Origin of the sequence: Delftia sp. Lp-1, assembly GCF_020523835.1 — a bacterium.
Taxonomy (GTDB): domain Bacteria; phylum Pseudomonadota; class Gammaproteobacteria; order Burkholderiales; family Burkholderiaceae_C; genus Comamonas; species Comamonas acidovorans.
Genome location: NZ_JAJALJ010000001.1, coordinates 507886 through 564693, shown reverse-complemented (window position 1 = coordinate 564693; position 56808 = coordinate 507886). Strand labels below are relative to the sequence as shown.

Genomic DNA, 56808 nt, shown 5'->3' with positions numbered 1-56808 from the left:
GGACAGGGCAATCGTGATGGTCATTGGGAAACTCTTTCGATGTCGGCACCCAGGCCGCGCAGCTTGTCTTCCATGCGATCGTAGCCGCGGTCCAGATGATAGATGCGATCGACCAGGGTCTCGCCCTTGGCCACGAGGCCGGCGATGACCAGGCTGGCCGAAGCGCGCAGGTCGGTGGCCATGACGGCCGCGCCCGACAGCGACTGGCTGCCGGTGATGGTGGCAACGCGCCCGTCGGTGGTGATCTGCGCGCCCAGGCGCAGCATTTCGTCCACGTGCATGAAGCGGTTCTCGAAGATGGTCTCGGTGACCATGCTGCAGCCTTCGGCCACCAGGTTCAGCGCCATGAACTGCGCCTGCATGTCGGTGGGAAAGCCCGGGTATTCGGTGGTGCGAAAACTCTGAGCCTTGAGCTTGCCGGCCGCGCGCACGCGGATGCCGCCGTCCTCAGCGGACACCTCGGCGCCCGCATCCTTGAGCTTGTCGATGACGGCGCCCAGATGGTCGGCGCGGCCATTGCGCAGCAACGCATTGCCGCCGGTTGCGGCTACGGCGCACAGAAAGGTGCCGGCCTCGATGCGGTCGGCCACCACCTGGTGCTCGCAGCCGCTCAGGCGCTCCACGCCCTGGATGACGATGCGGCCGGTGCCATGGCCTTCGATTCTTGCGCCCATCTTGATGAGCATTTCGGCCAGGTCGCCGATCTCGGGCTCCATGGCGGCGTTTTCCAGCACGGTCTCGCCTTCGGCCAGCACGGCGGCCATCAGGAAGTTCTCGGTGCCCGTGACGGTCACCATGTCGGTGGTGATGCGGGCGCCCTGCAGGCGCTTGAGATGCCCGGGCAGGCACGCGTGCATGTAGCCGTTCTCGACCACGATCTCGGCGCCCATGGCCTGCAGGCCCTTGATGTGCTGGTCCACGGGGCGCGAGCCGATGGCGCAGCCGCCGGGCAGCGACACGCGGGCCTGGCCGAATCGTGCCAGCAGCGGGCCCAGGGCCAGGACCGAGGCGCGCATGGTCTTGACCAGTTCGTAGGGTGCCTCGGGGTTGGACAGAGAGCCGGCGTTGATGCGCACGGTGCCGGTGTCATCGTGCTCGGCGCTGACACCCATGTTGCGGATGAGCTTGAGCATGGTGGCCACGTCCTGCAGGCGCGGCACGTTGCGCAGGGTGACGGGCTCGGACGACAGCAGCGCGGCGCACAGCTCGGGCAAGGCGGCATTCTTGGCGCCGGAGACCGTCACCTCGCCATGCAGCGCTCGGCCACCGCGAATCAGGAGTTTGTCCATGGCTGACAGCCTTGAATCTGGAAATCGGGGAAAAGAAGATGCCGCACGGGCCGTGGCGACCGGTGCAGCAGGAGTCTGAAGTGCCTGACCGCCGGATCAGGCCTGGCCGGCCTGGGCAGCCCACTCCGCGGGCGTATAGGTCTTCATGGACAGGGCATGGACCTCGTCGGTGTGCATGCGCTGGCCCAGCGTGGCATAGACCAGGCGCTGGCGCTGCAGCAGTCGCTGGCCCTCGAATTGGGCCGAGACGATGGTGGCAAACCAGTGCCGTCCATCACCTTCCAGCGCAATGTGTTCGCAAGGCAGGCCGGTGGCGATCAGTTCCTTGAGTTGGTCTGCAGTCATGGGGAAGCTTTCCTGCCATGCATCGTGGCATGGCCTTGGTTGGCGGCGGCGCCGGGCGCCGGCCGCCTGTTCATGGGTGGATTCAACAATGCGGGCACAGCGCACGCCGCAGCCTGTGGAAAAACCTCAGCCGCGGATCTTGTAGCCGATGCGCAGCAGGTGCACGGCCAGGGCGCTCACCGCCAGCCAGGCCGAGCCGACGATGGCCAGGCTGACCCAGGGCGACACGTCGCTCTGGCCGAAGAAGCCGTAGCGGAAGCCGTCAATCATGTAGAAAAACGGGTTCAGATGGCTGACTTTTTGCCAAAAAGGCGGCAGCGACTGGATGGAATAGAACACGCCCGACAGGAACGTCATGGGCATGATCAGGAAGTTCTGGAAGGCCGCCATCTGGTCGAACTTGTCCGCCCACAGGCCGGCAATCACGCCCAGCGTGCCCAGCAGCGCCGCGCCCAGCAGGCCGAAGACCAGAATCCACAGCGGCGCCGTGAATTCGGGAATGGCGAAGTACAGCGTGACGATGAACACGCCCACGCCCACCAGCAGCCCGCGCAGCACCGAAGCGCCCACGTAGGCGCCAAACCACGCCCAGTGCGACAGCGGCGTGAGCAGCACGAAGACCATGGAGCCCATGATCTTGCTCTGCACCAGGCTGGAGGAGCTGTTGGCGAAGGCGTTCTGCAGCACGCTCATCATCACCAGGCCGGGGATCAGGAAAGCCGTGTAGCTGATGCGGTCGTAGACCAGCACCCGGCCTTCGAGCACATGGCCGAAGATCAGCAGATAGAGCACAGCCGTGAGCACGGGTGCGGCCACGGTCTGGAAGCTGACCTTCCAGAAACGCAGCACTTCCTTCTTGAGCAGGGTCTGCCAGCCGTTCATGCCGAAGCTCCCTGCGAGGTCTGGCCTTGCTCGTTCATCACGTGGATGAAGACATCCTCCAGATCGGCACGGCGGATTTCCACGTCCTCGGGGACGACGGAGCCCTCGCGCAACGCGGCGAGCAGGCGTTCCACATCGCTGGCGTCGTTGGCGGGTATCTGCACGATGCGGCCGGTCACCCGTGCCCGCGCGGCGAGGGCCGGCGGCAAGGCGGTATCGGTCTTGAACTGCAGCACGTTGGAGGAGGCGGACTTGAGCAGATCCGACATGGTCGAGAGCTTGACGATGTTGCCCTGCTTGAGCATGGCCACGCGGCTGCACAGCGCCTCGGCCTCTTCCAGGTAATGGGTGGTGAGCAGCACGGTATGGCCTTCGCGGTTCAGGCGCGCGATGAAATGCCACAGCGTCTGGCGCAGCTCCACGTCCACGCCGGCCGTGGGCTCGTCCAGCACGATGATGGGCGGCTTGTGCACCAGGGCCTGGGCAACCAGCACGCGGCGCTTCATGCCGCCGGACAGCTGGCGCATGTTGGAGTTGGCCTTGTCGGTCAGCCCCAGACTGTGCAGCAGCTCGTCGATCCAGTCGTCATTGTTCCTGACGCCGAAATAGCCGGACTGAAAGCGCAGCGCCTCGCGCACGTTGAAGAAGGGATCGAAGACCAGCTCCTGCGGCACGATGCCCAGCTTGCGCCGGGCAGCCGAGTAGTCGGCATGCACGTCGCTGCCCTGGACCAGCACGCGGCCGCTGGTGGCGCGCGACAGGCCGGCCAGGATGCTGATCATCGTGGTCTTGCCAGCGCCATTGGGACCGAGCAGGCCGAAGAACTCGCCCTCCTCGATGTCCAGACTCACGTGGTTGAGCGCCTGGAAGGCCCCCTTGGGGGTCTGGTAGGTCTTGGAGATGGATTGGAATGAGACGGCAGACATGCGAGGCGCGATTCTAGGCCCTTGCAGCCAAACCTGCCTTGCAGGGCTCTTTGCAGCGGCGCGCTGCGCCGGCTCAGGAGGGGGAGGATGCGTCGGTCAGCAGCCCGTCGACGCCGTACAGCGCCGCCATGGACTGCAGGCCCTGCGGCAGGCCCACGACCACCAATTGCTTGTCGGCCGCCTTCGCGGTGCGGCGGCAGGCCAGCAGCACGGCCAGGGCGGCCGAGTCGAAGACCTCGACGCCGCTGGCATCGACGCGCACCTGGGCGCCATCGAAGGCCTGCACCTGGGGCTGCAGCTGCACAAGGCAGTTGCGCGCCTGGCGGTAGGTCAGTTCACGGGGGAGCTGCAGCATGGCGCGTGCGTCAGCGGCTGTCAGCCCTTGGAGGGCGGCGTGGCCGGCATCTTGCTGCGCGTGGCCAGGGTCTCGATCAGGCCGTCGATGCCGCGGGCATTGATTTCCTGGCTGAACTGGTTGCGGTAGGTTTCCACCAGCCACACGCCCAGCACGTTCAGGTTGTAGATCTTCCAGCCGTCACCGGACTTCTCGAGCCGGTAGTCCAGCTGCACGGGCTCGCCGCGGCCCAGCACCTCGGTGCGCACCAGCACATCGGTGTCGCCGGCTGCCGCGCGCAGGGGCTTGACGTTGATGGTCTGGTTGCTGACCTGGGTCAGCGCGCCCGAATAGGTGCGGATCAGCAGGGCCTTGAACTCGGTCTCCAGCTTCTCGCGCTGCGCAGGCGTCGCCTGGCGCCAGGCCGGACCCACCGAAGCGGAGGTCATGCGGCGGAAATTCACATACGGCATGACCTTGTCATTGACCAGCGCATTGACCTTGGAGACATCGCCCTCGCGCAGCGAGGGGTCCTTCTTGATGGTTTCCAGCACGTCGGTGGAGACACGCTTGATCAGCGCATCGGGGGTCTCGCCGGCTGCGCGGGCCGGCAGTGCCGCGCCAAGGGTTCCCAGGGCCAGCATGGCTGCAGCGGCAGCGCTCCAGGCACGTCGATTGATCATCACTCTTCCTTTCCCAGCAGGGCCTCATGCCCCGGACCGGGTTGATATTGCACATTTTTCCGGCCGCGCCATGTCAGGCAGCGGCCGTTTTTCATCTCGGGATGTTACGAACTGCTTACTTCGCGCCGTCTTCGGGCGGCAGCTTGCCGGCATCGTCGTCGTAGTCCTCGATGCGGCCGTCATCGCCGGACTTGCCACGCCGCAGGTTCAGGTAGACATCGCGCGTCAGGCTGTAGCGGTCGAGCGCGACGGAGTCCAGCGTGTCGGAGGCATTGAGCAGGCGGGCACGTGTATCCACCAGTCGCAGCACATACAGGCTGTTGCGCACCGGGATGTCGTTGATCGCCGACATGGGGTTGCCCCAGGCATCCACCGGAAGAGCCGCAGTGTCACGCACCGTGGACGGACCCAGGAGCGGTAGCACCAGGTACGGCCCGGTGGGCACGCCCCAGCGACCCAGGGTCTGGCCGAAGTCCTGCTTTTGGCGCTCGATGCCGGCCTCGCTGGCGATGTCGAGCAAGCCGCCCAGGCCGAAGACCGTATTGACCGAGAACCGCACGACGGAGTTGTAGGCGCCTTCGGCCTGGCCCTGCAGCGCGTTGTTCACGAAGGACCAGACATCGCTGAGGTTGGAGAAGAAGTTGCTCACCCCATCGCGGGCCAGACGCGGAGTGACGTCGCGGTAGGCCGTGGCCACCGGCTTCAGGACGGCACGGTCCAGGCCGTCGTTGAACGAGTAGACGCTGCGGTTGAACGGCTCGAACGGGTCCTGGGGATTGCGGGCCTCGCCCGGCGCGGTGGCGCAGCCGGCGAGCAGCGAAGCGGCGGCCAGCGTGCCGAGCATGGCGGCGCGCTGCCAGGAGGCTGCCTGGGCGGCAGGGCGACCCGCGGTCGCCTGTTCATGGTGGTTGGTTGTCATTCTTTGCCTCCTGCACCGGAGCTGCCACCCTGCTCGGCCTTGCCGTAGAGGAACTGTCCGATCAGATTTTCCAGCACAACGGCCGACTGGGTTGCGACGACGCGGTCGCCATCCTTGAGATTGTGGTCATCTGCACCGGCCTCGATGCCGATGTACTGGTCGCCGAGCAGGCCGCTGGTCAGGATCTTCAGAGAGCTGTCCTTGGGAAAGGCGTAGCGGTTTTCCAGGGCCATGGTCACGCTGGCCTGAAAGACCTTGTCGTCGAAGGTGATGGATTCCACGCGGCCCACGACAACGCCCGCGCTGCGCACGGCTGCCTTGGGCTTGAGTCCGCCGATGTTGTCGAAGCGCGCGGTCAGCGTATAGGTCTTCTGGAAGTTCAGGCTCAGCAGGTTGGCCGACTGCAGCGCCAGGAACACCAGCGCCGCAGCGCCGATCAGCACGAACAGTCCGACCCAGACATCACTCTTGGATTGCTGCATGGTTTGTTTTTCCTTGTTTTGCGAGAGGTGGCACCGGTGCCGGGTCAAAGGCTGAACATCGTTGCCGTGAGCAGGAAGTCCAGCCCCAGCACGGCCAGCGAGGCCATCACCACCGTGCGCGTGGTCGCGCGGGACACGCCTTCGGGCGTGGGCTTGGCTGCATAGCCCTGCAGCAGCGCGATGAAGGTCACCGCCACGCCGAACACCAGGCTCTTGAGAACGCCGTTGCCCAGGTCATACCACCAGTCCACGCCGTTTTGCATCTGGCCCCAGAAGGCGCCGCCATCGACGCCGATCATGACCACGCCCACCAGCCAGCCGCCGATCACGCCGACGGCACTGAAAACGGCCGCCAGCAGCGGCATGGCGATCAGGCCCGCCACGAAGCGCGGCGCCAGGATGCGGCGCACCGGGTCCACGGCCATCATCTCCATGGCCGACAACTGCTCGCCGGCCTTCATCAGGCCGATCTCGGCCGTCAGCGCCGTGCCGGCACGCCCGGCAAACAGCAGCGCCGTGACGACGGGGCCGAGTTCGCGCACCAGCGACAGCGCCACCAGCAGGCCCAGCGCCTCGGCCGAGCCATAGCGCTGCAGCGTGTAGTAGCCCTGCAGGCCCAGCACGAAACCGACGAACAGGCCGGACACGCCAATGATGGCCAGCGAATAGTTGCCCAGGAAATGGATCTGGTCGCCGATCAGCCGCGGGCGGCCCAGCGCAGGCCCCATGAGGGCGAGCAGGCGGCCGAACAGGCGCGTGCCCATGCCCAGCTGCGTCAGCTGTTGGCGAACCGCCGCGCCAATGCGTGCGGGATGCAGCCGGTTCATGCGTGCCTCCTGCCGTTGCTCTTGCCGGAGCTTGCGGGGTTGCCGAAATCTTCCTCGGCGCTCACGCCGGGGTAGTGGAAAGGCACGGGGCCGGTGGCCCGTGCGTGGATGAACTGCTGCACCAGCGGGTCGGGATTGGCCCGCACCTCATCTGGCGAGCCCTGGGCGGCGACGCCGCCGTTGCCCAGGATGACCACATGGTCGGCCACGTGGAAGGTTTCCTCCACGTCATGGGACACCAGGATGGAGGTCAGTCCCATGGCGTCGTTGAGTTCGCGGATCAGCTGGGCGGCCGTGCCCAGGGAGATGGGGTCCAGCCCGGCGAAGGGCTCGTCGTACATGATCAGTTCGGGGTCCAGCGCAATGGCCCGCGCCAGCGCCACGCGGCGGGCCATGCCGCCCGAGATCTCGCTGGGCATGAGGTCGCGCGCACCGCGCAGGCCCACGGCATGCAGCTTCATGAGCACGATGTCGCGGACCAGTTCGTCGGGAAGATCGGTGTGTTCGCGCAGCGGGAAGGCCACGTTGTCGAACACGCTCATGTCGGTGAACAGCGCGCCGAACTGGAACAGCATGCCCATACGCCGGCGCGCGGCGTACAGGCCTGCGGCGTCCATGGTGGTGACGTCCTTGCCATCGAACAATACCTGCCCCTGCTGGGCATGCTGCTGGCCGCCGATCAGGCGAAGCACCGTGGTCTTGCCGCCGCCCGACGCCCCCATCAGGGCCGTGACCTTGCCGCGCGGCACCTGCAGCGACAGGTCGCGCAGGATCACACGCTCGCCATAGCCGAAGGTGACGTTGCGCAACTCCACGAAAGAGGCGGTTGGGATCATGCTGTGGTGCGGTCGATAAATGTTCGCAGGCAAGCCCGCTATTGTGCAGACAGGTGCCGATGCCTGCTCATCACCCCCTGAGATAAACATACATCCGTGTATGTTTCTCAAAAAGTCATGGCAGAAAACGCCATAAAAAAAAGAGCATGCTTCGCTTGCTACACAAGCGTTGCACGCTCTCTAGACCTGGGGAAAGTCCGGACTGGACAGATGTTTTTTTACAACATGTTCTGCAGAAATGCCTGGGTCCGGGCGTGCTGCGGCGCTGCAAAAAAGGCTTCCGCCGGGCCTTGCTCGACGATCTCGCCCTTGTCCATGAAGATCACGCGATTGGCCACCTCGCGGGCAAAGCCCATCTCGTGGGTCACGACCAGCATGGTCATGTGCTCCTGGGCCAGCTCGCGCATGGTGCGCAGCACTTCGCCGGTCAGCTCCGGGTCCAACGCGGAGGTGGGCTCGTCGAACAGCAGGATGTCCGGCTCCATGGCCAGTGCCCGGGCGATGGCCACGCGCTGCTTTTGCCCACCCGACAGGCGGTTGGGATAGGCATCGCGCTTTTCCAGCAGGCCCACCTTGTGGAGCAGCGCCTCGGCCTTGGGCACGATCTGCTCGCGCTTGAGGCCCTTGACGACGATCGGCGCCTCGATGATGTTCTCCAGCACCGTGAGGTGCGGGAACAGGTTGAAGGACTGGAACACCATGCCCATCTTGCGGCCGATCTGGCGGATCTGCGCCTCCGGCACGTAGTGGGCGCGGCCGTCCGCGCCGCTGTCCACCAGCACCTCGCCCTCGACGGCGACACGGCCGCTGTCAATGGTTTCCAGGTGGTTGAGGCAGCGCAGGAACGTGCTCTTGCCCGATCCCGAAGGACCGATGACGGCCACCACCTCGCCGCGCGCCAGCTCCAGCGAAACGCCGCGCAGCACCGGCACACCGCCAAAGCCCTTGCAGATGTTCTGCGCACTGATCATTGTTTCGGGTTTCATTTCAATCATCCAGAGCGCGGCGTAGTACACGCTGTGTTTGAAAACGGGCGTGACCCCATACAGAAACACCGAGCAAGGGCCGCCCCGCCGCGAGGGTGTTGTCCCCCTCCCGCGTAGCGAGAGAGGGGGAAGGCGCGAAGCGCCTCAGGGGGTGCCGCGTGTCACGCGTCATACTTTGCATGGCGTTTTTCGAGGTATTGGAAGATCCAGGTCAGCACCAGCGTCATCACGAGGTAAAAGCCTGCGGCCACCACGAAGGGCGTGATGGTGAAGTCGCGCTGCACGATGCCGCGCGCGGCGCGCAGCAGGTCATTCAGGGCCAGCACGTAGATGAGCGAGGTGTCCTTGACGAGGGTGATGGTTTCGTTGCTCACAGGCGGGATGATGCGCGCCCACATCTGCGGCAGGATGATGCGGCGCATGGTCTGGCCGTAGCTCATGCCCAGCACCTTGGCACCCTCGTACTGGCCGCGGTCCACGGACTGGATGCCCGCGCGGAAGATTTCGGCGAAGTAGGCGGCATAGTTCAGCGCGAAGGCGACGACGGCGGCAGGGAAATCGGGCAGGCGCACGCCGATCACGGGCACGAAGGGCAGCGCGAAGTAGATGAACAGCATCTGCAGCATCAGCGGCGTGCCGCGCATCAGCCAGATGTAGCCGCCTACCAGCCGGCTCAGGGCGGGAAAGCGGGAGATGCGCATCAGCGCCAGCGACAGTCCCAGGGGAATGGACAGCGCCAGGGTGATGACGAAGAGCTTGAGGGTGACCAGGGCGCCCGCGGACAGCGGCCCCATGAGCGAGATTACATATTCCATCGAATGGCCTCAGTGCGGTGCGCGGCCCCGCCGGCATCGGCAGGATCCGGGCAGCCACGGGCGCGTGCGTCCCAGAACGCAAAAGACCGGCAATGCCAGGCTGGCCTTGCCGGTCGCATGGTGTGCCGGATTTACTTGATGATGTCCTTGCCGAACCACTTGGAGGCGATTTCGGCGGCCTTGCCGTCCTTCTTCATCTCGGCCAGCGCGGCTTCGAGCTTGCCCAGAACTTCGGTGTCTTCCTTGCGCAGGCCCACGCCGTAGTCCTCGGTGCCGAAGTTGTCCTCGAGCACCAGGTACTCGCCAGCCTTCTTCGCCACGTGGAAGCGCCCCACGACCTCGTCGACCACGACGGCGTCCAGGCGGCCGGCCGACAGGTCCATCAGCGCGGTGATGTTGTCGCCGAAGGTCTTCAGGTCCTTGAAGCTGGCGGCCACGGCGGCGTCCTTCTTGATGGCGTCCACGGCCGAGCTGCCATCCTGCGCGCCCACGACCTTGCCGGCCAGGCCAGCCTTGTCCTTAATGTCGGAGTTGGCGCGCACGATGATGATCTGGTGGTTCTCCATGTAGGGCGCGGTGAAGGCGATGTTCTTCTTGCGCTCTTCGGTGATGGTCAGGCCGTTCCACAGCGCGTCGACACGCTTGCCGACCAGCTCGGCTTCCTTGGCGCTCCAGTCGATGGGCTTGAAGTCCACTTCCACGTTCATGCGCTTGGCGGCTTCACGCGCCATGTCGATGTCGAAGCCGACGATCTCGTTCTTGTCGTCACGAAAGCCCATGGGGGGGAAGTTGTCGTCCAGGCCGATCACCAACTTGGTCATGGCTGCCGGCACGGGGGCGGCAACCGGCGCGGCGGCGGTCGATGCGGACTCGTTCTTGCCGCAGGCTGCCAGCAGTGCAGACAGGGCCACCATGGCCAAGAGGGTGCGTTTTTTCATGGCTTAAAGCTTTGGAGTGGAAAAAGCGAAAGGCGGCGGCCGCTGCACGCAAGGTGCGCAATCGTTGTAATGAATGGTTCCTTGGCGGAACCTTTGTCTCGGTTGGGTGCCGGCGCCGAATCCCGTATTGTCGCGCAGACCGGCGCCCCCCGCCAACACGCTGGATCAAGACCGTGCAAATCGGCAAATGGCGAGAGATGCCTGCCGGTCACTGCAGCATGAAGGTCTTGTATTCGAGCCGGTTGAGCTCGCGCGAGAGCAGGTACAGCCCCACGCACAGCGTCACCAGCATGGCCAGGCAAAAGCCGTAGCCATAGAACGCGGCGCCCAGCGCCAGCGAGATGCCCGTGAAGGCAATGTTCAGCGCCACCAGCAGCAGGCAGAGCATGAACACGATGCGCCGCTCGTCCAGGTAGAAGAACACGTTGAGCACGGCCATCACACCCACCTGCAAGCCGGCGCCCACCACCTGCACGTGCAGCAGCGGCAGGTACAGCTGGGAGATGCCCAGCAACTGCAGGATGGCCGGCCCGGCCACCAGGGTGACGAGGACGGCCAGCGTCTGCACCTTGGCGATCTCGCCCAGGCCCGCCTGGATGGCGTAGACCATCTCGTTGCGCATGGACTCGATGTATTCCAGCGATCCGCCGCCGCGCACGGCGTCGAAGAACTTGTCGTAGTACTCGACGAAGTCGGTCTCGATGCGCACCAGGAAGACCGCCATGCCCGGAATGATGGACAGGTACGACAGGAACACCGGCAGGTCGTAGATCAGCGAGGCCCTGAGCCCGCCGATGATCTGCTGCGAGGTCGGCGGGTAGTACCAGAACATGAACTTGTCGATCCAGATGCCCAGGTTGTAGAGCACGCCGATGCCGATCAGCGCCGGAAAGATCAGCGAGCGCTGCGTGAAGTCAAAGGCGATCCAGCGCTGCTGCAGCGGAAAGCTGCGCAGCACGATCATCCACATGCCGGCCAGCAGCAGCACGTGGCCGATCACGAAGCTGGCCAGCAGCCCTTCCAGCCCCCAGTAGCGCAGCGGCAGCGCCAGCAGCACGATGAGCAGGTAGGTGGCGCCGAACAGCCCGGCAATGGCCCGGTAGTGCTTGAGGCCCGACAGCAGCACCGTCATGACCCAGACCACGCACATCAGCGTGAAGCCGGCCAGCATCAGCACGCGGTACAGCAGGCCCTGGCCCGGCAGCACCACGAACAGCGCCAGCGTGCCCAGCGCGCTGGCAGTGGCCACGACCACCAGCAGCAGGCCATGCAGGTTGGGCAGGATGCTCTCGTCCTTCTTGAGGAACAGCTGGTCCGACACAAAGCGCGTGAAGGCCAGCTGCGCCGCCCCGGTCAGGATCAGGCTGCTGGCCACCAGATAGGTCACCGAGGTCTGGAACTGCGTGACCAGCAGCGGCGGCGCCACCACGCTGACGCTGAACACCCCCACCAGCAGGATGCCGATGATGGAGAACACCCACGGCCCCGAGCCGATGACGCCCGCATAGGCGTAGGCCTGGAGCACGCTGGTCAGCGTGTTCTTGCGCAGCAGGTGGCGCAGTTCGAATCCAATGCCGGCCATCAGTGTTTTTCCTCGGACTGTTGCAGCGCCCTGTCGTAGACCTGCCTGTAGCGCTCGAACAGCAGCCGGTCGGAGTAGTAGCGCTCCACGCGCGCAATCCCGGCCGCGCTGGCGGCCTGCCACTGCGCGGGCGAGCTCAGCAGCTCCAGGCAGGCGTCGGCCAGCGCCTCGGGGTTGGCAATGCCGACCACGCGCCCGCACGAGCCCAGGGCCTGGTCTTGCGGCTCCAGCCCGTCAATGAGCTGGCGGCAGGAGCCCACGTCGGTGCTGACCACGGGCACGCCTGCGGCCTGGGCTTCGAGAATCACCAGCGGCAGCGCCTCGCTGATGGAAGACAGCACGACCACGCCCACCTTGGGCAGCAGCTCCTCCACCTTCTGCATGCCCAGAAAGCGGATGTTGGCCTGCAGGCCCAGGCTGTCCACGAGGTTCTGGCATTCCTCGGCATAGGCCGGGTCCTCGGCCGTGGGGCCGGCCACCCAGGCCTGGGCCTGGGGCATCCGGTTGACCACGCGGCGCATGGCGCGGATGAAGGTCTTGATGTCCTTGATGGGCACCACGCGGCCGATCAGGCACAGCACGGGCGGCGTCTCGGTCGGCCGCTGGGTGCGCAGCGGCGCAAAGCGCTCTATGCGGATGCCGTTGGGGATGCTGACCGTGCGCTCGGCGGCCGCGCCATCGGCCACCTGGCGCAGGCGGTTGTTCTCGTACAGCGCAATGATGGGATCGGCCGCGCCATAGCAAAAGCGCCCCATCCAGTCGAAAAACCGTATCCACATCTGCCGGAAGAACGACACCTCCATGGGGTCGCGCTGGAAGATGTTGCGGTTGTCGCGGATCCAGGAGCTTTGCAGCAGGTCGATCTGGCGCTCTTTCGTGTAGATGCCATGCTCGGACAGCACCAGCGGCAGGCCGCGTGCATGGTGCAGCAGGCCGCCCAGAAATCCCGCATAGCCGGTCGAGACGGTATGCAGCACGCGCACCGGGATCAGCCCGTGGGCGATGCGCGCCATCAGCCACAGCGGCTGCAGCATGATGCGAACGGTCCAGAAGAAGTCCACGAACGACGGGTCGGTGCAGTGGCGCCGGTAGCTGTCGCGGATCAGGTCCCAGGCGAATTCGCTGTGCAGGAAATCCTCCAGCGGCAGGCTGCCGCCGGGCTGCAACTCCAGCGCAATGGAGCGCATGGCCACCAGCACCTTGGCCCGGCTTTCGGCACTGCCGTCATGCGCCTCCAGCGCGCCCAGGAATTCCCGGGCCTTGGCCAAGGCTTCGGGATGGCCGCGCGAAGGGGCGGGCTGGATATTGGAGTGCAGCGCATCAAACAGGTAGTGCTGCTCGAAGTGCACCACGTTGGGCGGCAGTGCGTAGCGGAAATCGCCATAGTCCTCGCGCCGGCTGCCCAGGAAGACGATGGCAAAGCGGTGCTCGGGATAGGCCTGCAGGATCTGGTTGACCCAGCTGGACACACCACCGCTGACATAGGGAAAAGTGCCTTCCAGCAGCAGCGCGATGTCCGCATTGGCCGCCGTGGGGAACTGGCTCGCACGGCTCATGAGGCACTCCAGTAACGGATGCTGGGCTTCAGGCGCGGCAGGGCTTGCTCGATGTCCAGCGAACGCATCAGGGCCTGCGCCTTGACGAATTCGCGCCGATCGAACAGCAGCTCGGCCTGGTAGGGCACGACGCGTGCCGGCTCCATGCCCAGCGCCAGCGAGCGCTCATAGCAGGCCAGCGACTCCACCGCCCTGCCCTGCATGTGCAGCAGCCGGCCACGGCGCAGCAGCAGCAAGGCGTTGTCGGGCCGCTGAGCGAGCACCAGGTCGCAGTAGTGCAGGGATTGCTTGATGGCGTGGTCGCGCACATCGCCCTGCGCCACGCCCTGGTAGACCAGCTCCGCGTACAGGTCGGTGAGCGCCCGAGCCGCCTGCAGGCCGCGCGGCCCGTAGGGCGCATCGCCCTCGGACTGGCGGGCATGCTCGAACAGCTGCAGCTCCTGGTGGATGGTCTTGCTGATCTCGCGCTCCTTGGCGTCCAGCATGCTGTAGGCCAGCAGGCGCAGGTCTTCGCTGGAATCGCCCAGCGCGGTGCGCAGCATGGGCGAGGCAATGCGCCCCGGCACGCTGCCCAGCGCCACCATGGCCCGCATGCGCGAGGCGACCGGCACATTGGGATTGGCCAGGAAGGACTGCAGGCCCGCTTGGCGGCGGCTGGTGCTGGCCTGCTGGTGCGGGTCGAAATCAGGCAGGGGCATCACCGGGAAACGCGGGCCGCCACGGGGGCCGCGCTGGGTGTGCAGCGCAATGGTGGCGACCACGGCGCCCAAAATGCCGGCCACCGGCACGGCATAGGCAAACAACCCCATCAGCACAACCAACGCCAGCCGCTGGCGCACCGACTTGGCCGAGGTGGCCAGGAACGGCGTCAGGCACAGCGCCAGCAGGCCGCTGGCCAGCCCGTGGGCCGTGAGATAGCCCAGCAGGGCCGCATCCGACTGGCTGCGCAGCAGCCACAGGCTGCTCCAGGAGGCGATTTCCGCGGCCAGCGCGCCCAATGCCAGCTTGAGGTTAAGCATGGCCCTGCCCCATCTGATGGAGCCGCTCCAGCACGCTGCTGGCCGAGCAGCGGTCCAGCAAGATGGTGCGCGGGAAGATGCCCGCATCGGCCAGCGAGGCCACGCCGCGCTGGGCCAGCCAGCCCTCGATGCGGTTCAGGTAGCCCTCGGCCGTGGCGTTGGTGCCCAGCGGCATGAAGATGGCCAGCAGCTGCCGGCCATCGCTTTCCTGCAGCCAGGAGCGGTCCAGCATGCGCTCCAGCCGCATGATCTGCTGGGCCATCTGGGCCTGCACAGCCGAGGGCGACAGCTCCAGCGCCACCACCACGCTGCTCAGGCGCGCGCTGCGGTTGACATGCTCCATGCGCTGCAGCTCGAACGCGAAATGCGGCGGGCAATCGGGATAGGCCTGCAGCAGCGGCGCAGCCAGGCTGTTGGCGGCCACGCTGTCCGTGTAGTAGCCCAGCAGCAGGTTGATGGTCTGCAGCGCCTCTTCCTGCAATGCGAAGAAAGGCATTTCCTCGACCAGCAGCAGGCCGTAGATCTCGCCTTCCAGGTCCAGCATGGGCGCCACGACGATGTACTGCGTCTGCTGGCCCTCCGCCATGCTTTGCGAGACATGGCACAGCACATGGCTGTCCAGCGCCTGGCGCACCAGCGGATCGTGCACATGGATGGGCCGCTCGCCCCCCAGCTGGGCAATGGGCGTGGGGTCAAGCACCTCATTGCGCACGGGCACCAGGCTGGCCACGCTGATCTGGCTGAAGCGCGACAGCAGGTTGAGCAGGCTTTGCGCATCGCCCTCGGCGCCACTGAGGCCGCTGAGCACGTTGATGGCATCGCGCATGGACACGGGACGGCCTATGAGCTCCTGCTCCAGCCGGTCATGCGACAGGCGCAGCAGGTAATGCTGGCGGATCAGCTGCTCGGTGCGCTGGTCCATGTAGTTCTGCGCCGTGCGCGCGCGGCGTATGCGTGCGCGCCAGAGGCTGGAGATCTCGCCCACGACCATGACCAGGATCAGGCCGCCCAGAAAGTACTGTTCCGGGAACAGCGACAGATCGCGCTGGTTGACGCCCAGCCAGGCCAGCAGCAGCACGCCGGCCGCCGACAGGCCTGCCACCGGCCCGTAGCGCAGGGCCACCACCACGGGCGCCAGCCAGGCCCAGGGGAACTCGGACTCCACCCACAGGGGGTTGTCCGGGTTGGCCCACATGCCGATCAAAAGGGCCAGCACCGGCAGCAGCAGCGTCTCGCTCACCACCACCCAGGGCTTGGCGCTCGTCTGCACGAGCAGGCCCAGCGGCGAGCCTCTGAATTCCGCGGCAATGCCGGCGCGGCGCGGTGCAGCGGAATGCGGTGCCGCCTTGGGCGTGCTGGCTTGGTCTGGCATGAAGAGTCGTTCCCTGGATGCGCTTATCGGGCGTTGGCCAGGCCTGTGCCCAGCAGGTTGCGGATCAGCTTCTGGCCCACGGCGGCCAGTGCCTCGCGGCTCCAGCCGCTTTGCGCGCCCGCACCGCTCCACACGGTGGCGCCGGTGCCCACGTCCACGATCTCCAAGGTCACGCCCACGGCCGGCTCGCCATCCACGCCCACCTTGTAGCGCCATTCGTCCACCGCGCCCGTCAGCGCATAGCGCACGCCTTCGCCGCGCGCCCAGGCCAGGGCGTCGTCGCGGCGCTTGGCTTCGCGGCCGTCGAACAGGGTTTCCTGCAGTGCATCGCCCGTGTAGCGCTTGACCTGGCCCACGCCACGCGCATTGATCAGCGCCGTGGCAATGGCGGCGGCGCGGTTGCCGGCCATGGGCGTTTCGGTGTGGTTCTCGAAGGGCAGCACCGCCCAGCTGGCATTCGTCTCCAGCGCGGGCGCCGTGCCCCGGTCGATGGTCGAGCAGGCAGACAGCAGGCCGACAAGGGCAATACCCGTGAGCACGCGAAGGCGGGAGGCGAGTGTGGTGCGGTGTGTCATGGAGAGGCTCCTTGAAGTCTTCGGATCAGTAGTGGAGGCGGTAGGTCAGCAACAGCTCGCGGGTATTGCCCACGGTGTTGATGCCCGACTTGGACAGATTCAGGCCCAGCGCGAGGTGGTCCGCGCCGAACAGGCTGGTGGCCAGGCCCATGCCCAGCTCGTAGCCCGCGCCGTTGACGCTGTGGTGCGTCAGGGCCAGGCTGGCGTAGGGCCGCAGCGCGCGCGTGTACTGCTGTTCGTAGCCCGTGTTGAACATCATCTGCAGGCCCGAGAAGCGGAAACTGCGCGGCAGCAGATAGTCGATGGTGGGATCGTTGAACGGCGGCAGGTAACCCAGGATGGCAGCATCCCGGCCCTGCAGCAGCGCCGGGTCGTTGCGGCTGTAGCGGTGCCAGGAGGTGAAGGCACCGAACTGCAGGGTGGGCGCCTCGCTGCGGTAGGTGTGCAGGTATTGCAGCGTCGCATGGTTGCCGGAGCCCACGCGTGCGCCGCTTTGCACGCGGTAGCGCTCCGATGCCAGCTCCAGCGTGATCTGGTCCAGGCGCGAGAGCTGGTAGCTGCTGCCCAGCGACACGCGGTCCTTCATGCCGCCCATGCGCATGGCCAGCGTTTCCTGCGTGGCCAGGTGCCGGCCCAGTGATGCCTGCAGGCTCCAGCGGCTGTCCACGTTGTAGGTCTGCGTGAACTGCATGGGCGTGTAGCCCTCCAGGCTTTCGCGCCGGCCCAGCATGAATTCGCTGGAGGCCGACTGCGTCTTGCGCGTCAGGCGAAGGCCGATGCCCCGCTCCTGCGAGGGGCCGCGCACCAGGGTGTTTTTGTTGACCGTGCGGCGCACGTCCTCGGCATCCAGGTCCAGCGCCCAGCGGGGGTTCAGGCCCACATGCCAGCGCAGCCGGGAGACCTGCTCGTCGATGGCGTCCATGCGGCGGTTGCGCAGTTGCAGGCCGCCGTAGTCGCTGAAGGCCAGCAGCTGCTCGGTCAGCGCCAGGTGCAGGGGATCGTCGTCGGGCTGGTCGGCCATGTTCTCGAAAGCCGCCGTCTGCGCCAGCCGCACATCGCCGACCATGGCTGCCGCGTTGATGCGGTCATAGCGCGGCAGCGCCTCGTCATGGCGCTGCAGCAGCTGCCCGGCCTGGGCCACATCCTTTTCCGCCAAAGCCACCGTGATCTCGGCCCACAGCGGCGAGCTGGTGCTCTTGCTGCGGCTGCGCGCGTACTGCTGCCACAGGTAACCACGCTCGGCCTGGTACTCGCCGCGCTCCTGCAGCCAGGCAATGGCCAGCTCGGCCGCCGCGGCGGAATGCTCGCGGCGCCCGCCTTCCAGGTCCATGCGCAGCAGCTCGCGCATCAGGGCGAATTCGGCATCGCCCTGCGTATGAAAGAGCATGAGCCGGCTGCGGGCCTGGCGCTGAACCTCGTCCAGCCCCTCGGCCGTCAGCCATCTGCGGGCGGCCAGGGCCGCTGCGCCGTCCTGGGCGCGTGCCCGCACCTTCTCGCGCGTCCACAGCTGCTGCCTCAGGCTCCAGGCCCGATCGGCCTGCTGGTTCTGCTCCAGCGCATCGGCGTACTGCATCATCCACAGGAAGTCGTCGGCATGCTCGGCGCGGTGCGGCTTCAGATAGCGTTCCAGCGCAACGGCCGGGCGCGACAGCGTCATGTAGGCCGCCGCCAGGGCGCCGTGCATGTCGGCATCGCGCGCCCAGACAGGCTCGGCCGCCGCCAGCAGCAGCTTGAGGGCCGCCGCATTCTGCGTGTCGATCAGCAGCCACATCAGGCCCTGGCGCAGCGGCGTGGAGCCGGGGTCCAGCGCCAGGCCCTTCTCGAAGGCCTCCATGGCCTTTTTCGATTGCGCCGTGCGCTGGTAGTAGGCGCCCAGTATCTGGAAGAAGGTGGGCTGGCCCTGCAGGCGCTTGACCAGGGCCGGGTCGGCCAAGATGCGTTCGACCTGGCTGCCGATCTGGGTCCAGTCCTCCAGGTCCTCCAGCAGGTAGAAGGCCTGCGTCAGATGGCGCACGTCATGGAACTGCTCCCAGGCGTGCAGGGACATCCGGGCCGCCTCGCGCCGGTCGGCGCGCTGCAGCAGGCGTATCACCTCGTCGTAGTCGCTGATGCCGGCGTGCGGCGTCTGCAGCAGGCGGCGGTAGGCCTTCAGCGTCAGTGCTTCCTGGCGCTGGTCCTGGGCCAGGTCGCCCAGCAGGCGCCAGTACTCGCCCTCGTCCTGCATTCCGGCGGGAATGCGCGTCTGCGCATCCTCCAGCCAGCGCAGGCCCAGGGCCGGCTCGCCCTGCAGCAGCGCGAGCACGGCGGCGGGCATGGCATGGGCCGGCGTGCGCTGCTCGGGATCGGCAAGCACACGCTTCCAGGCCTGCAGCGCCAGTTGCGACCGGCCTGCGCGTTCGGCCAGCTGGGCCAGCAGGATCTGGGACTGCGGCGTGCTGCCGTGCTTTTGCAGATAGTCGATGGCCTCGCCGGGCTCGGCCTGGCGCTCGTAGGCCTGGACCAGCGCCTGCTGCAGCGCGGCATCCTGGGGACGGCGGCTCAACTGGTGGCGCAGGCCGGCAATCAGGGCCCGGTCGTCGAACAGGCCCGGCGCCAGGCGCATCACCGTCTTCCAGGCATCCTCGCGCCCCGTGTTCTGCGCAATGACCAGCCAACTGTCCAGGGCCTGCTGCTGCTGCCCCATCCATTCGGACACCTGGGCCAGGCGTTCGCGCCAGGCCATGTCCTGCGGCGCCTGGCGCACGGCGGCCGTGGCCACGCGCCAGGCATCTTCCAGGTTGCGGTTTTCGAGGAACACCTCGTAGCCCAGCAGGTAGGTCTTGTCGTCAAAGGGCAGGCCCGGCGGCGGCTTGCGCACGGGATCGGCCGTGCGCAGCATGCGCCAGCCCGGCGCGGTCCAGGCCACGGGCTGCAGCGCCCAGGCGCCGTCGTCGGCAACCGGGTCCGGACCGACACCCGAAGCCCCGGCCACCTGCGTCTGCCATTGCTGCAGCAGCGACAGCTGCAGCAGCCGCTTGGCATAGCGCTCGGCCTCGGCCCGGTTGCCGGCCGCGCGCGCCAGGCCGATGAGCTTTCGCAGCGTCTCGGGGTCGCTGCCCAGCAGTTCTTCCTGCTGGCGCGCCAGTGCCAGCGCTTCGTTGGCACGGTTGCCGGACTGCAGCACCTGCAGGGCCTGCCAGAGATAGGCGCGCGACTGCTGGACGTCTTCGGTCGTGGCGCTGGCCTGGCGCAGCAGCCGGGCCGATTCCTCGTACAGGGACATGCCCAGCGCCTGCCGCGCTGCGGATTCATAGACCTGCGCCTTGCGCGCGGGATCGGCCTGGCGGCCTGCCACGTCGTCGTAGATGCCCAGGGCCAGCGGTGCGTCCTTGAGCACCAGCGCCGACGAGGCCAGGTACAGCGCCTGCTCCTGGGTCAGCCCCTGCAGCGGCACGTCCTTCAACGCCTGCATCACCTGCGGCGCCAGCACCTCGGCCTGGCCGCCCGCGCGGTGGTCCTGCTTTTGCGCCTCCAGATAGCCCTGGTAGGCGGCCTGCCAGTGATCCCAGGCCTGGACGGCTGCGCTGGGCAGTGCCTGCTTGGCCGCCTCTTCCCGCGCCAGCTTGATGGCCTGCAAGCGCTCTTCCTTGGCCTTGAGCAGGGCGCGCAGGTTCTCGTTGCCGGGATCGCTCTTGAGCAGGTTGCTCAGGTAGTTGTAGGACAGCTCGGAGTCATCTCCGGTGACAGAGAGCCGGCGCTCCAGATCCTGCTTGGGAAACAGCATCCACAGGGCGCCACCGATCAGTACCGCCAGCAGCGCGATCAGCCAGAAGGGAACCGTGATGGGGCGCTCAGAGCCCCCGGCATTGCGCTTGGAGTTCGACACTGTTTTGGGTACTTCTGAAGGAACGGAGGTTGGCGTTGCCGGTATCGGCACCCGCCACGGCAAGGAGGGGCGTGGCGGCGTTCGAGGAACTCAGCGAACAGCCGGCAGGCAGGTACATGCGCAGCTCCAGCGGCACATGGCCCTGCAGGGCGAAGCGCACGCCGCCGTCGGCCTGGGGCTGCCATTGCGTGAGCCGGGCATTGGCATCCACCAGATAGGGGCGCGCCGCGTGGGCGGCCGCGCCTGCAGCGTCCTGTTGCGCCTGTTGCACCAGGTATCCGGCGCTGCCGGCCAGATGCAGGTAGCTGCCATCTGCCCCCTTGGCATAGCCGGCAATGCCGCTGCTGGCAGCCATGGAAGGCAGGGCCATGCCGGGCGGCATGCGCAGCGTGCGCAGCTGGCCCGGACCCCGCAAGCGCCAGCCCTGCGCGTCGCGGCCGATGGCGAATTCGTAGAAATCCTGCACCTTGCGGATGTACTCGGAGCTGTAGACCGGGTTCAGCCGCTGCGCCAGCGCCCACTGGTAGATCCTGTGCAGCGCCTTGATGCTGGCCTGCTTGCTGGCGGAGTAGGAGTGGTAGTAGATGTCCACGGCCTTCAGGCGACGGGGAGCCTCGGTCATCTCGAAGGTCTCGATGACGCGCTCGAAGCCGTAGAACGGCCCGTGCCAGAGGTTGGTGTAGATGTTCTCGTTGGTGACGGGCGCATAGATCTGCAGGTGGCCGCCCTTGCGCAGACCCCAGCTGCGCACCTCGGTCAGCGAGGGATTGCTGCGCGTGATGGCCGTGTCTCCGCCATTCATGTTGAGCAGTCCCGCCGCGTCGGAGATGGCCAGGGCCTCGGCGCTGGGCGCCGTGTTGCCGGTCCACAGGAACACGTCCACCGGCTTGCCGGGCGGCGCCAGGCGCTTGCGGATGTAGTCGACCGAGCCATTGATCTCCCGGTTCATGTCCATCTGGTAGCCGGGGATGTGGAGGTTGAGGTTCACCTCCTTGCTGTCATCCCCGTCGGGCGCTGCCCCGGGCTCCCAGAAGAAGGGATGGGAATAGGAATGGCTGGCGATCTCGACATGGGGCATGGCGAAGATGCGCTTGGCAATGCCCTCCAGCTGGTCGGCCCACTGCGGATACAGGCCCTGCGGCGAGACTTCGGCCTCGATGACCGAGATGGTGTGCGGAATCCTGTAGCGCTCCAGAATCTCGCGGCGCAGCACTTCGCCCGCGAAGGGCGTGCCCGGCAGCTCGGCCTTGGAGGGAAAGCCGTCCCCGTCCACATGGGCCAGCAGCAGGCGGCGGCCGTTCTCGGTGGTGACGTCGGGCGCCGGAAAGTCCTGGAGGCGCAGCGCCTCGCGCAACAGCGCGAAGGGGTCGATCACCCAGCGCGACTGGTCGGTGCCCGGCATGCCCACCACCACATAGGGCATTAGAGCAAAGCCGCCCCAGGGCGTGATGGCGGCTGACACGAAGCGGCGCCCCCGCTTGTCGTCGAAGGACAGCAACTCGCGGCTGCCCCTGGTCATCTGCGGCGTGAACTCCCAGCCTTCGTAATCGTGCGCTGGCTCGGCCGGCTGTATCTCGAAACCCATGACCGGCGCCTTTTCGGCGCGCCGCAGCGGGAACACGGGTGCTGCTTCCGTGCTGCGCGTTCCCAGGGCGGCCGACATGGTGCGGTCCTGGGACAGGCCCAGCGTATTGAGCACCAGCAGCGGCATGCCCTGCTGCACCTGGTTGGCCAGCCACTGCCGCACGCTTTTGGCCCGCATATCGGGCACCGCGCCGCCGAACCAGCTCACCACGCCGGCGTAGCGGTCGCGTGACACGCCTTCGGGCAGGGGCTCGCGCACATCGGCGTAGTCGGCAACGTAGCCCATGTAGTTGATGGGCATTTCCAGAAAGCGGTGCGCCGATGCGCCGTTGATGGACGGATAGTCGGCACCGTTGTAGAGGATCAACACCCTGCGTGCCACCGCCTCCACCTGGCCTATGCCCAGGGTCTGCAGGCCTGCATCCGACACCCAGGGGATGATGCCCAGCTGCGCAATGCGGCGGGCCGTCTCGCGCGTGGCGTCGCGGTCATGCGGGGCCACGTAGTCGATGGACAGCACCGGCAGGCGGTCACGCTCGCGGATGGTCTGCAGTTGCTGCAGCAGCCATTCACGGTCTTTCTCGGGCACGTTCACATAGCGCTTGAGGCTGGCATCCCAGCCCCGCAACAGCGACTCCGCCGCCACCATCTGCACCTTGTCGCGCACGCGCGGCACGATCTCGAAGCCCCGGTTCAGGATCAGCCGGATGCCGGGGTAGCGCTGGTGCAGCGTCTCGATGACGCGCACCAGGCCGTCCTGCTGGGCCTTTTCGTCGAAATTCGCGGCCAGGCGGTAGGAGTCCAGCGTGTCCAGGAAGAAGCCGCGAAAGCCCTGCTTCCACAGCGGTGCGATCACCTCGTCGGCAAAGAAAGCGGGCCACTGGGCAGGCGTCTGGTCCAGGACGATGGACTGCCAGGCGCCATTGCGCGCCATCTTCCAGGCCTCGGGAATCTTGCCGAAGTAGGCGCGCTCGGGCAGCACCTCGGCCACGGAAGCGTAGGCATACAGTTCGCTGCCCGGGGCCTGCGTGCGGAACCGGACCGGGTCATAGCCATGGCCCGGCTCCACGACGGCAATGTCGTAGAGGCTCAATTCACTGAGCGATGCCTTGTTCCCGTAATAGACAGCCACCGCGGGTTCGGCAGCCTGCACCACCCAGCCGCACAGCAACCCCCAGCAGACCAGGCAGCTTCGCAGGAAACCGTTCACGGCCTTCTCCTCGGGGCATGGTGACGCCCCATCAATTCATAGTTTTTATGCATCAAATTTCTTAGCAATTTGATGAAAGCTATCGTCAATTCGACGAAATGCGGGCCGAGCATAACGTTGTTTGTCTACAAACGTGTTTTCTTCCTACTTTTGTGCTCAGCGCACTTGAACCCGGGGAGAAGCTGGGTTATTGCGATACTAGGCACGCCAAAAAATCACCAATGAGAGGTATTCATGATCCTGGTCACAGGCGGCGCCGGCTTCATCGGCTCCCACACCTGCGTGGAGCTGGCCGCCGCAGGCGAGCCCTACCTGATCTACGACAACTTCAGCAACAGCAGCGCCGACGTGCTCGACCGCATGGAACGCATCACGGGCCGGCGCCCGCTGTGCGTGGAAGGCGACGTGCGCGACCGCGCCGCGCTGGACCGGCTGTTTGCCCAGCATTGCATCCAAGAGGTGATCCACTTCGCCGCGCTCAAGGCCGTGGGCGAATCCGTGGCCCAGCCACTGCGCTACTACGAACACAACGTGGGCGGCACGGTCGCCCTGCTGCAGGCCATGCGGACGGCGGGCGTGCACAGCCTGGTGTTCTCCTCCTCGGCCACGGTCTACGGCGATCCGGCCAGCCTGCCGATCCGCGAAGACTTTCCGCTGTCCGCCACCAACCCCTACGGCCGCAGCAAGCTGTGGATCGAGGAAATGCTGGCCGACCTGGACAGGGCCGAGCCCGGCCAATGGAGCCTGGCAAGGCTGCGCTACTTCAACCCCGTGGGCGCCCATGAAAGCGGCCTGATCGGCGAGGACCCGCGCGACATCCCCAACAACCTCATGCCCTATGTGTCGCAGGTCGCCATCGGCCAGCGCCAGCAGCTCAGTGTCTATGGCGATGACTATGCGACGCCGGACGGCACGGGCGTGCGCGACTACATCCACGTCACCGACCTGGCGCGCGGCCACCTGGCGGCGCTGCGCTATCTGCGCGAGCAGCAGGGCCTGCTGACCGTGAACCTGGGCACGGGGCGCCCGGTCTCGGTGCTGGAGATGGTCAAGGCCTTCGAGCGCGCCAGCGGCCGCCCCGTGCCCTACCAGATCGTGGCGCGCCGTCCCGGCGACGTGGCCCAGTGCTGGGCCGACCCCGCCGAGGCCGAGCGCCTGCTGGGCTGGAAGGCCATGCTGGACCTGGACCGCATGTGCGAGGACGCATGGCGCTGGCAAAGCCAGGCCGCAGGCCTCAAGCGCTGAACCCCGCAGCGCCTGCGGGCGCCGAGGGCGTGGTATCTTTTCGCCCTTGTTTCACGCCCTAGCCACGAGTCTGCCCATGCTTGCCAAACGCATCATCCCCTGTCTTGACGTCACGGGAGGGCGCGTCGTCAAAGGCGTGAACTTCGTGGAGCTGCGCGATGCGGGCGACCCGGTGGAGATCGCCGCGCGCTACAACGCCCAGGGCGCGGACGAGCTGACCTTCCTGGACATCACGGCCACCAGCGACGGGCGCGACCTGATCCTGCCCATCATCGAGTCCGTGGCCAGCCAGGTCTTCATTCCCCTGACCGTCGGCGGCGGTGTGCGCACCGTCGAGGACGTGCGCCGCCTGCTCAACGCGGGCGCCGACAAGACCAGCTTCAACTCGGCCGCCATCGCCAATCCCGATGTGATCAATGCGGCCTCGGACAAGTACGGCGCGCAATGCATCGTCGTGGCCATCGATGCCAAGCGGCGCACGGCCGAGGACGAGCAGCGCATCGGCGCCGATGGCCGCGCTGCCGGCCCCGGCTGGGACGTGTACAGCCACGGTGGACGCAAGAACACCGGCCTGGATGCCGTGCAGTGGGCCGCCGAAATGGCGCGCCGCGGCGCGGGCGAGATCCTGCTGACCAGCATGGACCGCGACGGCACCAAGTCCGGGTTCGACCTGAAGCTCACGCGCGCCGTCAGCGACGCCGTGCCCGTGCCCGTGATCGCCTCGGGCGGCGTGGGCTCGCTGGACGACCTGGCCGATGGCGTGACCCTGGGCGGCGCCGACGCGGTGCTGGCCGCCAGCATCTTCCACTACGGCGAATTCACCGTGGGCCAGGCCAAGCAGCGCATGGCCGAGCGCGGCGTGCCCGTGCGCCTCTGATACGGCGCGTCGGCGGACTCCTTCATTTCAGTTTTCCATGGCGCTCGCGCCGCCCACAACCCATGAAACCGGCGCGGCCCAAGGGACCAGGGACAGCGAGCAAGGGCCGCCCCGCAGCAAGGCTGTCGTCTCCCTCCCGCGCAGCGAGAGAGGGGGAAGGCGCGAAGCGACTCAGGGGGTGTATTTTCAATCCAGGCAATTCCTGACAATCCTGTCACAGGGATGCCCACCCAGGATATTCACAATGCAGGCAATGAACTGGCTAGATCAAGTCAAATGGGATGCGCAGGGCCTGGTGCCCGTGATCGCGCAGGAAAAGGACACGGGCGACGTGATGATGTTCGCCTGGATGAACCGCGAGGCCCTGGCCAAGACGGCCGAGCTGGGCCGCGCCGTCTACTTCAGCCGCTCGCGCAACAAGCTGTGGTTCAAGGGCGAGGAATCGGGCCACGTGCAGACCGTGCACGAGGTGCGCATCGACTGCGACAACGACGTGGTCCTGCTCAAGATCACCCAGACCGGCCACGAGCCCGGCATTGCCTGCCACACGGGGCGCCACAGCTGCTTCTACAGCGTGCTGCAGAACGGCCAGTGGCAGGCCGTCGATCCGGTCTTGAAAGACCCCGAATCGATCTACAAATGAATTCCACGAACATGAACGAAACCGCAAGCACTTCCTCGCTGGACGCCCTGGCGCGCCTGGCCGCCGTCATCGAAAGCCGCAAGCCCGCCAACGGCGGCGACCCCGACAAGAGCTACGTCGCCCGCCTGCTGCACAAGGGCCCGGATGCCTTTCTGAAGAAGATCGGCGAAGAGGCCACCGAAGTGGTCATGGCCGCCAAGGACGCAGACCATGGCGGAGACGCCGGCAAAATCCTCTACGAAGTGGCCGATCTGTGGTTCCATAGCATGATCGCCCTGGCCCACTATGGCCTGACGCCCGCCCAGGTCGTTGCCGAGCTGGAACGCCGCGAAGGCACTAGCGGCATCGAGGAAAAGGCGCTGCGCAAGGCCCAGGAACGTGATGTGAACGAGAAAGGACCGCTGCCATGAATGACGATTACATCGAAGTCCGTGCCCTGGACCAGTCCCGCATCGAAGGCCTCAAGGCCTGGGGCTGGGTCAGCTACCTGCTGCACCTGGTGGTGGCCGTGGCCGCCGTCGTGCCGGGTGCGCAGCCCAGCATTGCGCTGCTGGTGATCGCCCTGATCATCGATCTGGTCAAGCGCGGCGACGCCGAAGGCAGCTGGATGGCCAACCACTTCTCGTGGCGCATCCGCAGCGTGATCTGGGCCGGCATCCTGTACTTGGTCACGGCGCCGCTGTGGCTGCTGTTCTTCGTGCCCGGCTGGATCGCCTGGACCGTCATCTCCATCTGGTTCCTCTACCGCATCGTGCGCGGCATGGTCGCCATGAACCGCAACCAGGCCGTGGACCGCTGAAGGTCCCGGGCAAACCGCCATGACTCCGACCCCGACCTGCAAGATCAACCTCGCCCTGCAGGGCGGGGGCTCGCACGGTGCCCTGACCTGGGGCGTGCTGGATGCGCTGCTGGAAGACGGCAGCCTTGTCTTCGACGGCATCAGCGGCACCAGCGCCGGTGCCATGAATGCCGTGGCCCTGGCCCAGGGCTTTGCCAAGGCTGCACGCCAGGAAAGCGATCCGGTGGCCGCCCAGGCGCTGGGGGCCGAGCTGGCCCGCGCCACGCTGACCGAACTCTGGGAAGGCGTGGGCACCATGGGCAGCCTGATGTGGGGCGCGCCCCTGCCGGGCAGCCCCTTCATGGGCGTGCTCAACCAGTTCTTCTCGCCCTACCAGACCAACCCGCTGGACATCAACCCGCTGCGCAAGCTGCTCGAACGGGTCGTGGATTTCGAGGCGCTGACGCATCCGCCCGTGGAGGGCGTGGTGCCCAAGGTCTTTGTCTGCGCCACCAATGTGCGCACGGGCCGGGGCTGCATCTTTTCGGGCAGAAAACTCAGTGCCGACGCGGTCATGGCCTCGGCCTGCCTGCCCCAGCTGTTCAAGGCCGTGGAAATCGATGGCGAGCCTTACTGGGACGGCGGCTTCTCGGGCAATCCCGCCCTGTATCCCCTGATCTACGGCACCGCGTCCAGCGACATCCTGCTGGTGCAGATCAATCCCATCGAGCACACCGACCTGCCCAATACAGCGGCCGACATCATGGACCGCATGAACGAGGTCACCTTCAACGCCGGCCTGCTGTCCGAGTTGCGCGCCATCGAGTTCGTCAAGCGCCTGCTGGAGCAGGGCAAGCTGGACCCGACACGCTACAAAAAGGTGCTGCTGCACCGCGTGGACGGCGGCTCCGTGCTCAAGGGCTATGGCGCCTCGACCAAGACGCGCTCCGACATGCGCTTCGTGCGCGAGCTGTTCGAGCTCGGACGCGAGCAGGGCCAGCAGTGGCTCCAGCAGCACCGCAGCGACATCGGCGTGCGCCAGACGCTGCGCATCAACGACAATCCGGCCTGATTTCCAACCTACCGCCAGCCTCCCAGGATTCCTGTAGCGCCATGCACGACCACGCCCCGAACTGCCTGTTTTGCCGCATCACCAAAGGCGAGATTCCTTCCCGCAAGGTCTATGAGGACGAAGAAGTCTTCGCCTTCCACGACATCCATCCCGGCGCGCCCATCCACTTCCTGATGGTACCCAAGAAGCACATCCCCTCCATGGCCCAGGTCCAGGCCGAGGACGCCCCGCTGCTGGGCCGCCTGATGGCGCTGGCGCCCCGCCTGGCTGCCGAGCAAGGCTGCAACCCGTATCCGGACGGCGGCTTTCGCCTGGTGGTCAACACGGGCACCGAAGGCGGCCAGGAAGTCCACCACCTGCATATCCACGTCATGGGCGGCCCCCGCCCCTGGCTCAAGGGCTGAAACTAAAGGGCTGAAAACGCCGCAGCGGCCACGCTGCCTGCGGCAGACGGCTGCCGCCCGGCACAAGGTGGCCCGTCTCTTGCTTGAGGCACCCCCTGTTTCTTGCGTCGGCCAAACGGCTTTTGTGGGGCCTTGCGAACTGCCGCCATGGCCCGGCGTCTAAAATGACCTGCAATTCTTAGGAGAGATTCTCATGGGCTCGTTTTCCATCTGGCATTGGCTGATCGTCCTGGCCATCGTGGTTCTGGTGTTCGGCACCAAGAAGCTGAAGAACATCGGTTCCGACCTCGGCGGCGCCGTCAAGGGCTTCAAGGACGGCGTGAAGGACGGTTCGACCTCCACCGACACTCCCGCAGCCGCTCCCGGCCAGGTCGCCGGCCAGACGGCTGCCGACAAGACCACCATCGACGTCGAAGCCAAGCAAAAGAGCTGATGGCCCGCACGCCAAGCTTCCATGTTTGATATTGGCCTTTCCAAGATGGCGCTCATCGGTGCCGTGGCCCTCGTGGTCATTGGTCCCGAGAAGCTGCCGCGCGTGGCGCGTACCGTCGGCACCCTGCTGGGCAAGGCCCAGCGCTATGTCTCCGATGTGAAGGCCGAGGTCAACCGTTCGATGGAACTCGACGAGTTGCGCAAGATGAAGGACACCGTGGAGGGCGCGGCGCGAGACGTCGAGCAATCCATCCACACTTCGGCCGCCAACTTCGAGAAGGACTGGAACGAGTCCACGGCAGCGCTCAACGGCACGTCTTCCTCGTACGACTCCTCTTCCTACGGCTCCGACAGCGATACGTACAGCGCCGTGGCGCCGGCCTACCGCCACCCGGGCAAGAACTGGCGCCTCAAGCGTGCCGCCGTGCCCCAGTGGTACAAGGCCCGTGCCGGTGTGCGCACCAAGGCTCAGTCGGGCGCGGCGCGCGTGGCGCGCTTTCGCCCCCAGAAGTCCCGCTGAAGATGCCGGCGCGCCGCGGGCCACGAGGCAACCAGCCCAACCTCTGCCACCCGGGCACCCGCCATTGCCGAATCCTGCCCGATCCGTCGGGCTTTCTGCTTTTCACCCCAGGTCCGTGGATGCCCTTGCGGCCCGCCGCGGTTTCGCACCATGTCCGACATTCCACCTAAAGACGACGAGCTGGCAGGCACCGAGCAGCCTTTCGTCCAGCACCTGATGGAGCTACGCGACCGCCTGCTCTATTGCATCTACGGCATCGGTCTGGCGATCGCCGTGCTGGCCGTGTGGCCCGGCCCCAACGGGCTGATCGACTTCATCGCCCACCCGATCAAGGCCCACATGCCGCCCGATGCCAAGCTCATCGCGGTGGGCGTGTTCACGCCCTTCTTCGTACCGCTCAAGGTGCTGATGATGGTGGGCGTGCTGGCCGTGCTGCCCTGGATCATGTACCAGATGTGGGCTTTCGTGGCGCCCGGCCTGTACAGCCACGAGAAGCGCTTCGCGCTGCCGCTGATCATCTTCGGTAGCCTGCTGGCCTATATCGGCATCGCCTTCGTGCAGTTCTTCGTGCTCGACAAGATGTTTGCCTTCATCCAGGGCTTCACCCCGGACAGCGTGGCGGCCACGCCGGACATCGCCTCCTATGTGGAGGCCATCCTGTCGCTGTACCTGGCCTTTGGCCTGGCCTTCCAGGTGCCCATCGTGGTCATGCTGCTGGTGCGCTTCGGCCTGGTGGACATTGCCAAGCTCAAGTCCTTCCGTGGCTACTTCATCGTGGTGGCCTTCATCATCGCCGCCGTGGTCACGCCGCCCGACGTGATCTCCCAGCTGGCCCTGGCCATTCCGATGTGCATTCTTTACGAAATAGGCATCCTGGGCGCCGGCTGGTTCAGCCGCGTCTCCAAGGCACCGGAAGAAGAAGCCGAGCCCGGCACCGCAGTGGACAAGCCAGCAGACGACAAGCCCGCGCAATAGCCCCCGCAGCACGAAAAGCAAAAAGCCCTTGGTTCATCACCAAGGGCTTTTTCTTTAGCCACCGTACTCTCTCATATCAGTCCGGAGCATTCGAAACTGGCGCACTTCAAACCCAGGGACAGCGAGCAAGGGCCGCCCCGCAGCAAGGCTGTCGTCCCCCTCCCTCGCGCAGCGAGTAGAGAGGGGAAGGCGCGAAGCGACTCAGGGGGAGCCTACCTCAACGCGGCAGGTCGGACGTGCCCATGAGGAACTCGTCGATGGAGCGAGCGGCCTGGCGGCCTTCGCGGATGGCCCAGACGACCAGGGACTGCCCGCGGCGCACGTCGCCGGCGGCGAACAGCTTGGGCACGCTGGTGGCGTAGCCGCCTGTGAAGTCGGTGGTGGCCTTGGCGTTGCCGCGTGCGTCCTTGTCCACGCCAAAGGCGTCGAGCACGGCCTGCACGGGGCTGACGAAGCCCATGGCCAGCAGCACCAGATCGGCCTTGAGCACCTGCTCGCTGCCGGGCACCTCGACCATCTTGCCGTCCTTCATTTCGATGCGCACGGTCTTGACGGCCGTGACCTGACCCTTCTCGCCGATGAACTCCTTGGTGGCGATGGCGAACTCGCGCTCGCAGCCTTCCTCGTGGCTGGAGCTGGTGCGCAGCTTGATCGGCCAGTAGGGCCAGACCAGGGGCTTGTTCTCCTGCTCGGGCGGCATGGGCATCAGCTCGAACTGGGTCACGCTGACGGCGCCGTGGCGGTTGCTGGTGCCCACGCAGTCGGAGCCGGTGTCGCCGCCACCGATGACGATGACGTGCTTGCCATCGGCCCGCAGCTGACCTTTGAGCTTGTCGCCGGCGTTGACCTTGTTTTGCTGCGGCAGGAACTCCATGGCGAAATGGATGCCCTTGAGTTCGCGCCCCGGCACGGGCAGGTCGCGCGACTGCTCGGCACCGCCTGTCAGCAGCACGGCGTCGAACTCGGCCATGAGCTGCTCGGGGCTGACGGTTTCCTTGGCCCAGTTGGTGACCTTGGAGTCTTCGCCCAGGCCGTCCTTGCCCGCCACCAGCACGCCGGTACGGATCTTGACGCCTTCGGCCACGAGCTGCTCGACGCGGCGGTCGATGTGCGACTTCTCCATCTTGAAGTCGGGAATGCCGTAGCGCAGCAGGCCGCCCACGCGGTCGTTCTTCTCGAACAGCGTGACATCGTGGCCGGCGCGCGCCAGTTGCTGCGATGCGGCCAGGCCTGCGGGGCCTGCGCCGACCACGGCGACCTTCTTGCCGGTCTTGCGGCTGCTGGGCAGGGGCTTGACCCAGCCTTCGGCCCAGGCTCGGTCGATGATGGCGTGCTCGATGGACTTGATGCCCACGGCGTCGTCGTTGATGTTCAGGGTGCAGGCGGCCTCGCAGGGCGCGGGGCAGATGCGGCCGGTGAACTCGGGGAAGTTGTTGGTGCTGTGCAGCACGGCGCTGGCGCTCTTCCAGCCGCCGTGGAAGACCAGGTCGTTGAAGTCCGGAATGATGTTGTTGACCGGGCAGCCGCTGTTGCAGAACGGCGTGCCGCAGTCCATGCAGCGCGCGCCCTGGATCTTGGCCTGGCTGTCATCGAGGCCGATGACGAATTCCTTGTAGTGCTTCACGCGCTCGACGACGGGCGCGTAGCCCTCCTCGAGGCGTTCATATTCCATGAAGCCGGTGGTCTTTCCCATGATTCGTTGTCCTGATGTGTGGGGTGCAGGGATGGATGCGGGCCGCTGCCCGCATCCTTCGCTTCCTTTGACGACCTGCGCAAGAAGGAATCTGGCGGGCGGCCTGCCAAAAGGCACGGTGCCGGGTCTCATCCTGTTTGCGCAAGTCCTGCTTTATTTGGCGGCCACCGCCTCCTTGGCGTGTACCTCGACCTCGGGCGTGGCGGGCTCTTCCATCACCTGGCGCTCGTACATCTCGGACAGGGCACGCTTGTACTCGCTGGGGAAGACCTTGACGAACTTGGAGCGGGCCGCCGCCCAGTTGTCCAGCAGGTCGCGGGCGCGCTTGGAGCCGGTCCAGCGGCTGTGCGCCTCGATCAGTGCACGCAGCTGGCGTTCGTCGGTTTCGCGGCGGTGCCAGACGGCGGGCGAGACCTGGGCCAGGTGCTCGTCGTGGGGCAGCACCTGGTCCAGCGAGACGGACGCCTTGTTGCAGCGCTCGGCGAAGCGGCCATCCTCGTCATACACATAGGCCACGCCGCCGCTCATGCCGGCCGCGAAGTTGCGGCCCGTCTTGCCCAGCACCACCACGGTGCCGCCGGTCATGTATTCGCAGCCGTGGTCGCCCACGCCTTCGACCACGGCCGTGGCGCCGGACAGGCGGACCGCGAAACGCTCGCCGGCCACGCCGCCGAAGAAGGCCTCGCCGCTGGTGGCACCGAACATCACGGTGTTGCCGACGATGGTGTTGGTCGTCGTGTCGCCGCGGAATTCATGGCTGGCATGCACCACCACGCGGCCGCCGGACAGGCCCTTGCCCGTGTAGTCGTTGGCATCGCCGCGCAGGTTCAGCGTGATGCCGTTGCACAGGAAGGCGCCGAAGGACTGGCCGCCAGTTCCCTCGAAGTGGATGCGGATGGTGTCATCCGGCAGGCCTTCGGGATGCACGCGCGTCACGGCACCGGAGAGCATGGCGCCCACGGAGCGGTTGACGTTGCGCGCCACTTCCATGATGCGCACGCGCTCGCCGTTCTCGATGGCCGGCTTGCAGCGCTCGATGAGCTTCACGTCCAGCGCCTTGTCCAGCAGGTGGTCCTGCTTTTCGACATGGAAGCGCGCCACGTCGGCGGGCACTTCGGGCTGGGCGAACAGGCGCGAGAAGTCCAGGCCCTGGGCCTTCCAGTGCTGCAGGCCCTTGCGGGTGTCCAGCAGGTCGGCACGGCCGATCAGGTCGTCGAACTTGGCAACGCCCAGCTGGGCCATGATCTGGCGCACTTCCTCGGCGATGAAGAAGAAGTAGTTCACCACATGCTCGGGCTTGCCCGAGAACTTGGCGCGCAGCACCGGGTCCTGCGTGGCCACGCCCACGGGGCAGGTGTTCAGGTGGCACTTGCGCATCATGATGCAGCCCTCGACGACCAGGGGCGCGGTGGCGAAGCCGAACTCGTCGGCGCCCAGCAGCGCGCCGATGACGACGTCGCGGCCGGTCTTCATCTGGCCGTCGGCCTGAACGCGGATACGGCCGCGCAGGCGGTTGAGCACCAGGGTCTGCTGGGTCTCGGCCAGGCCGATTTCCCAGGGCGAGCCCGCATGCTTGATGGACGACCAGGGCGATGCGCCCGTGCCGCCGTCATGGCCTGCGATGACCACGTGGTCGCTCTTGCACTTGGCCACGCCGGCCGCGATGGTGCCCACGCCCACTTCGGACACGAGCTTGACCGAGATGTCGGCATGCGGCGCCACGTTCTTCAGGTCGTGGATCAGCTGGGCCAGATCCTCGATGGAGTAGATGTCGTGGTGGGGCGGGGGCGAGATCAGGCCGACGCCGGGCACGGAGTGGCGCAGCTTGCCGATGTAGTCGGACACCTTTCCGCCGGGCAGCTGGCCGCCTTCGCCGGGCTTGGCGCCCTGGGCCATCTTGATCTGCACCTGGTCCGAGGACGACAGGTACTCGGCCGTGACGCCGAAGCGGCCCGATGCCACCTGCTTGATCCTGGAGCGCAGCGAGTCGCCGTCCTGCAGCTCGATGTCGGCCTCGACCTTGTCGGCGCCGATGATGGAGCCCAGGGTCTCGCCCTTCTTGATCGGGATGCCCTTGAGCTCGTTGCGGTAGCGCTGGGGATCTTCCCCGCCTTCGCCGGTGTTGCTCTTGCCGCCGATGCGGTTCATGGCCACGGCCAGCGTGGCATGGGCCTCGGTGCTGATCGAGCCCAGGGACATGGCGCCCGTGGCAAAGCGCTTGACGATGTCCTTGGCCGATTCGACCTGGTCCAGCGCAATGGCCTTGGCCGGGTCGAACTTGAACTCGAACAGGCCGCGCAGCGTCATGTGGCGCTTGCTCTGGTCGTTGATCAGCTGGGCGTATTCCTTGTACGTGCTCCAGTTGTTGGAGCGCGTGGAATGCTGCAGCTTGGCGATGGCGTCGGGCGACCACATGTGCTCTTCGCCACGGGCGCGCCAGGCGTATTCGCCGCCGGCGTCCAGCATGGTCTCCAGCACGGGATCGTCACCGAAGGCCGCGCGGTGGTTGCGGATGGTTTCCTCGGCGATCTCGAAGACGCCGATGCCCTCGACGCGGCTGGCCGTGCCGGTGAAGTACTTGTCCACGGTGTCGCTGTTCAGGCCGATCACCTCGAACAGTTGGGCGCCGCAATAGGACATGTAGGTGGACACGCCCATCTTGGACATGATCTTGGACAGGCCCTTGCCGATGGCCTTGACGTAGTTGTAGATGGCCTTGTCGGCCGAAAGGTCGCCGCCCAGCTCCTTGTGCATGTCGGCCAGGGTTTCCATGGCCAGGTAGGGATGCACGGCCTCGGCACCGTAGCCCGCCAGCACGGCGAAGTGATGCACTTCGCGCGCCGTGCCCGTTTCCACGACCAGGCCGGCAGTGGTGCGCAGGCCCTCGCGCACCAGGTGCTGGTGGATGGCCGACAGCGCCAGCAGCGCGGGGATGGCCACCTGGGTGGCGCTCACATGGCGGTCACTGATGATCAGGATGTTGGCGCCACCCTTGATGGCGTCCACGGCCTGCGCGCACAGCGATGCCAGCTTGGCTTCCACGCCCTGCTTGCCCCAGGACAGCGGGTAGGTGATGTCGATCGTTGCGCTCTTGAACTTGCCCTGGGTGTGGCGTTCGATGTCGCGCAGCTTGGCCATGTCGGCGAAGTCCAGCACCGGCTGGTGCACTTCGAGGCGCATGGGCGGGTTGACCTGGTTGATGTCCAGCAGGTTGGGCTTGGGTCCGATGAAGGACACCAGCGACATCACGATGGCTTCGCGGATGGGGTCGATCGGCGGGTTGGTCACCTGCGCGAACATCTGGCGGAAGTAGTTGTACAGCGGCTTGTTCTTGTCCGACAGCACGGCCAGCGGGCTGTCGTTGCCCATGGAGCCGATGCCTTCCTCGCCGTTCTTGGCCATGGGGGCCAGCAGGAACTTGATGTCTTCCTGCGTGAAGCCGAAGGCCTGCTGGCGCTCGAGCAGCGGCAGGCTGGCGGCCTCGGGGCCGGCATGGGTGTCACCGCCCACGCTGCCCAGCTTGATGCGCAGGTTCTCGATCCACTGCTTGTAGGGCTTGGTGTTGACGATGTTGGCCTTGAGCTCGTCGTCCTCGATCAGGCGGCCCTGCTCCAGGTCGATCAGCAGCATCTTGCCGGGCTGCAGGCGCCACTTGCGCACGATGGAGCTGTCGGGCACGGGCAGCACGCCGGCCTCGGACGCCAGGATGACCAGGTCGTCATCGGTGATCACGTAGCGCGAGGGGCGCAGGCCGTTGCGGTCCAGCGTGGCGCCGATCTGGCGGCCGTCGGTGAACACGATGGAGGCCGGGCCGTCCCAGGGCTCCATCATGGCGGCGTGGTATTCATAGAAGGCGCGGCGGCGCTCGTCCATGGACTCGTGCTGCTCCCAGGGCTCGGGAATCATCATCATCACGGCCTGGCTGATGGGGTAGCCGGCCATGGTCAGCAGTTCCAGGCAGTTGTCGAACGTTGCCGTGTCGGACTGGCCAGCGAAGCTGATGGGATAGAGCTTCTTGAGGTCCTCGGCCAGTACGGGCGAGGCCATCACGCCCTCGCGCGCCAGCATCCAGTTGTAGTTGCCGCGCACGGTGTTGATTTCACCGTTGTGGGCCACGTAGCGGTAGGGGTGGGCCAGCGGCCACTCGGGGAAGGTGTTGGTGGAAAAGCGCTGGTGCACCAGGCCGATGGCCGAGACGCAGCGCTCGTCGGACAGGTCGTTGTAGTACACGCCCACCTGGTCGGCCAGCAGCAGGCCCTTGTAGACCACGGTGCGGCTGCTCATGCTGGGAACGTAGTATTCCTTGCTGTGCTTGAGCTTGAGGTTCTGGATGGCGGCGCTGGCCGTCTTGCGGATCACGTACAGCTTGCGCTCCAGCGCGTCCTGCACGATCACGTCGGCGCCGCGGCCGATGAAGACCTGGCGCAGGATGGGTTCCTTTTCCTGGACCGTGGGCGACATGGGCATGTCACGGTTCACGGGCACATCACGCCAGCCCAGCAGGACCTGGCCTTCGGCCTTGATGGCGCGTTCCATCTCCTGCTCGCAGGCCAGGCGCGAGGCATGCTCCTTGGGCAGGAAGATCATGCCCACGCCGTACTCGCCCGCGGGCGGCAGGGCCACGCCCTGCTTTGCCATCTCTTCGCGGTAGAGCTGGTCGGGAATCTGGATCAGAATGCCCGCGCCATCGCCCATGAGCTTGTCGGCACCCACGGCGCCGCGATGGTCGATGTTTTCGAGGATCTTGAGCGCGCCGGTGACGATGTCATGGCGCTTGACGCCCTTGATATGCGCAACAAAGCCGAGGCCGCAGGCGTCGTGCTCGTTGCTCTTGGAGTACAGACCGTGGTCTTGGAGATGCTTGATCTCGGCAGCCGTCGTCATGGCGGAATCCTCAAATTTTTCGCAGGGAACGCAAGATTAAGGCAAGGCATCACCTCATGCAATAAATTTATATAAGGGTCAGATCCCAATTAATTCCAGAACAAAAAAATCGGAAATTAATAAGGGACATATTTATTTCACAAAGACCTGCAGTGAGGAATCAAGCACTTGCAAGCCATCAGTGGGTACTAACGCACTGTTGTGGTGCGCTCATTGGTCCGTCCGGGCGGACGGCCGGCGCGCTGGCGGGTCACGCGGCGCTCGGTGCGCTGTTGTAAATCGGCAATGAATTGCTCATCGCCCAGCGCCCAACCCCGCAGCGCCGACTGGCTGATGCGTTCGGCGTCATCGGTGCCAACCCCCTCTTCCACGGCTTCCACATAGGCCGCATCCCGCGCAAACGGGGTGTTGCCCAGTTCCCAGAACACGGCATGCGGCTGGATCAGCGCGTCGCTGCGCAGGCCGGCGTTGTGCGCGTAGCTGGACCAGGGCCAGTCGGCCGGCCGCTGGACCAGGCCGGCGCGCACGGGGCTGTCGTCCATGAAGACCATGGTGGGCAGCAGCCAGCTGGGCTGCAGCACCGTGCCGCGATAGCGGCCTTCCCACAGCGTGCCGCTGCGGCCGTGGCGGTCGTTGAAGTAGCGCACATAGCGCCGGCCCACGGCCTGCATGAACTTGGGCAGGCCATCGCCGGTGCGGGGCGTGGCCAGCAGGTGGAACTGGCTGGGCAGCAGCACGTAGGCATGCACGGCCAGCTCGCAGCTGCGCGCCATCTCGCGCAGCAGCCCCAGCATGGTCTCCCGGTCCTGGGCATCGATGAAGATGTCCCCGCCGTTGTTGCCGAGCTGGATGATGTGGTGCGGCAGATCCGCAAGAGTGAGTCGGGGCAGGCGGGCCATGGTGCGAGTGCGGGGCGTGGATCGGCAATTATGGAGCGCCGCGCCGCCCGCCGCCCTACAGGGAAAGCCGCGATGAGGCCCGCAGCAGCTGGCTCACCAGCTGCGTGGCAGCCAGCAGCCGGGGCAGCAGTTGCCCGCGCATCATCTCGGCGCTGTTGCGGTTGGCCTGGCCGCTGATGTTGAGCGCAGCCACGGTGCGCCCGGCCGCGTTCTTCACGGGCGCCGCGATGGAGATCAGGCCTTCGGCCAGTTCCTGGTCCACCAGGGCCCAGCCCTGGGCGCGCACCTCCAGAATGCGCTGGCGCAGGCGGTCATCATCCTGCTCGGTCAGGGCCGTGAACTGCCGGCGCTCGCGCGCATCCAGCAGGGCCTGCAGGGATTCATCGCTCTCGCCGGCCAGCAGCACGCGCCCCATCGAGGTCCAGCAGGCCGGCAGGCGTGAGCCCACGCCGAGGTTGGTGCTCATGATCTTGTGGGTGTGCACGCGCAGCACATAGACGATGTCGCCGCCATCGAGCACGGCGGCCGAGCAGGACTCCTTGACCTCGTCGACCAGGTTTTCCATCACGGGCTCGGCCAGGTTCCAGACCGGGGTGGAGCTGAGGTAGGCAAAGCCCAGTTCCATGATGCGCGGGGTGAGCTGGAACAGCTTGCCGTCGCTCTTCACATAGCCCAGCGTCTGCAGCGTCAGCAGGATGCGCCGGGCCCCGGCGCGCGTGAGCCCCGTGCGCGCCGCCACCTCGCTGAGCGTCTGCGCAGGCGCCTCGGCGCTGAACGAGCGGATCACGCCCAGGCCGCGCGCAAAGGACTGCACATAGCTGTCGCCGGGGCGCGGCGTGCCGCCCTCTTCTTCGGCCCCACCTGTGGAAATTACGGAAGCGGCATTTTTTTTCATGGCTCTATAATTCTTTCTGCGAACTTTTGTTCTACATACGAACATTTTAGCGCAGCGCCAGCGGCCTGCATACCGGAGACAAGCAAGTGATCAACAAAATCACCGACACCATCGCCGAGGCGTTGTCGGGCGTCCAGGACGGCTCCACCGTGCTGATCGGGGGCTTCGGCACCTCGGGCAATCCCACCGAACTCATCGACGGCCTGATCGCCCAGGGCGCACGCGAGCTGACCGTGGTCAACAACAACGCGGGCAACGGAGACCAGGGCCTGGCCGCCCTGCTCAAGAGCGGCCAGGTGCGCAAGATCATCTGCAGCTTCCCCCGCCAGGTGGACAGCTGGGTGTTCGACGACCTGTACCGCAGCGGCAAGATCGAGCTGGAACTCGTGCCCCAGGGCAACCTGGCCGAGCGCCTGCGCGCCGCCGGCGCCGGCATCGGCGGCTTCTTCTGCCCCACGGCCTATGGCACGGAGCTGGCCAACGGCAAGGAAACTCGCGAGATCAACGGCAAGCACTATGTGCTGGAGCATCCCATCCACGGCGACGTGGCACTGGTCAAGGCCGAGAAGGGCGACCGCTGGGGCAACCTCACCTACCGCATGTCGGCCCGCAACTTCGGCCCCGTGATGGCCACGGCGGCCAAGCACACGATTGCCACCGTGCACGAGATCGTGGAGCTGGGCGCGCTGGACCCCGAGGCCGTGGTCACGCCCGGCATCTACGTGAGCCAGATCGTGAAGATCGACCGCGTGGCCACCCAGGCCGGCGGCTTCAAGAAAACCGCATGAGCGCCCCAACCGCCGAAAGCAAGAGCATGAGCAGCTACCAGAAACGCAGCAAGCAAGAGCTGGCCCGGCGCGTGGCCGAAGACATCTTCGACGGCGCCTACGTCAACCTGGGCATTGGCATGCCCACCCAGGTGGCCAACCACATCCCGGCCGGCCGCGAGGTCATCCTGCAAAGCGAGAACGGCATCCTGGGCATGGGCCCGGCGCCCGCCGAAGGCCAGGAGGACTATGACCTGACCAATGCCGGCAAGCAGCCCGTCACCCTGCTGCCGGGCGGCTGCTACTTCCACCATGCCGACAGCTTCGCCATGATGCGCGGCGGCCACCTGGACATCTGCGTGCTGGGCGCCTTCCAGGTCTCGGCCACGGGCGACCTGGCCAACTGGAGCACGGGCGAGGCCGGTGCCATTCCCGCCGTGGGCGGCGCCATGGACCTGGCCGTGGGTGCACGCCAGACCTGGGTGATGATGGACCTGCTGACCAAGACCGGCGAATGCAAGGTCGTCGAGGCCTGCAGCTATCCGCTCACGGGCCTGTCCTGCGTCAAGCGCATCTACACCGACCTGTGCACGCTGGAATGCACGCCCGAGGGCCTGCGCCTGATCGACACCGTGCCCGGCCTCTCGCACGCCGAGCTGCAGTCCATCGTAGGCCTGCCCATCAAGGACGCGACGGCCACGGCCTGATCCCTCAGCTCCCCACCCAGTGGGTGCGCTGCGGCGCACCCCGGCACCTCTTCATTCTTTTTCCAGGAGACACCATGAGCCAGTCCAACCAGGCCTTCATCTGCGACGCCATCCGCACCCCCTTCGGCCGCTACGGCGGCGCCCTGTCCCCGGTGCGTGCCGATGACCTCGGCGCCGTGCCGATCAAGGCGCTGATGGAGCGCAACCCCGGCGTGGACTGGACGGCCGTGGCCGACGTGCTCTACGGCTGCGCCAACCAGGCCGGCGAAGACAACCGCAACGTGGCGCGCATGTCCGCCCTGCTGGCCGGCCTGCCCATCGATGTGCCGGGCGCCACCATCAACCGCCTGTGCGGTTCGGGCCTGGACGCCGTGGGCACGGCCGCGCGCGCTATCAAGGCGGGTGAGGCCCGCCTGATGATCGCGGGCGGCGTGGAAAGCATGAGCCGTGCGCCCTTCGTCATGCCCAAGGCAGAAAGCGCCTTCAGCCGCAGCAACGCCGTGTACGACACCACCATCGGCTGGCGCTTCGTCAACAAGCTGATGAAGCAGCAGTACGGCGTGGACTCCATGCCCGAAACGGCAGAGAACGTGGCCGACGACTTCAAGATCGAGCGCGAAGCCCAGGACCGCATGGCCCTGGCCAGCCAGCAAAAGGCCGCCGCCGCCATCGCGGCCGGCTACCTGGCCAAGGAAATCGTGTCCGTGTCCATTGCCCAGAAAAAGGGCGACGCCATCGTGGTGAGCCAGGACGAACATCCGCGCGCCACCACCATCGAGGCGCTGGCCAAGCTCAAGGGCGTGGTGCGCCCGGATGGCACGGTGACGGCCGGCAATGCCAGCGGCGTGAACGACGGCGCCTGCGCCCTGCTGCTGGCCAACGAGGAAGCCGCCAGGCAATACAACCTGGTGCCCCGCGCCCGCGTGGTCGGCATGGCCGTGGCCGGCGTGGCCCCGCGCATCATGGGCTTCGGCCCGGCGCCCGCCGTGCGCAAGGTGCTGGCCCTGACCGGCCTGACGCTGGAGCAGATGGACGTGATCGAGCTGAACGAAGCCTTCGCCGCACAGGGCCTGGCCGTGCTGCGCGATCTGGGCATTGCCGACGATGACCGCCGCGTCAACCAATGGGGCGGCGCCATTGCGCTGGGCCATCCGCTGGGCGCCTCCGGCGCGCGCCTGGCCACCACGGCCGTGAACCAGCTGCACACGCTGGGCGGCCGCTACGCGCTGTGCACCATGTGCATCGGCGTGGGCCAGGGCATTGCCGTGATCCTGGAAAAGGTCTGAGACTGCGATGAGCACCGTGGATAACAAGACACCCGTCACCGTGGTCAGCGGCGCCAGCAACGGCATCGGCCGCGCCATCGCCGAGGCCCTGCTGGCCCAGGGCCGCGCCGTGGTCAACCTCGACTACGTGCTGCCCGAATGGAGCCATCCGCTGCTGGTGAGCTACCAGGCCGACCTGACCAGCGAGCAGGCCACGGCCGAGGCGGCCGCCCGCATTGCCGCCGCGCACAACGTGGTGGCCCTGGTCAACAACGCGGGCGCCACACGCCCCGGCACCATCGACAACGCCAGCACCCGGCATCTCGACGACGTGGTGGGACTGCACCTGCGCGCGCCCATGCTGCTGGTGCAGGCCTTCCTGCCCACGCTGCGTGCCTGCGGCGAGGGGCGCATCGTGAACATGTCCTCGCGCGCCGCGCTGGGCAAGCCTGACCGCATCGTCTACTCGGCGACCAAGGCGGGCCTGATCGGCCTGACGCGCACCCTGGCCATGGAACTGGGCCGCGACCGCATCACGGTCAACGCCCTGGGCCCCGGCCCCATCGCCACCGAGCTGTTCACCAAGAGCAACCCCGAAGGCGCGCCGCAGACCCAGCGCATCCTCAACAGCATTGCCGTGGGCCGCATGGGCACACCGGAAGACGTGGCCCGTGCCGCGCTGTTCTTCCTGTCGCCCGACAACGGCTTCGTCACCGGTCAGGTGCTCTACATCTGCGGCGGCACCACGCTGGGCGTGGCGCCCGTCTGATCGAACGTCGGACCGACCGTCTGACCGAACGCCTTCCCAGGCACAACACCCTTCAAGAAGAACCACTGGAAGCGCCCGCCTGCACAGGCGGGCGCCACACAGGGCCTTGCCCTGGCCCAGCCCGGCGTTGCCGGGCCCGGCCATCCACCTTATTGCCGAATCAGGAGACCTCTCGATGTCCGATCAAACCACCCACTTCACCCGCCGCCGTGGCCTGCAGGCGCTGGCCGCCGCATCCCTGACCGCGCTCGGCGCCCTGTCCGGCACCGCCGCCCTGGCCCAGGACGGCTTCCCCAGCAAGCCCATCACCATCCTCGTGCCCTTCGCCGCTGGCGGCACCACCGACATCCTGGCGCGCATCGTCGCCCAGGCGCTGCAGCAGGAGCTGGGCCAGACCGTGATCGTGGACAACAAGCCCGGCGCGGGCGGCAACATCGGCGCCGTGGCCGCCGCGCGTGCACCGGCCGACGGCTACACGCTGTTCATGGGCACCGTGGGCACGCATGCCATCAATGCCGCGCTCTACGCCAAGCCCGGCTTCGACCCCATCAAGGACTTCTCGCCCCTGACGCGCGTGGCCAACGTGCCCAACCTGCTGGTGGCCCACCCCAGCCAGCCGTTCAAGACCGTCAAGGAAATGATCGCCTACGCGCGCGCCAATCCCGGCAAGCTGAACTACGGCTCCTCGGGCAGCGGCAGCTCCATCCACCTGTCGGGCGAGCTGTTCCGCTCCATGACGGGCCTGGACATGGTGCACGTGCCCTACAAGGGCAGCGCCCCGGCCATCACCGACCTGCTGGGCAACCAGATCGCCATCATGTTCGACAACATGCCCTCGGCCATCCAGCACGTGCGCTCGGGCAAGCTGCGCCCCATCGCCGTGACCACGGCCAAGCGCTCGCCCGAACTGCCCGATGTGCCCACCGTGGCTGAAGCCGGCGTGCCCGGCTACGAGGCCACTTCGTGGTTCGGCCTCTGGACCCAGGCCAAGACACCCGCCGCCGTGCAGCAGCGCCTGTACACGGCCATTGCCAAGGTGCTCAAGGACCCGGCCGTGGTCAAGAAGATCAACGACCAGGGCGGTGACGTCGTGATCGACACGCCGGCCGAATTCCTCGCCTACATCAAGGCCGAATCGACGAAGTGGAGCAAGGTCGTAAAAGACTCTGGAGCACAGGTGTAACTGGCCTCCCCCTGAGCCGCTGCGCGGCTTCCCCCTGAAGGGGGACGGCGCCATCGCCGCGAGGCGGCTCTTGCTCGGCGCCCCTGGTGTCAGGCTGCGCCGGTTTCCAGCGCCATGCGTTTGAGCATTGAAATGGGGAATAAAAAAGAGCTGCCTCCGGGCAGCTCTTTGCATTGGGGTGTCAGGTGCTCAATCCAGCAGATCGGAGTAGTCACCCTTGTCGTAGCCTTCGATGGCCTTCCAGGGCTGGGCCAGTGGTGCGGGCAGCTTGGTGGCGGTGACGATGATGCGCTCGGTGCCGTGGGAGTCGCTGCGTTCCACGCGGCGGGCAAACTGGTTGGCAACGTCCCAGTCGATGACGGTGGTTTGTTCGCCTGCCGTGCCGCGGTAGCGCTGCACGCCGTTTTGCGGCTTGCCCACGCGTTCCATGCCTTGCAGCGCGGTGGGAGGCACGATCCAGTAGACGTTGTCGAAGGAGCCGCCGTAGCCCACGTTGCCGTGGTGGGCCAGGTCCACGCTGATGACGCGCCGCAGCTTGGCCAGGATGACTTCCACGCCGACCTTGCCGTCATCGGCGCGGCGGATGGACAGGGGTGCGGCGCGGGCCTCGTCATGGGCGTGGCCGGCGTGCGGGCCGTGGGCGTGGTCATGGCCGTGGTCCTGGCTCTGGCGCAGGGCGGCGGGCATTTCGCGCTCTATCCACAGCTGGGCTTTGCGGCGGTAGACACGGTTGGTATAGACGCTGCTGCGCTGCACGCCATCGCTGCCCACGCTCATGGCTTCATAGGTGATGCGCAGGTCGGCCTCGGGCGTGGCCTGCACGGCGGCCGTGGTGCGTGCCACGGAATCAGCGGGGACTGTGGCCGTGGGTGCGGATGCCGGCGCCTTGGCCGGCTCGGCGGCCCATGCTGCGGAGACGGAACAGGCCAGCAGCGCGGCCGCGTAGATGTGGCGCGCCGCGCGCGGCGCCGGAAGGGAAAGCGTCATGGAATCCAGCCAATGCGAAAAAACCGGGGCCGGGCACACGCATGTGCCACGGCTCCGGCCAGGGGTTGGCAAGCAGCCAACGAAGGAAGAAACAATTACAGGCCAGCGGCTTCGCGGACCTTGGAGAACACCTTGGTGTTGTCCATCGTGCCCTTGAAGATCTTGGCGCCCGCGCCGCCGGCGAACAGCATCACGTCGCCGCCGCCATGGGTCTCGGAGCCCGGCGTGCCCAGGTTCAGGCCGACTTCCTGCAGGTAGTTGTCGTCCGTGGTGTCCACGGCCGTCACGTCGTCGCGCGAGGCGCCGCGCGTGGGAGCGATCCAGGGCTTGTTGCCATCTTCGGCATTGACCTGGCTGGATGCCGTGGCGTTGGGACGTCCGCCGTTGCCGAAGGCCAGCGTGGTGTAGGGCTTGCCGTCCTGGGCCTTGGCCATCTGGCCGGTCTGGTAGTCCTGCACCTTGCCCAGGATGGGGTTGCCGATCTTGGAGTAGCCGTTGAACACCATGTTGTGGTCGTGATCGGCCGTGACCACGATCAGCGTGTTCTTCAGGCCCGGGTCCTTCTTTTCCATGTAGGCCATGGCGGTCTCGATGGCGCGGTCGAAGGCCAGCGTGTCTTCCAGCGCGCGCTTGGCATTGGTGCCGTGCAGTGCGTGGTCGATGCGGCCGCCTTCCACCATCAGGAAGAAGCCCTTGTCATTGCGGCTGAGCACGTCCAGCGCCTTGCCGGTCATGTCGGCCAGGCTGGGCTCGTCCAGCTTTTGCTTGACGCGGTCCAGCTCGTAGGCCATTTCGCTTTGCGTGAACAGGCCCAGCAGCTTGGGAGCCTTGGTCGCGTCCAGGGCCGACAGCTCGCTGCCCTTGGCGACATAGGCGTAGCCCTTGGCCTTCATCATGTCCACGAGGTTGGCCGTGTCCGTGCGCTTGCTGCTGGGGTTGACCGACTTGGGCAGGTAGTTGCGCTGGCCGCCACCCATGAGCACGTCGATGCCGTCGCCCAACTTGGCGTTGTAGTTGGCATGGCCGGGCACGGACTGCTCGGCAATGCTGTTGTAGCCATTGCGGTTGCAGATGTGGGCGTAGGTGGCCGCAGGCGTCGCATGGCCCACGCGCGTGGTGGAGATGGCGCCCACGGCGCGGCCCTTGGCCTTGGACAGTTCCAGCAGGGTCTGGGCGGGCTGGCCGTTGCCGGCCGGGCAGGTGGTGTCCTCGCCGTTGATGTACTGCTGGCCGTTGGCCGCATAGGCCATGGTCTCGGCCGACATGGAGATGACTTCGTTGTTCATCTTCACGCCGGTCATGTAGGCCGCCATCGAAGGCGCGCTGTCCGTGGTCTGGCCATCGCGCGAGAAGGTCTTGACGCGGCTGGCGTAAGGCAGGGACTGCATGGTCAGCGTGGCGCGCTCGCTGCTGGTCAGTGCCGTGGGATTGGCAGCCAGCTGCTTCTCACCCTTGTATATGCGCGCGGCGGTCACGGTGACCGGGCCCATGCCGTCGCCGAGGAAGAAGATGACGTTCTTGGCCTCGCCAGCCGCATGGGCGGCAGGTGCCAGCAGCGCCAGCGCGCCGGCCGCAGCCAGGGCGAGGGAGGTCTTTTGGAGGATCGGATGCATGTGGAATTCCTTGAGTGCCTTGAATGCAGCGTGCGGCATCACAAGCCGATGCTCTTCTTGATCAGGTTGAACACGGCCGTGTTGTCGATCACGCCCGAGAACGTATCGGCACCCATGCCTTGCGCGCCCAGGAACACGTCGCCGCCGCCGTGGGTTTCGGAGGCCAGGGGCACCACGGCCTCCTGCAGGTAGTCGGGGCTCTCCAGCGAGGCAGCGTCGATGGGACCCCGCGTGGCCAGGCGCTTGGGACCGTTGCCGAAGCCCAGGATGGTGTAGGGATTGCCATCCACATCGGTGGAGGCCTTGCCGTCCACGTAGTTCTTGACCAAGCCCAGCACGCCGGGCTTGCCGGCCTCGGTCTTGCCGGTGCGCGCGGCATAGCCATTCAGGTGCAGCGTGTGGTCATGGTCGGCGGTGACGACGATCAGCGTGTTCTTCAGGCCCGGATCGAGCTTGGCCATCTTGTCCAGCGCGGTCTGGATGGCGTTGTCGAAGGCCACGGTGTCCTGCAGCGCGCGGCGCGCGTTGGTGGCGTGCAGCGCATGGTCGATGCGGCCGCCTTCCACCATCAGGAAGAAGCCCTTCTTCTTGGCCGACAGTGCGTCGATGGCCTTGCCCGTCATCTCGGCCAGGCTCGGCTCCTTGGTCGCATCGCGGTCCAAGTCATAGGCCATGTGGTCCTTGGTGAACAGGCCGGCGATCTTGCTGCCGTCCACGGGCAGCTTGTCGAACTCGCTCTTGTTGGCGGCGTAGCTGTACTTTTGCGTCTTGAACTCGGCGATCAGGTTGCGGCTGTCGTTGCGGCGGCCGCCGTCGGCCTTGGGCGTGAAGTAGTAGGAACCGCCACCCAGGATCACGTCCACGCCGTCACCGAGCTTGCTGTTGTAGCCGGAGCCGCCGGGCACCAGGGCCGCGGCAATGGTGTTCTCCGCATCGCGGTGGCAGACGTGCGAATAGGTGGTTGCCGGCGTGGCATGCGTGATGCGCGCGGTGGAGACCACGCCCGTGCCGTAGCCGGCGGACTTCATCTGCTCGAGCAGCGTGGGAACGGCCTGGCCGTTGCCGCTGGGGCAGGTGCTGTCGTAGTTGGTGTGATAGGCCTTGCCCGCAGCGTCCGTGGCCTTGGTGTCGGGCGTCATGGAGATGACTTCGTTGTTCATCTTCACGCCGGTCATGTAGGCGGCCATCGAGGGCGCGCTGTCCGTCACCTGGGCGTCGTTCGAGAAGGTGTGGACGAAGGCCGTCTCGGGCAGCTTGTCCATGGTCAGCTCACCGTCTTCGCCCACGCTGTAGATGCGTGCGGCCGTCATGGTGGTGATGCCCATGCCGTCACCCAGGAAGAACAGCACGTTCTTGGTCGGAGCGGCTGCGGACGAACCGTCGCTGCCGCCACAGGCGCTCAACAGCAGCGAGGCACCAGCCAGCGCGCTGCACAACATCTTCAATTTCATGCGGATATCCCTCTGTAGGCAGGGGACCCCGCAGCACGGCCGCGCCCTCCCCCTGTTGATTGACCCGTGCACTGTAGGAGCGGCCTGTGACGAGCCCGTGACAGCACGGCAGCAGCGGCAGGCGTATCGTTGCGGGGACGCGCTGCCAGCCGGGGAGCACCCGGCCACCCCAGCGACTGAACAAGGAACCCCATGGACCAGAAAGCCCAAGCCCCGATCGCCTCGCACGCCACGGATGCGCCGCCCAAGCCGGTGCTCGACTACCCGTTCGAGGCGCCACCGCAGCGCGGGCAGACGCTGGAGGTCGCACCCGGCGTGCTCTGGATACGCATGCCCCTGCCCTATGCGCTGGATCACATCAATCTCTGGGCCATCGATGACGGCCAGGGCTGGGCCATCGTCGACACCGGTGCGCGCACCGACGAAGGCGTGGCCACTTGGCGCGCGCTGTTCTCCCAATCCACCGACGGCCGCTCGCTGACGCGCGTGCTGGTCACCCACATGCACCCCGACCATGTGGGCCTGGCCGGATGGCTGACACGCAAGTTCCATGTGCCGCTGTACATGACGCGCCTGGAATATCTGAACTGCCGCGTCGTGGTCTCGGACTGCAGCCGCGAGGCGCCGCCCGACGCCATCGCCTTCTACCGCCGCGCAGGCTGGAGTGACAGCGCGCTGGAGTCCTACCGCGCCCGCTTCGGCAACTTCGGCAAGCACATCCACGCCCTGCCCGACAGCTACCGCCGCCTGCACGACGGCGAGGAACTGCGCATAGGAAAGCACCTGTGGCGCGTGGTGGTCGGCAGCGGCCACTCGCCCGAACACGCCAGCCTCTACTGCCCCGATCTCAAGCTGCTGATCTCGGGCGACCAGGTGCTGCCGCGCATCTCGTCCAACGTCTCGGTCCATGCCATGGAGCCAGACGCCAACCCGATGGCCGACTGGATGGATTCTCTGGAAAAGGTCAGGCGCGAAGTGCCCGACGATGTGCTCGTCCTGCCCGCGCATGGCGATTGCTTTCGCGGCCTGCATGCACGAATCGATTCACTGGCGGCAGGCCAGGAGCGCGCCAACGCCCGCTTGCTGGCCGCACTGGCCGAACCGCGTCGCGCCGTCGATGTCTTCGGCGCCCTGTTCTCACGCCCCATCAGCGAATCCAGCCCCGCCCTGCTGGGCATGGCCACGGGCGAAAGCCTGGCCTGCCTGAATCATTTGATGCATGCGGGGCAGGTGGAGCGCAGCATCGATGCCGATGGCATCGCCTGGTACCACGCCGTGGCGGGGGCCTGAGACTGCTGCAGGCAGCCGGCTCAGGCTGCCTGCAGCAGCGGATAGCGCTGTGCCATCGCATCCTGCAGGCCGAACTCCGCCAGGATGGCGCGCATGCGCTCGACCGCACTGCGCTTTTTCTGCCCCGTGTAACGCGCAATGATCAGCTCGTTCTTCATGCTGTGCTCCCAGCCCACCAGCTCGGTCACGGTGACCTGGTAGCCGCAGGCTTCCAGGTACAGGCAGCGCAGCACGTTGGTGAGCTGGCTGCCCATTTCGCGCGTATGTATGGGATGGCGCCACAGTTCTGCCAGGGGCGTGCGCGTCAGGCTCAGCGCCTTGGTCTGGCGCAGGCAGGCAGCGACCTCGGCCTGGCAGCAGGGCACCAGCACCATGGCCTTGGCCTTTTTCTCCAGGCCGAAGGCGATGGCATCGTCGGTGGCGGTGTCGCAGGCGTGCAGGGCCGTGACCACGTCGAATTGCGCAGGCATGAAGTCGGCATGCGTGGATTCGGCCACCGACATGTTGAGGAAGCCCATGCGCTCGAAGCCCAGCTCGGCGGCCAGCTTCTGCGAAGCGTCCACCAGCGGCGCGCGCGTCTCTATGCCGTAGATGTGGCCGCGCCCCAGCGGCTTGAAATACAGGTCGTAGAGGATGAAGCCCAGGTAGGACTTGCCGGCACCGTGGTCGGCCAGGGTGACCGCATGGTCGTCGGCCGACAGTTCTTCGAGGATGGGGGCGATGAACTGGTACAGGTGGTAGACCTGCTTGAGCTTGCGCCGCGAGTCCTGGTTGATCTTGCCTTCGCGCGTGAGGATGTGCAGCGCCTTGAGCAGTTCGATGGACTGGCCGGGCTTGAGGCCCAGTTGCTCGGTCACATCCTGCTCGGGTTTCGCAGCAGGCTTGCCTTGGCGCGCCTTCATTCGGCTGCGCCCGGCTTGGCTGCATGCACCACGGGGCAGCGCGCGCCCACGCCCATGTCCAGCCAGCCTTCGATGCCGATCTTCTCCAGCGTCTCCATGTTGCGCTCGTAGATGGACTCCGCCTCGGGGAATGCTTCGACCGCCTTGTCTATGCTGTCCTCGCGCAGCAGGTGCAGCGTGGGATAGGGCGAGCGGTTGGTGCAGTTGGTGACGTCGTCGGCTTCAGTGCCCTCGAACTGGAACTGCGGATGGAACGAGGCCACCTGCAGGATGCCTCCCAGGTCCAGTTCCTCGACCATGGCGTCGGCCACTTCGAGGAAGTCGTTGAAGTCCAGGAACTCCTGCAGCGCATGGGGCAGGATCAGCAGCGTGGTGTCGCGCTTCTCGGGCGAGGCCTCGGCCAGCGCTTCCAGCTCGCGGTGCAGATCCGCCGCCACGCCCTCGGCGTCGGTGGCCTGGCTGACCGTGTAGTGGATCTGGCCCTTGATGTGCACGCCCTTGGCGAAGGGGCACAGGTTCAGGCCGATCACGGCCTTTTCGAGCCAGTGCACCGTATCCTCGATCACGGTGACAGGCGGAAACTCGGCCGCGCGAATCTCGTGGGTGGTATCGGTCATGGCTGTGCCCTTCAAAAATGCGAACGGGGGCACTGCGCCCCCAGACATTGCGAAACCGTCCAGGAACCCTTCCCTGCCCTGTCACGCAGGGTCCGCATTCTAGCCGCGCCGCCCGGGCGATGCCGGTGCTCGGATTTCTCAGCCCAGCAGGCGCAGGCCTGTCAGCAGCTCATGCTCCCGGGCCGCGTAGCGATCCGTCATCCCGGCGATGAAGTCGGCCACCACCCGCGCACGCGCCGATACGTCCTCGGCCAGCATGGCCCGCTGCACAAAGCGCGGCTTCATGCGATCAGGCTCCACCATATAGGCCGCAAACAGCTCGGCCACGACCTGCTGCGCGCCGTCCATGGTCTTCATCACCTGTTCATGGCGATAGAGATTGCGGAACAGGAACTGCTTGAGCTGCAGCGACTGCTGCCTCATGGTATCGCTGAAGCCGACCAGAGCGCCAGGCTGGGCACGCACCTCGTCCACCGAACAGGGCCGTGCCTGCGCAATGCGTTGCTGCGTGGCGGCGATCACGTCATAGACCTGGTCGCTGAGCATGCGGCGGATGCTTTCGTACAGCAGGCGCCGCTCGGCCAAAGGCATGCCCAGCTGGGGGTGCTCGGCCAGCGTTGCATCGTGATAGCGCGCGAACAAGGGAACGGCCTCGCACAGCTGGGCCATGGTGATCAGGCCGGAGCGCACGCCATCGTCGACGTCATGGGCGTTGTAGGCAATGGCATCGGCCAGATTGCACAGCTGGGCCTCCAGCGAAGGCTGCCGGCCCAGCAAAAAGCGCTGGGCCACACCGCCGGGCTCCCGCGCTTCCAGGTGCTCGGCATTGGTGCGCGAGCAGTGCTTGAGAATGCCCTCGCGCGTCTCGAAGCTCAGGTTGAGCCCGTCAAAGGCCGGATAGCGCTCCTCCAGCCGGTCCACCACGCGCAGGCTTTGCAGGTTGTGCTCGAAGCCGCCGTGCGGCTGCATGCAGGCATTGAGTGCGTCCTGGCCCGCATGGCCGAAGGGGGTGTGGCCCAGGTCGTGGGCCAGGCAGATGGCTTCGACCAGATCCTCGTCCAGTTGCAGCGACCGGGCCACCGAGCGGCCCAGCTGGGCGACTTCCAGCGAGTGTGTCAGGCGGGTGCGGAACAGATCGCCTTCGTGGTTGACGAAGACCTGGGTCTTGTAGACCAGCCGCCGGAACGCCGAGGAATGGACGATGCGGTCCCGGTCGCGCTGGAAGTCGCTGCGCGTGGGCGCAGGCGCCTCCGGGAAACGCCGCCCCCGGCTGAACGCCGGGTTGCAGGCATAGGGGGCCAGGGCCTGTTTCTGCATTCGATCGCCTCATCATGCTGACGAGGCCACTCTAGCAGTTCCTGCTTGCCCCCTGCGCTGCGCGTCAGGCGCAGCAGGCGTCTATGACTTCGCGCACCAAGGCATCGGGCGCCGAGCGCATGACGGCCTTTCCCGGCCCGTCGATGAGAACGAAGCGGATCTCGCCCGCCTCGGACTTCTTGTCCACGCGCATCAGCTCCAGATAGCGGCCAGCGTTGTCACGCGCATCCAGCACGGCGCCGCGCACCGGCAGGCCCGCACGTTCGATCAGCACGCGCAGCCTTTGCACAAAGGCGGCATCCACCAGGCCAAGGCGCTGCGACAGCTCGGCCGCCATGACCATGCCGGCGCCCACGCCTTCGCCGTGCAGCCAGTTGCCGTAGCCCATGCCGGCTTCGATCGCATGGCCAAAGGTGTGGCCGAAATTGAGAATGGCGCGCAATCCGGCCTCTTTCTCGTCCTGGCCCACCACCCAGGCCTTGATCTCCACGCTGCGCTTGATCGCGTGCGCCAGTGCAGTGCGGTCACGGGCAAGCAAGGCATCCATGTTCTCCTCCAGCCAGGCCAGGAAGTCCATGTCGGCGATCGGCCCGTACTTGATGACCTCGGCCAGGCCGGCGCTCAGCTCGCGCCCGGGCAGCGTGTCCAGCGAGGCCAGGTCGCAAACCACCAGCTGCGGCTGGTAGAAGGCGCCGATCATGTTCTTGCCCAACGGATGGTTGATGGCGGTCTTGCCGCCCACCGATGAGTCCACCTGCGACAGCAGCGTGGTGGGCACCTGCACGAACGGCACGCCGCGCATGTAGCTGGCAGCGGCAAAGCCGGTCATGTCGCCGATGACGCCGCCGCCCAGCGCGAACAGCACGGTCTTGCGGTCACAGCCACCGGACAACAGGTCATCGAAGATCTGGTTCAGCGTCTGCCAGTCCTTGTGGGCCTCGCCATCGGGCAGCACCACGGTACGCACGCTGCGGTAGCGTTGTTCCAGCACGCGGCGCAGTGCGGGCTCATAGAGCGGTGCGACCACATCATTGCTGACGATCACGGCCTGGGCCGCAGAAGGCAGGGCGACATAGGTCGCGGCCTGGTCCAGCAGGCCGGTGCCAATGGTGATCGGGTAGGAACGGTCACCCAGGTCGATGGTCACGACCTGGGCGGCAGGCAAGGAGGAAGCGGTGGGCAAGATGGTGTCGCTCCAAGGCAGAAAGAGTGAAAGGAATTGCGCGACACGGCAGCGCGCCCGGCAACCGCCGATCTTAAAGAAAAAGGCCCCGGCAAGTGCCGAGGCCTTTGGTGTTCCAGCGGGCTGCCGCTCAGGCCAGTTCCGCCTGCATGCGTATGCGCTGCGCAGCCTGTGCCACAGACAGGCCGGATGTCTGGATCACGAAGTGAGCCGTCTCCAGATAAAGCGGCTCGCGTTGCAGCAGCAGCTCCCGCAGGCGCAGTGCCGGGTCTTCCACCTGCAGCAAGGGCCGCGTCACATCGTTGCGCAGCCGCGCGGCGATGGCCTCTGGCGTGCAATCCAGATAGAAGACCTGGGTGCGCGCATGCAGATGGCGGCGGTTTTGCTCCCGCAGCACCACGCCACCGCCCGTGGACAGCAGCAGGCTGGATGTGGAGGCCGACAGCTCATCAATGACCTGCGACTCCATGTCTCGAAAAGCCTGCTCGCCCTCGCGCTCGAAAAACTCCCGGATGCTGCAGCCTATGCGCTGCTCGACCACATGATCCGCATCCACAAAACGCATCGACCACAGGCGCGCCAGCTGGCGCCCTATGGTCGATTTGCCGGAGCCGGGCAGGCCGATCAGGGCCACCCGGGTTACCAAGCCTGAAACATCCATTTGCTGTTACCGCACGGGCCATGAGAAACCAAAATTATCTCCCATGGCCGCGAACGGCATCGCCTTTACGGCGTCGTGGTTGCCGGCTTGGCCACCGTGATGGCCATGTTCCTCGTGATCACCGTGTTGTCGGCATCCGTGACGCGCACGATCATGTTGAAGGTGCCATCCGCCGTCGGAGTACCCGACAAGATGCCGTCGCTGGACAACGCCAGCCCTTCGGGTGTGCCACCCAGACTCACCCAGGTGTAGGGAGCGGTACCGCCGGTTGCCGACAGTGCATACGCCAGGGCCACGCCACGTACGCCAGAGATGGTCGGTGCAGCGAAGGCCAGAGGTGCCTTGGCCGCAATGGTCACGGTCACGGTCTTGTCGACCACGGCGCCCTGTGCGTCCTGCACACGTACCAGCATGTTGAAGGTTCCGACCACAGTCGGCGTACCGGAAAGCACGCCGTCGCTGCTCAGGCGCATACCGTCTGGAACACCGCCCAGTGTCGACCAGCGGTAAGGAGGAATGCCGCCTGTTGCTGCAAAGCCGTACACCAGAGGCTGGTCCTTGACACCCGGGATGCTCAAGCCATCAGGCAGGGCCAGAGGCGTCTTGGCGATCTCGTGATAGACACCGACGACGGTATAGGCCCTGATGGGATCCTGAATGCCATTGCTGACATCATTGTCCCGGCGGTCCACAGTCGTTTCCAGCACGATGGCGCCGCTATCGGGGCCACTGGAAAGCGACAGCTGTGCAATGCCGTTGAGCGAATTGACTTGCAACGAAGAGCCAGCCTTGGATCCAGAGATCAGGCGCGCACCGTCATAAGCCGAGCTGGGCAAAATCCGAACCTGCACATTGGGACTGGTGCCAGTGACCGGCTGATTGCGGTCGTCGACCACCTTCACTTCCAGTGCGACGTTGTTTCGCAGATTGGAGAGGTTGTCTCGGGAGCCCAGATAGCCAGGCGTCTGGGTCACGGCCAGCGTGCTGGCAGGAATGCCCTGCGCAGCGCCACCGACATTGACACTGGTCACAGCACTCACCTGGCGCTTATCGCGAGGATCGGTCACCGTGCAAGTCACGCTTGCTACACCAGCCTTGTCGATTGCGTGCAAGTGGAAAGTGGCACTACCAGAGTTGGAGCCCAGCACAATGGAACGGCTTGCCGTGATATTTCCTTGATCGTCCTTTTTATCCGTTCCATCCAGATAATACAGAACCGCCGAGTCAAGACCTGCAGTCACGGCACATTGGAAAATGCCATCTCCGCCAGGTATAGGCATATTCCCTTGACGAGCCTCGACATACATTGTCGTCGTATATGCCGCATTTGCACCAATACCAGGGCCGGCACTTCCAATATTCACCGGAAGCTGCGTCTTATCTGCGCGCAGCGAAATGGTATATGGCTGATTTGTCTCACCAGCACTCCCTCCACCACCACCACACCCGGCCAAACCGAGTGCCAGCATGGCACCGAAAATGATTTTTTGCATGATTATCTATCTCCTACTACATTCAACGAGCACTTCTGATGTCAGCCAACATCTTCGGCGTAATAAATACCAGCATTTCCCGTTTCTGGGATTCTCTCACGCGACTTTTGAAAAGATGCCCCAGAACAGGGACATCGCCCAATAGCGGAATCTTGTTTTCCGTATTGGTCTCCTCCATCTCGAAGATACCGCCGATCACTACAGTTCCGCCATTCTGGACAAGAACCTGGGTACGCACATGCTTGGTATCGATAGCGACACCTTGCAGCGTGCTCTCGCCACGCGAATCCTTGTTGACATCAAGGTCCAGGATGATATCGCCTTCAGGAGTGATCTGAGGCGTAACCTCCAGCTTCAAAACGGCCTTTTTGAAGGCAATGGTCGTCGCACCATTAGGCGCCGTCACAGAATACGGATACTCAGTACCTTGCTCAATCAATGCCTTGGTCTGATCGGCCGTCACCAACCTCGGGCTGGAAATGATCTTGCCCTGACCGTCGGATTCCATCGCAGAAAGTTCAAGGGTCAGGAATCGGTTCGCAGCAGCATTGAAGATCGACATGGCAAACGTGCCCGAGTTTGCGACATTCGACAGTTTTCCAGGCAGATTGACAAAACTCCCAGAGGTATTGACGGCTTGCCCGCCCACTCCTGCGGAAGCATTGGCATTGTCAAATCCCGTTCCGATGGCAACACGGTTGTCTCCACCGATGCTGTATCCTCCGTCTCCACCGCGCTGAGCACGTAAATCCCCACCGCCAAGACGCACACCCAGAGCCCGGCCAAACGTGTCGCGAGCTTCCACAATGCGAGCTTCAATCAGCACTTGGCGAACAGGTACGTCCAACGTCGCCAGCAGCGCCTTCATCTCCTCCAGTTTCGTGGATGTATCGGTCACAAACAACTGATTGGTGCGAGGCTCCGAAATCGCAGACCCACGCTCCGACAGGAACCTGGTGGAAGCTCCACCCGAGCCACCGCCACCTGAGCTTGCACTGATCTGTTGAAGAATATCGGCCGCCTTCGCATAATTCAGCTGGAAGCCCTGAGTTCTCAGAGGCTCCAGTTTCTGAATCTCCATTGCGGCCTCATAGTCCCGCTTGGTGCGCGCATCGATTTCATCCCTGGGCGCAATCCAGAGCACAGATCCGGACTTGCGCATGCCCAAGCCCTTGGCATCCATGATGATTTGCAGCGCCTGATCCCAGGGAACATCCTTCAGGCGCAGGGTCAGTGCCCCGGAAACCGTGTCCGAAGTCACGATATTGAAGTTTGTGAAATCGGCAATCACCTGAAGCAGAGATCGCACTTCGATATTCTGGAAATTCAGGGAGAGTTTCTCACCGCTGTAGCCAGGACCCTGAGTCAGTTTGCTCACGTCCACCTTTTTCTGGCGAACTTCAATCACAAACTGGCTGTCACTTTGATAGGCACTGTGCTCCCAGTCACCTGTGGGGGCAATGCGCATGCGGACTGACTCACCCTGCTGCAACGAAGAGATTGTCTGTACCGGCGTACCGAAATCAGCAACATCCAGCTTGCGACGCAGCCCTTCAGGCAAAGAAGAGCGCAGGAAATCGACCACCAGTTCCTTTCCTTCACGGCGCAGATCCACGCCGACCTGGCTATTGCTCAGGCCTACGACGATACGGCCCGAGCCGTCGCTTCCGCGGCGAAAATCGACATTGCGTATTGGCTGGCTATCGCTATTGGTGGCCGCTTTGTTCTCAAACACGCCTTGCTGTGCGGAAGGCTTTGCGCTTGCAGATGCGGCCGCCACCGGATCCAGCAGGATCAGCAGCGCCTTGCCTTGGCGTTCAGTACGGTAGGAGGTCGCCATCTTCAGGTTCAGCACCAGGCGTGCGCGGCCTGAAGCCTCGACGATATTGATGGAGCGCAGGTTGCCCTGATTGAGCTCGACCACCGATTTGCCCGTGCCATTGGTGGCGCCAGGAAAATCCAGTGCGATGCGCGCCGGAGACTGGATCGCAAATCCCGTAGGGTCGGCGGCCAGCGCTTCGGAAAGCTCGATGCGCACCACCTCGGTGCCCCCTTGAATCGAGCCGGAGACCGACTCTATCGCGGACTGCGCCCATGCCAAGGAGCCCAGTAGCCAACCGCCTACGGCGATTCCCCAGCGAGCCTTGTGCAATATGCTTCGATGTGTGCCCATCATTTTCTTCCCTCCTGCAACTCCAGTGTGCTAGTTCTCTCTATCCAGTCGCCGCTGCCGTCCTGGACGATTTCCCGCAACTGGATGG

52 protein-coding genes (2 of these 52 cut by a window edge) are annotated in these 56808 nt (G+C 65.8%); 16 read left to right on the top strand and 36 right to left on the bottom strand.

Going from position 1 to position 56808, the window contains the following annotated elements; all coding sequences use genetic code 11:
* From hisG to LGR64_RS02345, 21 genes are all read right to left on the bottom strand, one after another.
* A protein-coding gene (gene hisG / locus LGR64_RS02445; RefSeq protein ID WP_012207324.1) for an ATP phosphoribosyltransferase crosses the window boundary here: on the bottom strand, positions 1-24 show its 5' portion. Its footprint begins 627 nt before the window's first position; only the first 24 of its 651 coding nucleotides appear in the window; it begins with the start codon at positions 22-24; its stop codon lies beyond the left edge, outside the window.
* Entirely contained in the window at positions 21-1289 is a 1269-nt protein-coding gene (murA, locus tag LGR64_RS02440) for a UDP-N-acetylglucosamine 1-carboxyvinyltransferase (protein ID WP_141835140.1), read from the bottom strand. Before murA ends, hisG begins: the two co-directional genes overlap by 4 nt.
* A gap of 96 nt (positions 1290-1385) precedes the next feature.
* Complete coding sequence (locus tag LGR64_RS02435; protein WP_012207326.1) at positions 1386-1634, bottom strand: BolA family protein; 249 nt, start codon at positions 1632-1634, stop codon at positions 1386-1388.
* A 126-nt stretch (positions 1635-1760) separates the two neighbouring features.
* Positions 1761-2516: an ABC transporter permease gene (locus LGR64_RS02430; RefSeq protein WP_012207327.1), complete on the bottom strand. Its 756-nt coding sequence runs from the start codon at positions 2514-2516 to the stop codon at positions 1761-1763.
* On the bottom strand, positions 2513-3442 hold the full coding sequence (locus LGR64_RS02425; RefSeq protein WP_013800798.1) for an ABC transporter ATP-binding protein: 930 nt from the start codon (positions 3440-3442) through the stop codon (positions 2513-2515). The genes LGR64_RS02430 and LGR64_RS02425 overlap by 4 nt, the downstream gene beginning before the upstream one ends.
* A gap of 73 nt (positions 3443-3515) precedes the next feature.
* A complete protein-coding gene (locus LGR64_RS02420) occupies positions 3516-3797 on the bottom strand; it encodes an STAS domain-containing protein (RefSeq protein WP_096913941.1) in 282 nt (93 codons plus the stop codon).
* A gap of 20 nt (positions 3798-3817) precedes the next feature.
* Positions 3818-4459: an MlaC/ttg2D family ABC transporter substrate-binding protein gene (locus LGR64_RS02415; protein WP_088163838.1), complete on the bottom strand. Its 642-nt coding sequence runs from the start codon at positions 4457-4459 to the stop codon at positions 3818-3820.
* A gap of 115 nt (positions 4460-4574) precedes the next feature.
* Positions 4575-5378, bottom strand: a complete 804-nt coding sequence (locus LGR64_RS02410; RefSeq protein ID WP_034396962.1) for an MlaA family lipoprotein — start codon at positions 5376-5378, stop codon at positions 4575-4577.
* On the bottom strand, positions 5375-5860 hold the full coding sequence (gene mlaD, locus LGR64_RS02405; RefSeq protein ID WP_012207332.1) for an outer membrane lipid asymmetry maintenance protein MlaD: 486 nt from the start codon (positions 5858-5860) through the stop codon (positions 5375-5377). The genes LGR64_RS02410 and mlaD overlap by 4 nt, the downstream gene beginning before the upstream one ends.
* 44 nt (positions 5861-5904) lie before the next feature.
* Entirely contained in the window at positions 5905-6687 is a 783-nt protein-coding gene (gene mlaE, locus LGR64_RS02400) for a lipid asymmetry maintenance ABC transporter permease subunit MlaE (RefSeq protein ID WP_012207333.1), read from the bottom strand.
* Complete coding sequence (locus LGR64_RS02395; protein ID WP_013800794.1) at positions 6684-7523, bottom strand: ABC transporter ATP-binding protein; 840 nt, start codon at positions 7521-7523, stop codon at positions 6684-6686. The genes mlaE and LGR64_RS02395 overlap by 4 nt, the downstream gene beginning before the upstream one ends.
* Positions 7524-7741: 218 nt before the next feature.
* Complete coding sequence (locus LGR64_RS02390) at positions 7742-8509, bottom strand: amino acid ABC transporter ATP-binding protein (RefSeq protein ID WP_016451003.1); 768 nt, start codon at positions 8507-8509, stop codon at positions 7742-7744.
* Positions 8510-8670: 161 nt separating this feature from the next.
* Positions 8671-9324 carry an amino acid ABC transporter permease gene (locus LGR64_RS02385; protein ID WP_012207336.1) on the bottom strand — a complete coding sequence of 218 codons (654 nt, stop codon included), beginning with the start codon at positions 9322-9324 and terminating at the stop codon, positions 8671-8673.
* Between the two features lie 131 nt (positions 9325-9455).
* Entirely contained in the window at positions 9456-10262 is an 807-nt protein-coding gene (locus tag LGR64_RS02380; RefSeq protein WP_012207337.1) for an amino acid ABC transporter substrate-binding protein, read from the bottom strand.
* A gap of 208 nt (positions 10263-10470) precedes the next feature.
* Positions 10471-11844: an exopolysaccharide Pel transporter PelG gene (pelG, locus tag LGR64_RS02375; protein ID WP_012207338.1), complete on the bottom strand. Its 1374-nt coding sequence runs from the start codon at positions 11842-11844 to the stop codon at positions 10471-10473.
* Positions 11844-13400: a GT4 family glycosyltransferase PelF gene (gene pelF / locus LGR64_RS02370; RefSeq protein ID WP_141835146.1), complete on the bottom strand. Its 1557-nt coding sequence runs from the start codon at positions 13398-13400 to the stop codon at positions 11844-11846. The genes pelG and pelF overlap by 1 nt, the downstream gene beginning before the upstream one ends.
* The gene (locus tag LGR64_RS02365; protein ID WP_141835149.1) at positions 13397-14419 is read right to left on the bottom strand and encodes a hypothetical protein; all 1023 of its coding nucleotides are present in this window, start codon (positions 14417-14419) and stop codon (positions 13397-13399) included. The genes pelF and LGR64_RS02365 overlap by 4 nt, the downstream gene beginning before the upstream one ends.
* Positions 14412-15791: a PelD GGDEF domain-containing protein gene (locus tag LGR64_RS02360; protein ID WP_034396973.1), complete on the bottom strand. Its 1380-nt coding sequence runs from the start codon at positions 15789-15791 to the stop codon at positions 14412-14414. Before LGR64_RS02360 ends, LGR64_RS02365 begins: the two co-directional genes overlap by 8 nt.
* A 23-nt stretch (positions 15792-15814) precedes the next feature.
* Positions 15815-16366 carry a hypothetical protein gene (locus LGR64_RS02355; protein ID WP_016450997.1) on the bottom strand — a complete coding sequence of 184 codons (552 nt, stop codon included), beginning with the start codon at positions 16364-16366 and terminating at the stop codon, positions 15815-15817.
* Positions 16367-16391: 25 nt separating this feature from the next.
* On the bottom strand, positions 16392-20231 hold the full coding sequence (locus tag LGR64_RS02350) for a tetratricopeptide repeat protein (RefSeq protein ID WP_230354946.1): 3840 nt from the start codon (positions 20229-20231) through the stop codon (positions 16392-16394).
* Positions 20197-23025, bottom strand: coding sequence for a bifunctional glycoside hydrolase 114/ polysaccharide deacetylase family protein (locus LGR64_RS02345; protein ID WP_141835154.1), 2829 nt, complete (start codon positions 23023-23025; stop codon positions 20197-20199). Before LGR64_RS02345 ends, LGR64_RS02350 begins: the two co-directional genes overlap by 35 nt.
* A 234-nt stretch (positions 23026-23259) precedes the next feature.
* On the opposite strand from LGR64_RS02345, the gene galE reads away from it, so the two are divergent.
* From galE to tatC, 10 genes are all read left to right on the top strand, one after another.
* Positions 23260-24270, top strand: coding sequence for a UDP-glucose 4-epimerase GalE (gene galE, locus LGR64_RS02340; protein ID WP_088163824.1), 1011 nt, complete (start codon positions 23260-23262; stop codon positions 24268-24270).
* Positions 24271-24346: 76 nt separating this feature from the next.
* Positions 24347-25147 (top strand): imidazole glycerol phosphate synthase subunit HisF, encoded by an 801-nt coding sequence (gene hisF, locus LGR64_RS02335; RefSeq protein ID WP_013800786.1) that lies wholly within the window; start codon positions 24347-24349, stop codon positions 25145-25147.
* A gap of 244 nt (positions 25148-25391) precedes the next feature.
* The gene (gene hisI, locus LGR64_RS02330) at positions 25392-25790 is read left to right on the top strand and encodes a phosphoribosyl-AMP cyclohydrolase (RefSeq protein ID WP_013800785.1); all 399 of its coding nucleotides are present in this window, start codon (positions 25392-25394) and stop codon (positions 25788-25790) included.
* A complete protein-coding gene (locus tag LGR64_RS02325) occupies positions 25787-26200 on the top strand; it encodes a phosphoribosyl-ATP diphosphatase (RefSeq protein WP_141835157.1) in 414 nt (137 codons plus the stop codon). Before hisI ends, LGR64_RS02325 begins: the two co-directional genes overlap by 4 nt.
* Entirely contained in the window at positions 26197-26589 is a 393-nt protein-coding gene (locus tag LGR64_RS02320; RefSeq protein WP_013800783.1) for a DUF4870 family protein, read from the top strand. Before LGR64_RS02325 ends, LGR64_RS02320 begins: the two co-directional genes overlap by 4 nt.
* A 19-nt stretch (positions 26590-26608) precedes the next feature.
* Complete coding sequence (locus LGR64_RS02315) at positions 26609-27640, top strand: patatin-like phospholipase family protein (protein WP_088163820.1); 1032 nt, start codon at positions 26609-26611, stop codon at positions 27638-27640.
* A gap of 41 nt (positions 27641-27681) precedes the next feature.
* Positions 27682-28044: a histidine triad nucleotide-binding protein gene (locus LGR64_RS02310; RefSeq protein ID WP_141835160.1), complete on the top strand. Its 363-nt coding sequence runs from the start codon at positions 27682-27684 to the stop codon at positions 28042-28044.
* A 193-nt stretch (positions 28045-28237) separates the two neighbouring features.
* Positions 28238-28477 carry a Sec-independent protein translocase subunit TatA gene (gene tatA, locus LGR64_RS02305; RefSeq protein ID WP_013800780.1) on the top strand — a complete coding sequence of 80 codons (240 nt, stop codon included), beginning with the start codon at positions 28238-28240 and terminating at the stop codon, positions 28475-28477.
* A 21-nt stretch (positions 28478-28498) separates the two neighbouring features.
* The gene (gene tatB / locus LGR64_RS02300; RefSeq protein WP_016450990.1) at positions 28499-28996 is read left to right on the top strand and encodes a Sec-independent protein translocase protein TatB; all 498 of its coding nucleotides are present in this window, start codon (positions 28499-28501) and stop codon (positions 28994-28996) included.
* Positions 28997-29146: 150 nt separating this feature from the next.
* Positions 29147-29971: a twin-arginine translocase subunit TatC gene (tatC, locus tag LGR64_RS02295; protein WP_096913951.1), complete on the top strand. Its 825-nt coding sequence runs from the start codon at positions 29147-29149 to the stop codon at positions 29969-29971.
* 217 nt (positions 29972-30188) lie between these two features.
* Here tatC and LGR64_RS02290 read toward each other — a convergent pair whose 3' ends face one another.
* The 4 genes from LGR64_RS02290 to LGR64_RS02275 form a co-directional block, all read right to left on the bottom strand.
* Positions 30189-31664: a glutamate synthase subunit beta gene (locus tag LGR64_RS02290; RefSeq protein WP_013800778.1), complete on the bottom strand. Its 1476-nt coding sequence runs from the start codon at positions 31662-31664 to the stop codon at positions 30189-30191.
* A gap of 153 nt (positions 31665-31817) precedes the next feature.
* A complete protein-coding gene (locus LGR64_RS02285; RefSeq protein ID WP_141835162.1) occupies positions 31818-36548 on the bottom strand; it encodes a glutamate synthase-related protein in 4731 nt (1576 codons plus the stop codon).
* Positions 36549-36736: 188 nt separating this feature from the next.
* Positions 36737-37447: a transposase gene (locus tag LGR64_RS02280; RefSeq protein WP_012207357.1), complete on the bottom strand. Its 711-nt coding sequence runs from the start codon at positions 37445-37447 to the stop codon at positions 36737-36739.
* A 55-nt stretch (positions 37448-37502) separates the two neighbouring features.
* A complete protein-coding gene (locus tag LGR64_RS02275) occupies positions 37503-38342 on the bottom strand; it encodes an IclR family transcriptional regulator domain-containing protein (RefSeq protein ID WP_141835165.1) in 840 nt (279 codons plus the stop codon).
* Between the two features lie 86 nt (positions 38343-38428).
* Between LGR64_RS02275 and LGR64_RS02270 the strand changes: the two genes are divergently transcribed.
* The 5 genes from LGR64_RS02270 (at position 38429) to LGR64_RS02250 (ending at position 43033) form a co-directional block, all read left to right on the top strand.
* Positions 38429-39130 (top strand): 3-oxoacid CoA-transferase subunit A, encoded by a 702-nt coding sequence (locus LGR64_RS02270; RefSeq protein ID WP_012207359.1) that lies wholly within the window; start codon positions 38429-38431, stop codon positions 39128-39130.
* Between the two features lie 26 nt (positions 39131-39156).
* The gene (locus LGR64_RS02265) at positions 39157-39816 is read left to right on the top strand and encodes a 3-oxoacid CoA-transferase subunit B (protein ID WP_026062883.1); all 660 of its coding nucleotides are present in this window, start codon (positions 39157-39159) and stop codon (positions 39814-39816) included.
* Positions 39817-39890: 74 nt separating this feature from the next.
* Positions 39891-41102: a 3-oxoadipyl-CoA thiolase gene (gene pcaF / locus LGR64_RS02260; RefSeq protein ID WP_012207361.1), complete on the top strand. Its 1212-nt coding sequence runs from the start codon at positions 39891-39893 to the stop codon at positions 41100-41102.
* A gap of 7 nt (positions 41103-41109) precedes the next feature.
* Positions 41110-41850 (top strand): SDR family NAD(P)-dependent oxidoreductase, encoded by a 741-nt coding sequence (locus LGR64_RS02255; RefSeq protein WP_141835168.1) that lies wholly within the window; start codon positions 41110-41112, stop codon positions 41848-41850.
* A gap of 175 nt (positions 41851-42025) precedes the next feature.
* The gene (locus LGR64_RS02250; RefSeq protein ID WP_012207363.1) at positions 42026-43033 is read left to right on the top strand and encodes a Bug family tripartite tricarboxylate transporter substrate binding protein; all 1008 of its coding nucleotides are present in this window, start codon (positions 42026-42028) and stop codon (positions 43031-43033) included.
* Positions 43034-43222: 189 nt separating this feature from the next.
* Here LGR64_RS02250 and LGR64_RS02245 read toward each other — a convergent pair whose 3' ends face one another.
* The 3 genes from LGR64_RS02245 to LGR64_RS02235 form a co-directional block, all read right to left on the bottom strand.
* Positions 43223-44020, bottom strand: coding sequence for a hypothetical protein (locus tag LGR64_RS02245; RefSeq protein WP_141835171.1), 798 nt, complete (start codon positions 44018-44020; stop codon positions 43223-43225).
* Positions 44021-44115: 95 nt separating this feature from the next.
* Positions 44116-45633, bottom strand: coding sequence for an alkaline phosphatase (locus LGR64_RS02240; protein WP_141835174.1), 1518 nt, complete (start codon positions 45631-45633; stop codon positions 44116-44118).
* Positions 45634-45671: 38 nt separating this feature from the next.
* Positions 45672-47084 (bottom strand): alkaline phosphatase, encoded by a 1413-nt coding sequence (locus tag LGR64_RS02235; RefSeq protein ID WP_016450982.1) that lies wholly within the window; start codon positions 47082-47084, stop codon positions 45672-45674.
* Between the two features lie 192 nt (positions 47085-47276).
* Between LGR64_RS02235 and LGR64_RS02230 the strand changes: the two genes are divergently transcribed.
* A complete protein-coding gene (locus tag LGR64_RS02230) occupies positions 47277-48374 on the top strand; it encodes an MBL fold metallo-hydrolase (protein ID WP_016450981.1) in 1098 nt (365 codons plus the stop codon).
* 20 nt (positions 48375-48394) lie between these two features.
* On the opposite strand, the gene LGR64_RS02225 is transcribed toward LGR64_RS02230, so the two are convergent.
* From LGR64_RS02225 to LGR64_RS02190, 8 genes are all read right to left on the bottom strand, one after another.
* Entirely contained in the window at positions 48395-49276 is an 882-nt protein-coding gene (locus LGR64_RS02225; protein WP_034396999.1) for a class I SAM-dependent methyltransferase, read from the bottom strand.
* Positions 49273-49893, bottom strand: coding sequence for a DUF1415 domain-containing protein (locus tag LGR64_RS02220; protein WP_230354945.1), 621 nt, complete (start codon positions 49891-49893; stop codon positions 49273-49275). The genes LGR64_RS02225 and LGR64_RS02220 overlap by 4 nt, the downstream gene beginning before the upstream one ends.
* Positions 49894-50031: 138 nt before the next feature.
* Positions 50032-51210: a deoxyguanosinetriphosphate triphosphohydrolase gene (locus LGR64_RS02215; protein ID WP_141835177.1), complete on the bottom strand. Its 1179-nt coding sequence runs from the start codon at positions 51208-51210 to the stop codon at positions 50032-50034.
* A gap of 64 nt (positions 51211-51274) precedes the next feature.
* Positions 51275-52393: a 3-dehydroquinate synthase gene (gene aroB / locus LGR64_RS02210; RefSeq protein ID WP_141835178.1), complete on the bottom strand. Its 1119-nt coding sequence runs from the start codon at positions 52391-52393 to the stop codon at positions 51275-51277.
* A gap of 130 nt (positions 52394-52523) precedes the next feature.
* Complete coding sequence (locus LGR64_RS02205) at positions 52524-53054, bottom strand: shikimate kinase (RefSeq protein ID WP_013800765.1); 531 nt, start codon at positions 53052-53054, stop codon at positions 52524-52526.
* Positions 53055-53119: 65 nt separating this feature from the next.
* The gene (locus tag LGR64_RS02200; RefSeq protein ID WP_141835181.1) at positions 53120-54547 is read right to left on the bottom strand and encodes an Ig domain-containing protein; all 1428 of its coding nucleotides are present in this window, start codon (positions 54545-54547) and stop codon (positions 53120-53122) included.
* 22 nt (positions 54548-54569) lie between these two features.
* On the bottom strand, positions 54570-56723 hold the full coding sequence (pilQ, locus tag LGR64_RS02195; protein WP_141835184.1) for a type IV pilus secretin PilQ: 2154 nt from the start codon (positions 56721-56723) through the stop codon (positions 54570-54572).
* On the bottom strand, positions 56720-56808 hold the 3' end of the coding sequence (locus LGR64_RS02190; protein ID WP_141835187.1) for a pilus assembly protein PilP. It continues 460 nt past the right edge of the window; 89 of the gene's 549 nt are visible here — the last part of the coding sequence; its start codon lies off the right edge, out of view; its stop codon occupies positions 56720-56722. Before LGR64_RS02190 ends, pilQ begins: the two co-directional genes overlap by 4 nt.

Coding starts and splice junctions, on each gene's coding strand:
- murA (WP_141835140.1), bottom strand. CDS start 1,289: ATGGACAAACTCCTGATTCGCGGTGGCCGAGCGCTGCATGGCGAGGTG.
- LGR64_RS02435 (WP_012207326.1), bottom strand. CDS start 1,634: ATGACTGCAGACCAACTCAAGGAACTGATCGCCACCGGCCTGCCTTGC.
- LGR64_RS02430 (WP_012207327.1), bottom strand. CDS start 2,516: ATGAACGGCTGGCAGACCCTGCTCAAGAAGGAAGTGCTGCGTTTCTGG.
- LGR64_RS02425 (WP_013800798.1), bottom strand. CDS start 3,442: ATGTCTGCCGTCTCATTCCAATCCATCTCCAAGACCTACCAGACCCCC.
- LGR64_RS02420 (WP_096913941.1), bottom strand. CDS start 3,797: ATGCTGCAGCTCCCCCGTGAACTGACCTACCGCCAGGCGCGCAACTGC.
- LGR64_RS02415 (WP_088163838.1), bottom strand. CDS start 4,459: ATGATCAATCGACGTGCCTGGAGCGCTGCCGCTGCAGCCATGCTGGCC.
- LGR64_RS02410 (WP_034396962.1), bottom strand. CDS start 5,378: ATGACAACCAACCACCATGAACAGGCGACCGCGGGTCGCCCTGCCGCC.
- mlaD (WP_012207332.1), bottom strand. CDS start 5,860: ATGCAGCAATCCAAGAGTGATGTCTGGGTCGGACTGTTCGTGCTGATC.
- mlaE (WP_012207333.1), bottom strand. CDS start 6,687: ATGAACCGGCTGCATCCCGCACGCATTGGCGCGGCGGTTCGCCAACAG.
- LGR64_RS02395 (WP_013800794.1), bottom strand. CDS start 7,523: ATGATCCCAACCGCCTCTTTCGTGGAGTTGCGCAACGTCACCTTCGGC.
- LGR64_RS02390 (WP_016451003.1), bottom strand. CDS start 8,509: ATGAAACCCGAAACAATGATCAGTGCGCAGAACATCTGCAAGGGCTTT.
- LGR64_RS02385 (WP_012207336.1), bottom strand. CDS start 9,324: ATGGAATATGTAATCTCGCTCATGGGGCCGCTGTCCGCGGGCGCCCTG.
- LGR64_RS02380 (WP_012207337.1), bottom strand. CDS start 10,262: ATGAAAAAACGCACCCTCTTGGCCATGGTGGCCCTGTCTGCACTGCTG.
- pelG (WP_012207338.1), bottom strand. CDS start 11,844: ATGGCCGGCATTGGATTCGAACTGCGCCACCTGCTGCGCAAGAACACG.
- pelF (WP_141835146.1), bottom strand. CDS start 13,400: ATGAGCCGTGCGAGCCAGTTCCCCACGGCGGCCAATGCGGACATCGCG.
- LGR64_RS02365 (WP_141835149.1), bottom strand. CDS start 14,419: ATGCTTAACCTCAAGCTGGCATTGGGCGCGCTGGCCGCGGAAATCGCC.
- LGR64_RS02360 (WP_034396973.1), bottom strand. CDS start 15,791: ATGCCAGACCAAGCCAGCACGCCCAAGGCGGCACCGCATTCCGCTGCA.
- LGR64_RS02355 (WP_016450997.1), bottom strand. CDS start 16,366: ATGACACACCGCACCACACTCGCCTCCCGCCTTCGCGTGCTCACGGGT.
- galE (WP_088163824.1), top strand. CDS start 23,260: ATGATCCTGGTCACAGGCGGCGCCGGCTTCATCGGCTCCCACACCTGC.
- hisF (WP_013800786.1), top strand. CDS start 24,347: ATGCTTGCCAAACGCATCATCCCCTGTCTTGACGTCACGGGAGGGCGC.
- hisI (WP_013800785.1), top strand. CDS start 25,392: ATGCAGGCAATGAACTGGCTAGATCAAGTCAAATGGGATGCGCAGGGC.
- LGR64_RS02325 (WP_141835157.1), top strand. CDS start 25,787: ATGAATTCCACGAACATGAACGAAACCGCAAGCACTTCCTCGCTGGAC.
- LGR64_RS02320 (WP_013800783.1), top strand. CDS start 26,197: ATGAATGACGATTACATCGAAGTCCGTGCCCTGGACCAGTCCCGCATC.
- LGR64_RS02315 (WP_088163820.1), top strand. CDS start 26,609: ATGACTCCGACCCCGACCTGCAAGATCAACCTCGCCCTGCAGGGCGGG.
- LGR64_RS02310 (WP_141835160.1), top strand. CDS start 27,682: ATGCACGACCACGCCCCGAACTGCCTGTTTTGCCGCATCACCAAAGGC.
- tatA (WP_013800780.1), top strand. CDS start 28,238: ATGGGCTCGTTTTCCATCTGGCATTGGCTGATCGTCCTGGCCATCGTG.
- tatB (WP_016450990.1), top strand. CDS start 28,499: ATGTTTGATATTGGCCTTTCCAAGATGGCGCTCATCGGTGCCGTGGCC.
- tatC (WP_096913951.1), top strand. CDS start 29,147: ATGTCCGACATTCCACCTAAAGACGACGAGCTGGCAGGCACCGAGCAG.
- LGR64_RS02290 (WP_013800778.1), bottom strand. CDS start 31,664: ATGGGAAAGACCACCGGCTTCATGGAATATGAACGCCTCGAGGAGGGC.
- LGR64_RS02285 (WP_141835162.1), bottom strand. CDS start 36,548: ATGACGACGGCTGCCGAGATCAAGCATCTCCAAGACCACGGTCTGTAC.
- LGR64_RS02280 (WP_012207357.1), bottom strand. CDS start 37,447: ATGGCCCGCCTGCCCCGACTCACTCTTGCGGATCTGCCGCACCACATC.
- LGR64_RS02275 (WP_141835165.1), bottom strand. CDS start 38,342: ATGAAAAAAAATGCCGCTTCCGTAATTTCCACAGGTGGGGCCGAAGAA.
- LGR64_RS02265 (WP_026062883.1), top strand. CDS start 39,157: ATGAGCAGCTACCAGAAACGCAGCAAGCAAGAGCTGGCCCGGCGCGTG.
- pcaF (WP_012207361.1), top strand. CDS start 39,891: ATGAGCCAGTCCAACCAGGCCTTCATCTGCGACGCCATCCGCACCCCC.
- LGR64_RS02255 (WP_141835168.1), top strand. CDS start 41,110: ATGAGCACCGTGGATAACAAGACACCCGTCACCGTGGTCAGCGGCGCC.
- LGR64_RS02250 (WP_012207363.1), top strand. CDS start 42,026: ATGTCCGATCAAACCACCCACTTCACCCGCCGCCGTGGCCTGCAGGCG.
- LGR64_RS02245 (WP_141835171.1), bottom strand. CDS start 44,020: ATGACGCTTTCCCTTCCGGCGCCGCGCGCGGCGCGCCACATCTACGCG.
- LGR64_RS02240 (WP_141835174.1), bottom strand. CDS start 45,633: ATGCATCCGATCCTCCAAAAGACCTCCCTCGCCCTGGCTGCGGCCGGC.
- LGR64_RS02235 (WP_016450982.1), bottom strand. CDS start 47,084: ATGAAATTGAAGATGTTGTGCAGCGCGCTGGCTGGTGCCTCGCTGCTG.
- LGR64_RS02230 (WP_016450981.1), top strand. CDS start 47,277: ATGGACCAGAAAGCCCAAGCCCCGATCGCCTCGCACGCCACGGATGCG.
- LGR64_RS02225 (WP_034396999.1), bottom strand. CDS start 49,276: ATGAAGGCGCGCCAAGGCAAGCCTGCTGCGAAACCCGAGCAGGATGTG.
- LGR64_RS02220 (WP_230354945.1), bottom strand. CDS start 49,893: ATGACCGATACCACCCACGAGATTCGCGCGGCCGAGTTTCCGCCTGTC.
- LGR64_RS02215 (WP_141835177.1), bottom strand. CDS start 51,210: ATGCAGAAACAGGCCCTGGCCCCCTATGCCTGCAACCCGGCGTTCAGC.
- LGR64_RS02205 (WP_013800765.1), bottom strand. CDS start 53,054: ATGGATGTTTCAGGCTTGGTAACCCGGGTGGCCCTGATCGGCCTGCCC.
- LGR64_RS02200 (WP_141835181.1), bottom strand. CDS start 54,547: ATGCAAAAAATCATTTTCGGTGCCATGCTGGCACTCGGTTTGGCCGGG.
- pilQ (WP_141835184.1), bottom strand. CDS start 56,723: ATGATGGGCACACATCGAAGCATATTGCACAAGGCTCGCTGGGGAATC.